Source organism: Rhizobium oryzihabitans, assembly GCF_010669145.1.
GTDB classification, from domain to species: Bacteria; Pseudomonadota; Alphaproteobacteria; order Rhizobiales; family Rhizobiaceae; genus Agrobacterium; species Agrobacterium oryzihabitans.
This window is the reverse complement of sequence record NZ_CP048632.1, coordinates 2,294,458-2,352,128: the sequence shown is the minus strand read 5'-3', so window position 1 is coordinate 2,352,128 and position 57,671 is coordinate 2,294,458. Positions and strand designations below refer to the sequence as shown.

Genomic DNA, 57,671 nt, shown 5'->3' with positions numbered 1-57,671 from the left:
CTCACGCAGGACCTTGTCGATATGGCTGACTTCCTCGAACCATACCGACCATTCCGTATCGTCGATTTCGCGCAGGCTCTTGACGATATTGCCCATCGTCACATTGCCGGAGGCCAGGCGATTATGTTCCGACATCATGACGTTTTCGGCGTCGGTGCCGGCGGCATGCAGGCGCTCTTCGAGCCAGGCCACCGCAAAACCCGATGTCTGCGAGCCGTTTCTCAGGCGATAGAGGAACTGCGTTGCGAAAGTCGGGTCGTCGACCAGCGTATCGACCTGCTTCAGAAGGGCTGCGGAGGCTTCTGCATCGTTGAGACGAATGATCTCGTCAACGACCTCGTTCGCCTTCTGGCGCATGCGGCGCGAGCGCTCCACACGGATGGAGATGCGGCGCAGATTTTCGATGAGGACAAAACGGATGATCGACGGCAGCGCCCACAATTCGCCGATCTGCAGCGTCTTCGAGGTCTGGTAGCCATCCACCAGCGCCGTCATGTTCTCGCGCGAAACCGTGCTGTGGGTATGGGCGACATAAAGCCAGCCGAGCGCCATCACCCGCGGGATCATCACGCCGCCAACCGTCATGGTCGGCAGCTGGCGATAGAATTTGCGCGGGAAATCGCGGCGGACTTCCTGGATCGCCTCTTCGATGACGTAGTGATTGTCGAGCAGCCATTCCGCAGCGGGCGTAATCGTCGCGCCATTTTCCGCGTCGACCGCCGTCGTGCGATAAACCCTGAGGATTTCCTTTTCGTTCTCGCGATGACGCTCGAAGAAATCGAACTCCATGAAGCCTGGAAGGCTGTCGGCACCGTCACGGGAAAGCGCGGCGCCCGCATCATGCAGTTCCTCGACCGTCATATAGGACGCGCGGATCGAATCATTATGATCGATCTGCTTCGTCTCGGAATCACGGGCGGCGGCGGTCGGGGTAATATGAAATGACATCGGGCTCGTATTCTGAACTTTAGGGATACTTGTTCGACTTGACCGTCATTTTCGTCCGTGGCGGGAACACGCACGAAATCGGGCCACGCTATATTTATGACTTATCCTGAACCTTCGGTGAACCGGACTGCCCGCCTTGCGGAGCGGATCGTCAGACGGCGCATATCCGCAGGCGCGATGTCCCGCGGCGCAATCATTCCGAGATGTCTGCAAAGCCGGGGATCGGTCTGAAAAGGAGATTTTGGGCGACAGGAAAACTTTGTCCTGCGGCACGGCAACGCCGTTCCGACCGGATTTCGCTCCCTCCTCGACGGCGAAAATTGTTCGCGCAACGCCCGATAGTCCCCCGTTGACAACCTGAAGGGCAACACAGGGCCAAGAAGACCCGCGCCACATCCGAAAGGAGCTAATGCCCCAGGACGTCAATAGTTCCATGCCACCTGTCGCGGCACGATGCAAGCGCTGAATTTCAGGGCATTTCGGGTGCTGCAACACCCCTTACCTGCAACGCCATATGCTGCTATGTCCTTGCTGAAAGACGCCGGAAAAAAGCGGCGAAAACCGGGACTTCGAAAATGACCAGACAGACCGCAGACATCGCATCCTTCGCAAACCACATGCCGGATGTGGTGGCGATCCGCCACCACCTGCACCGCAATCCGGAAATCGGCCTTTCGGAGTTCAAAACCGCGGACTTCATTGCCGAACAGCTGGTGGAGATGGGCTACGAAGTGACACGCGGGCTTGCCGGAACCGGCATCGTCGCCACGCTGCGCCATGGCGACAGCCCGCGAACGCTCGGCATTCGCGCCGATATCGACGCCCTGCCGATCCATGAGGAGACCGGAGCGGATTATGCGAGCGCCAACGAAGGCGTTATGCATGCCTGCGGCCATGACGGACATACGGCCATGCTTCTCGGCGCAGCGAAGATCATCGCCGAGCGCAAGAATTTCGACGGAACCCTGCATCTGATCTTCCAGCCGGCTGAGGAAAACTTCGGCGGCGCCCGCATCATGATCGAGGACGGGCTGTTCGACCGCTTTCCCTGCGATGCGGTTTTTGCCCTTCATAACGATCCCGGCGTACCCTTCGGGCAATTCGTGCTGCGTGACGGGCCGGTCCTTGCCGCAGTCGATGAATGCAGGATCACCGTCAACGGTTATGGCGGCCACGGCGCGGAACCACAGGACGCGGCCGACCCCATCGTTGCCGGCGCGAGCATCATCATGGCTTTGCAGACCGTGGTGTCCCGCAACATCCATCCGCAACTCTCGGCCGTCGTCACCGTCGGCGCATTCCATGCCGGTGCTGCCAGCAATGTCATTCCCGAAAAGGCGGAGATGTTGCTTACCATCCGCTCCTTCGACGCAGGCGTGCGCGACGAGCTGGAAAAGCGCATCCGGGCGATCGCCGAAGGCCAGGCGGCCAGCTACGGCATGAGCGTCACCATCGACTACGAGCGCGGTTACAACGCGACGGTCAACCACAAGGCGGAAACGGATTATGTCGCCGATCTGGCCCGCCGTTTTGCCGGGGCCGAAAAGGTGGCTGAGATGCAGCGCCCGTCGATGGGCGCCGAAGACTTCGCCTACATGCTGGAAAAGCGGCCCGGCTGCTATTTCTTCCTTGGCACCGCGCGTACCGATAACGATCCGCCGCTGCACCATCCGAAATTCGATTTCAACGACGATATCCTGCCGATCGGAACCGCTTTCTGGGTCGATCTGGCAGAGGACTATCTCAAGGCGCGATAAACATGAAAAGGCCGGTCGGAGGAGCGACCGGCCTTTTATTCTCAAGCTTCCTGATGGGAAAAGTCGGGAGGATCAGGGAACGAGACCGAAGATAACGGCGGCGACAAAAGCCACGCACACGCCGACAAGAGCCGCATGAACAGAATCCCGCCAGTTGCGCGGCGACTGGGGCTGCGAGACAAAGTCTTTTACTTTTCCTGCCTTGGAATAAGACATTGTACACTCCCTTCCTGATCGGCCCTTCGAAGCGGGCACTGCTCATTTCCACTAGAGAATAGCTTTATTCACCACCGTTTCAGTAGAGATAAAATTCCATAAGATCGGTGCATCGGGAAAAATACGGATCGCGACTTGCCCACCGGCAAGCATCATTCTACCCATTGCGCAGGATCAACGCGGCGGATGGCATTTCCGTTCAAAATCATCGCAGGGTCGGACAAGGACAATGACGGATATCGACGCCATCATCATCGGGGCCGGGGTGATAGGACTGGCGACGGGTCGTGAACTGGCAATGCGCGGCCTCTCCGTCATCATCCTCGAAAGCGAAAAGGAATTCGGCTCCGCCACCTCTTCGCGTAACAGCGAAGTCATTCACGCCGGGCTTTATTATCCGGCCGGAACCCTGAAGGCCCGCCTCTGCGTGGAAGGCAAAAAACAGCTCTATGCCTTCTGCCAAAGCCACGGCGTTGCGCACCGCCGCTGCGGCAAGCTCATCGTGGCGGCAGACGAGGCGGAAACGGCCCTGCTGGCCGGACTGAAGGACAAGGGTTACGCCAATGGCTGCAACGACCTCGAACTGATCGACGCGGAACACGCGCTCTCGCTCGAACCCGCACTCACCTGCGCAGCCGCCCTGCACTCGCCCTCGACCGGCATCATCGACAGCCATGGCTATATGCTGGCGCTGCTCGGCGACGCGGAAGACCATGGCGCGGCCCTTGCGCTCAACGCCCCCTTCGAAAGGGCGGAAGCGACCGAAGAGGGTTTCCTTGTTGATGTGGGCGGGAAAGAACCTCTCAGCCTGACATGCGGGCTGCTCGTCAATTCCGCCGGCCTTCTGGCGCCGATGGTGGCCAAAAAGATCGAGGGATTGCCGGAGCATGCGATACCGCAAGCGCGTTTCGCCAAGGGCAGCTATTTTTCGCTGGCCGGTAAGTCACCTTTTTCACGGCTCATCTACCCGGCACCGCACACCCACGGCCTTGGCGTGCATCTGACGCTTGATCTGGCCGGTCAGGCGCGTTTCGGGCCGGATGTGGAGTGGGTGGATACCGTGGATTATGCCGTCGATCCCCGCCGCATGGAGGGTTTCGGCGACGCCATACGCCGCTATTGGTCAGGCCTTCCCGAACATGCACTCACCCCGGCCTATTCCGGCATCCGCCCGAAAATTTCAGGTCCCGACGAACCGGCCATGGACTTCCGCATCGACGGGCCGGAAAAACACGGCCTTGCCGGCCTCGTCAATCTTTTCGGCATTGAAAGCCCCGGCCTGACCGCATCGCTGGCGATCGCCAATGAGGTCGCGGCACGGCTCGGGGCCTGATCTCAGCCAAATCGGGATAGCGCGTCCGCCATGATGCCCGGATCGACATTGCCGCCAGAGGCGACGGCAATTACGGTTTCGCTCTCCAGCTCGTCGCCGTGAAACAGCGCCGCTGCCAGCGCTACCGCGCCACCCGGCTCGACGACGACCTTCAGCCGGTTGAAGGCGAGAACCATAGCCCGCAGCGCTTCCTCCTCGGTCACGGCGATGCCTTTTCCGCAAAGCCCCGCCATGATCGGGAAGGTGATGTTACCGGGTTGCGGCGTGACGATCGCGTCGCAGATCGAACCGGATGTCGTGGCGTTACGCTCGATCCTGCCCGAGGCTAGGGAGCGCGCCACATCGTCGAACCGCTCCGGTTCCGACGTCCTGACCTTGTAGTTCGGCGCTTTCGCTGCAAGTGCCAGGGAAATGCCGGAGGTGAGGCCGCCGCCACCGCAGGGCACCAGAACCTCGGCCGCATCGATGCCCAGCTCCGCGCCCTGTTCGCCAATCTCCAGCCCCACCGTGCCCTGTCCGGCAATGACCAGCGGTTCGTCATAGGGCCTGATCAGCGTCAGCCCACGCTCGCGAGAAATGCGATCTCCGATGGCGTCGCGATCTTCGTTCGCCCGGTCATAGAGCACCACCTCCGCGCCATAGGCCCGGGTATTGTCGATTTTGATCTTCGGCGCATCGGACGGCATGATGATGACGGCGGGAACATTGTGCAGCCGGGCGGCAAGCGCCACGCCTTGCGCATGGTTGCCGGAGGAAAAGGCGATCACGCCTTTGGCCCGCACCGCAGCCGGCAGACCTGATACCGCCGACCAGCCGCCGCGAAATTTGAAGGAACCCGTCCTCTGCAGGCATTCGGCTTTCACGAAAAGTCTCCGCCCGGCAATATCGTCCAGAAAATGCGACGACAGAAGCGGTGTCCGTACCGCATGGTTGCCGATGCGCTCGCGCGCCGCCTCGATCATCGAAATATCTGTCATGCCCTGCCCCTGTAATGCGGATTTGGCAGTACATTAGGAGGTCGCGATCAAATGCGAAACCGTCCGGAAAAGAAAAATCCCCGGTCTTGGCCGGGGATTTCTCGTCATCTTCGTTCAGTGATTGTGCCGGGGCATCTTCTCGGCAATCCGGCGGAAATCCGCGGCCCCTTCCAGAACCGCGCCATCCGAAAGCTGCGTCACCGACTGGCGGTAGATGCGCTGCCAGGGCGTTGCATCCGCAGGAACGGCGGGAATGCCATCGGCCTTGCGGGCTGCAAGCTCCGCCTCCGCCACCAGCACATTGCATTGGCCCTGATTGAAATCGATGCGGATCACATCGCCGGTGCGGAGCCATGCCAGTCCGCCGCCTGCGGCACTTTCCGGTGAGGCGTTGAGAATGGACGGGCTGTCCGCCGTTCCCGATTGCCGGCCATCGCCGATCGTCGGCAGGCTGGTAATGCCCTTTTTCAACAGCGCGTCCGGCGGCTGCATGTTCACGACCTCGGCCGAACCCGGCCAGCCGAGCGGCCCCGCCCCGCGAATGACGAGAATGGTGCGCTCATCGATATCCAGCGCTGGATCGTTGATGCGGGCATGATAGTCTTCCGAACCATCGAACACCACGCATTTGCCCTCGAAAATTCCCTCGCGTCCCGGCTCGCTCAGATAACGCTGGCGGAATTCCGCCGAAATCACGCTCGTCTTCATGATGGCGAAATCGAACAGATTGCCCTTGAGAACGAGGAAACCGGCCCGCTCTTTCAGCGGCTTGTCGTAAGGCAGGATCACGTCGCGGTCAGTCGATTCCCGGCCTTCCAGATTTTCCGCCATGGTCTTGCCAGTCACGGTCGGACAGCCCCCATTGAGCTTACCAGCCTTCAGAAGCTCCCACATGATGGCGGGCGTGCCGCCGGCGCGGTGATATTTCTCACCCAGCCATTTGCCGGCAGGCTGGACATTGGCGATGAGCGGAATGTCGTAACCGTGGACCTGCCAGTCCTCCTCGCGAAGCTCGACGCCCGCATGTTTGGCCATCGCCGCCAGATGAGGCTGGGCATTGGTGGAGCCGCCGATTGCCGAATTGACGCGGATAGCGTTTAAAAACGCCTCGCGCGTCATGATGTCGGAAGGCTTGATGTTTTCGACAACAAGTTCGACGGCGCGGCGGCCGGTGCGATAGGCCATCTGACCGCGTTCGCGGTAAGCGGCAGGGATCGCGCCGCAGCCGGTCAGCGACATGCCGAGCGCTTCCGCCATGGCATTCATGGTCGATGCCGTACCCATGGTATTGCAGTGACCGACGGAAGGCGCGGATTCCAGCGCCGCCTGCAGGAATTCCTCGCGGGTGATTTCGCCCGCACCGTATTTGCGGCGCATGCGCCAGATGACGGTACCGGAGCCGACCAAATCGCCATCATGGTACCCGTCGAGCATCGGCCCGCCGGACAAGACGATGGCCGGAATATCGACAGTACTAGCCGCCATCAGCGCCGAAGGCGTTGTCTTGTCGCAGCCCGTGGTCAAAACGACGCCATCGAGCGGATAGCCGTAAAGCACTTCCACAAGGCTGAGATAGGCGAGATTGCGGTCAAGCGCCGCTGTCGGGCGCTTGCAGTTTTCGAACATCGGATGGGTCGGAAACTCGATGGGGATGCCGCCCGCATCACGGATGCCGTCGCGCACCCGCTTGACCAGTTCCACATGGACGCGGTTGCACGGCGTCAGGTCGCTGCCGCTCTGGGCAATGCCGATGACCGGCTTGCCGGAACGCAGCTCCTCCGGCGTCACGCCATAATTCATGAAACGCTCCAGATAGAGCGCCGTCATGTCGAGATGGTCAGGATTGTCGAACCAGTCTTGGGATCGCAGGCGGCGTGCGGGTGTCTTCTCGTCACTCATGAGATCGCCTCAGCCCTGTTCGCGGTTATTGAGTTTTTCGAGGTAGAGCAGGATGCCGCTATGATCGATATCGGCGCCGCCATCACCCACGAAGTCGTCGAATTCCCGCGTCACCTGCTGGGTCAGAGGCAATGTCAGAGACAGATCCTTCGCCGTTGCCAGCACGCCGTTCAGATCCTTGAGCTGGAACTTGGAAGGGCCACCCGGCACGAAATCGCGCTTCACCATGCGTTCGCCATGCAGCTCCAATATCCGGCTTTCGGCAAAACCGCCGCGAATGGCGTTGCGGAACCCTTCACGCGATGCACCGCCCGCTTCCACCAGCATCATCGCCTCTGCTACCGCGCCGATGGTGATGGCGACGATCTGCTGATTGGCGAGCTTGCAGAGCTGACCCGCACCCGAGGGACCGACATAGGTAAGCCTGCCCATCGGCGCAAATACGTCGGACAGACCGGATACCAGCGCTTCGTCCCCGCCGGCCATGATGGCCAGCGTGCCCGCGGTTGCGCCCGGCACACCGCCGGAGACCGGTGCATCAATATGATGAATGCCGAGAGCCTTCAGCCGAGAGGAGTGGTCGCGCGCAATAGGCGGTGCAATCGAGCTGCTGTCGATTACGACCGCGCCTTTTTCCAGCGCTTCGGCCACTCCGGCCTCGAACAGCACCTCGCCCACGGCTTTGCCATCGCTCAGCATGGTGATGACGATATCGGCACCCTTGGCGGCCTCGGCCGGCGATGCCGCGAGAACCGCGCCATCGGCAACCAGCGCCTCAGCCTTTTCGACGCTGCGGTTCCAGACCGAAACCGAAAAACCGGCACCCAGCAGACGCCTGGCCATCGGCCCGCCCATCAGGCCGGTGCCGATAAAGGCGACCGACCGCTTCTTCTCCTCCCCACTGATACTCATTTCAGCGAACCTCCCAGTTCGTCCTCGATATGAACCTGAATGATCTCCTCGAAGGAGCTTTCGGCCGTAAAGCCAAGTTCGCGGGCACGCTTTGCTTCGAAACCGGGCGCCCAGCCTTCGCACATGCGCATGATCATCTCATTGGGCTCGCGGCGGATGAGGGCAACGGCCTTTTCGCCGGCAACCTTGCGCAGTGCTTCGATCTGTTCGCCAACGGTGGCGCTGAGGCCGGGCATGGACAGGTTGCGGCGCGGACCGACCTTATCCACGTCGATCGTTGCGCCATGGATCAGGAAGCCGACGGCGGAACGCGGCGAGGCGTGCCAGTGGCGAATGCTTTCCGGCACCGGCAGAACCGCTTCCTGGCCGACCAGCGGCTCGCGCAGGATATTGGAGAAGAAGCCGGAAGCGGCCGCATTCGGCTTGCCGGGACGGATGCAGATGGTCGGCAGGCGAATGCCGATACCGTCGAAGAAACCGCGACGGCTGTAGTCGGAGAGCAGCAGTTCGCAGATCGCCTTCTGCGTGCCGTAGCTGGTCAACGGCGTGGTGTGGAATTCATCCGGGATCGGATAGGGAAGCGGCGCACCGAAGACGGCGATCGACGAGGTGAAGACCACGCGCGGCTTGTAACCATCCTTGCCGTTGGCAATGCGGATGGCGTCGAAGAGATAACGCGTGCCATCGAGATTGATGCGGTAGCCCTTGTCGAAATCGAGCTCGGCTTCGCCGGACACGATGGCAGCGAGGTGAAAGATGGCGTCTGGACGGGCCTCAACCAGCTTTTCAGCCTCGCCCGGCGCAGACAGATCCGCCGCGCGCGCATCGACCACTCCCGAAAAACCGGCGGGCGCTTCAGGCTGGAAAACGTCGATAAGTGTGAACTTGTCGATCGGCTTGCCACCAAGCGATCCGTCCTTGACGAGGCGCTGCGTCAGCTTGCGGCCAACCATACCTGCGGCGCCGATGATTGCGATATGCATGTCTTCCTCCTCTTTGTCCCGGTCATTCTCCCGAGACCGAAAAAACATCATCGGCCAGTCGACCGATAAATTAGCTTGTAAGGTTGTCTGATAACCTTATATGATCGGATTGAAAATAGTATTTTTTCACAAACCGGCAAAAGCAAGGGCGAAAGACCCTTGTCCGGGTATTTTAGGGCGGATTGGACGGAGAGGGTGGAATGACGATCGTGAGCGAACACGATATCGAGGAATTGCGGTTCTCGTTGAAAAACAGGCTCGGCGAGGCTGTGCTGCTGACATCGCAGGAAGACATGCTGCGCTATTGCCGCGACTGGCACGGCGACGTCACCAGTTCTGCCGTGGCCGTCATCCGCCCCCGGTCAACCAAGGAAGTCTCCGACACGGTTCGCGCCTGCGCCGAACTCGGCCTCTCGATCATTCCCCAGGGCGGCAATACCGGTCTTGTTCTGGGCGGCATTCCCGATGCGCCGAAGCGGCAGGTCGTGCTGAGCCTCGAGCGCATGAACGCCATCCGCACCATAGACAGCGACGATTTTTCGGCCGTCGTCGAAGCCGGCTGCATTCTGTCGGAATTCAAGGATGCTGTTCAGGACAAGGGAATGTTCTTCCCGTTGTCGCTTGGCGCACAGGGCAGCTGCCGCATTGGCGGCAACGTCTCCACCAATGCCGGCGGCATCAATGTGCTGCGCTACGGCATGACCCGCGAACTGGTGCTGGGTCTCGAAGTGGTATTGCCTGATGGCACCATCTGGAATGGCCTGTCGACGCTGCGCAAGGACAATCGCGGCATCGATCTCAAGCAGCTTTTCATCGGCGCCGAAGGAACGCTCGGCATCATCACTGCCGTTGCCGTCAAGCTTTACCCCAATCCCGAACATGTCGAGACCGCACTGCTCGGCCTCAACTCGCTGGATGACGCCATCAAGCTTTACCGTCGCGCCCGCCGCGAATGCTGTGACCTGATGTCCGCCTTCGAATTCATGCCGCCCGTCGCCTTCACGCTGGCGATCGAGGCCATACCCGATCTCAAAATGCCGATCGCCGGCGATTATCCGGCCTATGTTCTGATGGAAATTTCAGGCTCCGGTCTGGTCGATACCGCGGACCTGATGGGACGCTTCCTCGAGGGCGTCATGGAAGACGGCCTGGTGCTGGACGGCGTCATCGCCTCCTCGCGCGCGCAGGCGCAGTCGCTGTGGCTTTTCCGCGAGGGGATGAACGAAGGCCAGGCGCTGCGCGGTAGCCATATGCGCACCGACATTTCGGTGCCGCTGTCCAAACTCGCGGCTTTCGTGGCCGAGGCGGAAGCGGAACTGGCGGAAAAGCTGCCGGAGTGCCTTGCCGTTTCCTACGGCCATGTCGGAGACGGTAACGTCCACCTCAACGTCCTGCCGCCCAACGGTTCGACGCCGGAGGAGCGCGACGCCTTCATCTACAAGTCGAAGACACTCGTTAACGAGGTCCTCGACCGCTACGTCGGCAGCATCAGCGCCGAGCACGGCATCGGCCGTCTGAAGCGCTCCGATTTCGAAAGCCGGCTATCTGATGTGCAGCGCCGGATGATCACGGGGCTGAAAAACGCCTTCGACCCCGACTTGCGGATGAATCCCGGTTGCCAGATCAGCCTGCAACCGGATAGCTAATCGAAGAATGGCAGAGGCGGCCGGGTACGCCGCCTTTGAAAACCCCGCTGGCGGCGAAGGAGGAAGTCGCTGCCGCGGGAGAAAACGAACCAATCGTTTCTGTGGAACGGGAGCAACCATGACGCTGGAGTTCAATCAGATACATCGCAACGACCATCTTCCCGGCCGGATCGCCGCGGAGATCGCCCGCGAGATCAATGATTCGAAACTCGGGCCGGGCGACAGGCTGCCGACGGAACATGTTCTGGCGAAAACCTTCGGCGTCAGCCGCTCGGTCATTCGCGAGGCGATCGCGCAACTGCGTAACGAGGGCTTTGTCGAAACGCGCCAAGGCGTGGGCGCATTCGTCACCGATCCCCGGCAGAGACTGTCCATCCGCATCGAGCGGTCCCGCCTGAACGACCCGGAAAATTTCCGCGATCTTTTCCAGCTTCGCATGCCGCTGGAAATCGAGGCCGCGGGCTTGGCCGCACTTCACCGCAGCCCACAGCAATTGGCGCGCCTGGCGGCAGCGCTCGAAAAGATGAAAACCGCCGACGACTGGTCGACGGAAGGCGTTGCGGCCGATCTCGACTTCCACCGCATTTTGGCGGAAGCGACTGAGAACGAATATTTCCTGATGTTCCTCGGCTTTATTGCGGAACGCATCAGCTCCGCCATCAACATCGCCTTCTCGCGCGCTGTTTTCGGAGAAATTCTCGAGGTGACGATCGCTGAACATGTGGCCATCTACGAGGCCGTCGAAAGCGCCGATGCGACTGCGGCAAAGAACGCCATGCGCAAGCACCTGATCGGCGCGGCAAGCCGGGTTAACCTCGAACTGGATATTTTCTAGAGGGTGGAATAAAGGACCGAACCGCAAAGCTATAGGACAGGTTTCACGGCTTTCCGGTAATCCAGAGGCGAAAGACGATAATTTTGTCCGCGAGACCGCTAGACTCGTCAGAAAAGTCATACTAAGAAGAATGGGATTAGGTTGTCAGACATCCAGACAATAAGACCGCAGGAGGCGGATTGTCCGGAGGCTGAAGGGGAGGACTACATGACCGGCACAAGGTCCATCGACGCTACCGCAATTTTGCCTGAAGATTTCCAGAACGCGCTGCTCGTCGGCCGCGTCTGGTCGAAAAGCGAAGGCGGTCCCTGCCCGGTCCTGCTCAAGGACGGCGTCCTTTACGACCTCACCTCTATCTCGCCCACCATGTCGGAACTTCTGGAAAAGACGGATCTGGTGGAGCGGCTCGCCGACACCGGCACTTTCGTCGCCCTCGGCTCGCTTGAAGCCTTTCTGGACGGCTCCGCCGGCGAACTTCTTGCCCCCAATGACATTCAGGCCGTCAAGGCCGCAGGCGTCACCTTCGCCGACAGCATGCTGGAACGCGTGATCGAAGAACAGGCCAAGGGTGACCCGCTTCGCGCGCAGGAAATCCGCGGAAGACTGGCACCGGTTCTCGGCGACAATCTGAAGGGACTTGAGGCCGGCTCCGAAAAGGCCGCCGAAGTGAAGAAACTGCTCCAGGAAATGGGCCTCTGGTCGCAATATCTGGAAGTGGGCATTGGCCCGGATGCGGAAATATTCTCCAAGGCACAGGCGATGGCCTCCGTCGGCTGCGGCGCGCTGATCGGCGTTCACCCGAAATCGCAGTGGAACAACCCGGAACCGGAAGTGGTGCTGGCCATCGCTTCCGACGGCCGCATCGTCGGCGCGACGCTTGGCAACGACGTCAATCTTCGCGATTTCGAAGGCCGTTCCGCCCTGCTTCTCAGCAAGGCGAAGGACAACAACGCTTCCTGCGCCATCGGTCCTTTCATCCGCCTGTTCGATGGCAACTTCACCATCGAAGACGTGAAGAAGTCGCAGATATCGCTTCTGGTCGAAGGCGAAGACGGTTTCACCATGACGGGCGTCAGCCCGATGCAGGCGATCAGCCGCACGCCGGAAAACCTTGCATCCCAACTTTTGAACCGCAACCATCAATATCCTGACGGTGCTGTCTTTTTCCTTGGCACGATGTTCGCGCCGGTGAAGGATCGCCATGGACCGGGTCTCGGTTTCACTCACTCCAAGGGTGACCGTGTCGAAATCTCCACGCCCAAGCTTGGCAAGCTGATCAATTGGGTCACGACGACCGACGAATGCCCGGAATGGACATTCGGCACGACGGCCCTGATGCGCAATCTGGCGAAACGAGGGCTACTCTAGATATTTCTTCGGGAGGGGAAAATGCAAAAGACCATCAATCTCTTTTACCGGATTCTCGAAATCATTCTCGTCCTGCTGCTCGCCGGCATGTCGATCATGGTCTTCGTCAACGTCGTCATGCGTTATACGATGAACTCCGGCATCAACATCTCGGAAGAACTGTCGCGATATTTCTTCGTATGGCTGACCTTCATCGGCGCCGTGCTGACCTTCCGCGAAAACAGCCACATGGGCATTGAAACGCTCGTGATGTTCCTGTCGCGCCGCGCCCGTATCGTCTGCATGATTGCGTCGAACATCATCATTCTGGCCTGTTCCGCCATCTTCTTCTGGGGAACGTGGAAGCAGTCCGCCATCAATGCCAGCATGCATGCGCCCGTCACCAAGCTTTCGATGATCTGGGTCTATGGCATTGGCATGTTCACCGGCGGCCTGATGTTCATCATCGCACTGGAACGCCTGTACCGCTATGTGACCGGTCGCGTGACAGAGGACGAGATCGCCCAGTTCGCGGGCGAGAACCTCACGATCGAACAGCTTTCGGAGCGCTGATACCATGACACTTTTCGTTTTTGTCGGCTCTCTTCTGGGAGCCATGGCGATTGGCGTTCCCGTCGCTTTCTCGCTGATGTTCTGTGGCGTCGTGCTCATGTGGTACATGGGCATGTTCAACACCGCGATCATCGCCCAGAACATGATCTCGGGTGCCGACACCTTCACGCTGCTTGCCATTCCCTTCTTCATTCTGGCTGGCGAACTGATGAATTCCGGCGGTCTTTCCCGCCGCATCATCGACTTTGCGATCGCGCTCGTCGGCCATATCCGTGGCGGCCTCGGCATCGTGGCGATCGTCGCGGCCATCATCATGGCCAGCATCTCCGGTTCTGCGGCAGCCGATACCGCAGCCCTTGCCGCAATCCTGATCCCGATGATGGCGAAGGCCGGTTACAACATTCCGCGCTCCGGTGGCCTCATCGCCGCAGGCGGCATCATCGCTCCGGTCATTCCGCCGTCCATGGCCTTCATCGTCTTCGGTGTTGCCGCCAACGTGTCAATCACCCAGCTTTTCCTCGCCGGCATCGTTCCTGGTATTCTGATGGGCACATCGCTCATCATCGCCTGGCTGATCGTGGTGCGTAAGGACAACGTAAAGCCCCTGCCCAAGACTTCGGGCAAGGAACGTCTGCTCGTGACTGCTCGTGCCGGCTGGGCGCTCGGCATGCCTGTCATCATTCTCGGCGGCATCAAGGCGGGCATCATGACGCCGACGGAAGCTGCCGTCGTCGCGGCTGCCTACGCGCTTTTCGTCGGCATGGTGATCTACCGCGAACTGAAACCGGCAGATCTGTTCCACGTGCTTCTACGCGCCGCCAAGAGCACGTCCATCATCATGTTCCTGGTTTGCGCGGCGCTCGTCTCCGCATGGCTCATCACGGCAGCGAACATTCCGAACGAAGTCGCGGGTTATATCGAGCCGCTGATCGACCGCCCGATGCTTCTCATGGCCGCCATGATGGTACTGGTCTTCATTGTCGGAACCGCACTCGACCTGACGCCGACCATCCTGATCCTGACGCCTGTTCTGATGCCGATCGTCAAACAGGCGGGCATCGACCCGGTCTATTTCGGTGTCCTCTTCATCATCAACAACGCCATCGGCCTGATTACCCCTCCGGTTGGCGTCGTTCTGAACGTTGTCAGCGGCGTCGGCCGCATCCCGCTCGGCAAGGTTACGGTCGGCGTCTGGCCGTTCCTCGTTGCCGAAACCATCGTCCTGGCGCTGCTCGTGATTTTCCCGGACATCGTTCTCGTACCGCTGCAATATCTCCGCTAATCCGCAACCGCTTCTCGAACACAATCCAAGGGAGGATATTATGAGAAAGCTTCTTCTGACCACCACGGCCATCGCTTTCGCCGTTGGCGCCGCAGCGCCGGCAATGGCCGAATTCAACAGCCGCAACATCCGCGTTTCGAACGGCATCAACCAGGACCACCCGGTCGGCAACGGCATCAAGGCCATGCAGGCCTGCCTCGACGACAAGTCGGGCGGCAAGCTGAAGCTGACGGCATTCTGGGGTGGCGCTCTCGGCGGTGACCTTCAGGCAACGCAGGCCCTGCGTTCCGGCGTTCAGGAAGCCGTCGTGACGTCCTCTTCGCCCCTCGTCGGCCTCATCCCGTCGCTTGGCGTGTTCGACCTGCCGTTCCTCTTCGCCAATGACAAGGAAGCCGATGCCGTTATGGACGGCGCCTTCGGCGACATGATGAACAAGAAGCTGGAAGAGCAGGGCCTCGTAAACCTTGCTTACTGGGAAAACGGTTTCCGCAACCTCTCGAACTCCAAGCATGCCGTTACGAAGTGGGAAGACTTCTCCGGCCTCAAGGTTCGCGTGATGCAGAACAACATCTTCCTCGACACCTTCCAGAACCTCGGCGCCAATGCGACGCCAATGGCTTTCGGCGAAGTTTTCTCGGCGCTTGAAACCAACGCGATCGACGCGCAGGAAAACCCCTATGTGACGATCGACACCTCCAAGTTCTACGAGGTGCAGAAGTACATCACCGAGACGAACCACGCCTACACGCCGTTCCTTTTCCTCTTCTCCAAGCCGATCTTCGACAGCTACACGCCCGAAGAACAGACCGCCCTGCGTGAATGCGCAGTCGTCGGCCGCGACGAAGAGCGCAAGGTCATCCGCGATCTGAACCAGAAGTCGCTGGAAAAGATCAAGGCTGCCGGTCTTGAGGTGAACTCGCTGTCTCCGGAAGAGCAGGCCCGTATCCGCGAGAAGTCGATGGTCGTCTACGAAAAGCACAAGGCTGAAATCGGCGCTGATGTCGTTGACGCCGTTCTGGCCGACCTCAAGAAGATCCGCGGCCAGTAAGCCCATCTGACTGGAATGAAAAACACCCGGAGGTTCCGCCTCCGGGTGTTTTTATTTGCGGAAAACTCAGACCAGAAAAAAGGCTGCCGAAGCAGCCTTTTTATGAAAATCAGGACGCCGTGCGGTTCTGCCGGTTGGCGATGAGATCTTCCACCACCGCCGGATCGGCAAGCGTCGACGTATCCCCCAGCGCGCCGAAATCATCCTCGGCGATCTTGCGCAGGATACGCCGCATGATCTTGCCGGAACGGGTCTTCGGCAGGCCCGGCGCGAACTGGATCTTGTCGGGTGTTGCGACCGGACCGATCTCGTTGCGCACGTGCTTTACCAGCTCTTCGCGCAGCGCATAATCACCGTTCTGGCCCGCCATCAGCGTGACATAACAATAGATGCCCTGCCCCTTGATGGGATGCGGATAACCGACCACAGCCGCTTCCGAAACCTGGTGATGCGACACCAGTGCGGACTCCACCTCCGCCGTGCCGAGACGGTGGCCGGAAACGTTCAGGACGTCATCGACGCGGCCTGTGATCCAGTAATAGCCGTCCTCATCACGCCGGCAGCCGTCACCAGTGAAGTACTTGCCCCTGTAGGTCGAGAAATAGGTATCGATAAAGCGCTGGTGATCGCCATAAACGGACCGCGACTGGCCCGGCCAGCTGTCGATGATGCAGAGGTTGCCGTCCGCCGGGCCCTCCAGCACCTTGCCTTCGGCATCGACAAGCTGCGGCTGCACGCCGAAGAACGGCCTTGTCGCCGAGCCGGGTTTCAGATCGGTCGCGCCCGGTAGCGGCGAGATGAGAATGCCGCCGGTTTCGGTCTGCCACCATGTGTCGACGATGGGGCTCTTGTCCTCGCCGACCACATGGTAATACCACTCCCAGGCTTCCGGATTGATTGGCTCGCCCACCGTGCCGAGAAGCCGGAGGCTGGAGCGCGACGAACGCGTAACGAACTGGTCGCCAGCCCCCATCAGCGATCGGAGCGCCGTCGGTGCGGTGTAGAAGATATTGACCTTGTGCTTGTCGATGACTTCCCAGAAGCGGCCCTGATCCGGGAAGTTGGGTACGCCCTCGAACATCAGCGTCGTCGCGCAGTTCGCAAGCGGCCCATAGACGATGTAGGAATGGCCGGTAACCCAGCCGACATCGGCGGTACACCAATAGACCTCACCATCCTTGTAATCGAACACATATTCATGCGTCATCGACGTATAGACGAGGTAACCACCCGTGGTGTGCAGCACGCCCTTCGGCTTGCCGGTGGAGCCCGACGTATAAAGGATGAACAGCGGATCTTCCGCCCGCATCTTCACCGGCGGGCAATCCGGTTTCACGGTGGCGATTTCCTGATGGTACCAGATGTCACGGCCCGGCGCCCAGCCGGTCTTGCCGCCGGTGCGGCGCACGACCAGAACCTTGTTGACGATGACATATTGCTTGGCGGCAATATCGATCGCCTTGTCGGTGTTTTCCTTGAGCGGGATCGGCTTGCCGCCGCGCACGCCCTCATCGCAGGTGATGACGAAGGTCGATTCGCAGTCGACGATACGGCCCGCCAGCGCCTCTGGCGAGAACCCGCCGAACACGACGGAATGGACGGCGCCGATGCGCGCGCAGGCGAGCATGGCATAGGCCGCCTCGGGAATCATCGGCATGTAGATGGTGACGCGGTCACCCTTCTTCACACCATGCTTCTTCAGCACGTTCGCCAGTCGGCAGACATAATCGTAAAGCTGGTTGTAGGTGATCTTCTTGTCGATATAGGGATTGTCGCCTTCCCAGATGATCGCCGTGCGCTCGCCATGCGTCTTCAGATGCCGGTCGATACAGTTGTAGGAGACGTTGGTCAGGCCGTCCTCGAACCACTTGATCGGCACCCGTCCCTTGAAGGACGTGTTCTTGACCTTGGTATAGGGCTTGAACCAGTCGATCCGCCGGCCGTGCTTGTCCCAGAACTTTTCGGGATCCTCGACGCTCTCCTGATACCATTTCTGGTAACGCTCATTGTCGATGAGCGTGCGGGCCTTCGCCGATTTGAGCACCGGATAGATTTTGGCAGACATGAACTCCTCCTGAAACCAAGTATGTCTTGTTTTAGCGCGCGCCGAGAGACTCCCATCCTCAGGCATGTGGTGAATTCATAGCAGGTCGATGACTGACGGCAATTAGACAAAGGCATTTGTTTTGCAAAGAATTGCAATTATGATGCAATCCGGTTATAGAGCGCCAATATCCCGGAAATCAGTGGTTGATACCACGCCCGCGACACCGGCGCGGACGGACAGAAGGACTGTATCTATGGCTCAACAATTGCTCATGCCAAAAGCTACGGCTGTATGGCTGGTTGACAACACCGCGCTGTCGTTCGATCAGATCGCCACGTTCTGCAAACTGCATCCGCTCGAAGTCAAGGCGATTGCCGACGGTGAAGCCGCGCAGGGCATCAAGGGCCTCGACCCGATCGCGACCGGACAGCTTTCCCGCGACGAGATCGCCCGCGCTGAAGGCAACCCCAACCACAAGCTCAAGCTTTCCGAGCCGAAGGTCCGTGTGCCGGAATCCAAGCGCCGCGGCCCGCGTTATACGCCAGTTTCCAAGCGCCAGGATCGTCCGAACGCCATTCTCTGGCTGGTTCGTAACCATCCGGAACTGAAGGACGCGCAGATTTCGCGTCTCGTCGGCACGACCAAATCCACCATCGAGCAGATTCGCGACCGCACCCACTGGAATTCGGCCAACCTGACGCCGATGGACCCGGTGACGCTTGGCCTCTGCAGCCAGATCGATCTCGACCTTGAAGTCGAACGCGCCTCACGCGGCCGTCCGCTGCCGACCGCCGAAGAGCTCGGCAACACGCTGCAGCCGGCAACGGTGACGGAAGGTCTGGACTATAACTTCCAGCGCGAGGAAGACGAACAGATCGATGCCGACGCCGTCTTCAAGAAGCTCAGCTCGCTGAAGTCGACACCGAAGGACGAAGACGAGGACGATCACTACTGACCGGACGTCTCGCATTCATTTAAAACCCGGCCGCAGTGCCGGGTTTTTTGTTGAATGGTTTATCGCGCGCCGAAGATCGCCGAGCCGACCCGCACGCTGGTGGCGCCGAATTCAACGGCAGTCTCGAAATCGCCTGACATGCCCATGGAAAGCTTCTCGAGGCCGCATTGTTTTGCAAGCTTTGCCAAAAGCGCGAAATGCGGGCCGGGATTTTCCTCCGCCGGCGGAATGCACATCAGTCCCTCCACCGGCAATTTCAGCTCGTCCCGGCAAAGAGCAACGAAGGCGACCGTCTCGCGCGGATCGATGCCAGCCTTCTGCGGCTCAAGCCCCGTATTGACCTGCACATAAAAACGAAGGCTGCGGCCCTGTTTGGCACATTCTTCGGACAGCGCACGGGCGATTTTCTCCCGGTCGATGCTCTGTATGACGTCAAACAGCGCGACGGCATCCGACGCCTTGTTGGATTGCAGCGGACCGATTAGATGCAGTTCGATGTCAGGTGTCTTCTCTTTCAGGCTAGGCCACTTGCCCTGCGCTTCCTGAACACGATTCTCACCGAACACGCGCTGGCCACTGTCGATGACCGGCTGGATGGTCTCCGCATCGAATGTCTTCGAGACGGCGACGAGCGTAACCTCGTCAGCCTTGCGACCGGATTTTTCCGCAGCTTCCGCGATACGCTGCCTGACATCCTCAAGACGTGCTTCGATTTCCATCACAGAACCTTTATTTGAACCATTCGCAAGCTAACTAGACGCCGATTGCCTTGATGCCAAGCGGGTTTAGCACCATTTGAGGCACGCTGGCCAAGATTGAACGCCCGGACGCCCCGCCAAACTTGACGCCCCGGTCGTTTCATGGTGAAGGTCAGCGCAAATTTTTCCCCTCGATACCCGGAATTCAGAACAATGGCCATCGAACGTTACAATCCTCGCGACGCCGAGCCGCGCTGGCAGCAGAAATGGAACGAAGACAAGGTTTTCGTCACCGACAACAGCGATCCGCGCGAGAAGTATTACGTTCTGGAGATGTTTCCCTACCCGTCGGGACGCATTCACATGGGCCACGTCCGCAACTATGCCATGGGCGACGTCGTCGCCCGCTACAAGCGTGCGCGCGGCTTCAACGTTCTGCACCCGATGGGCTGGGACGCCTTCGGCATGCCTGCGGAAAACGCGGCCATGCAGAACAAGGTTCACCCGAAGGACTGGACCTACCAGAACATCGCCACCATGCGCGGCCAGCTGAAGTCCATGGGCCTGTCGCTGGACTGGACCCGTGAATTCGCGACCTGCGACGTGGAATATTACCACCGCCAGCAGGCGCTGTTCATCGACTTCATGGAAAAGGGTCTGGTTTACCGCAAGCAGTCCAAGGTCAACTGGGATCCCGTCGACCATACCGTTCTCGCCAATGAGCAGGTGATCGACGGCCGCGGCTGGCGCTCCGGCGCGCTGGTCGAGCAGCGCGAATTGACGCAATGGTTCTTCCGCATCACCGATTTCAGCCAGGATCTGCTGGACGAGCTGGACACGCTGGATCAGTGGCCGGAAAAAGTGCGCCTGATGCAGAAGAACTGGATCGGCCGTTCCGAAGGCCTGTCGCTGCGCTGGCAGACCGTTGCTGGCACAGTGCCGGAAGGTTTTTCCGACATCACCGTCTATACGACGCGTCCGGATACCCTGTTCGGCGCATCCTTCCTGGCGATCGCCGCCGATCATCCGCTGGCGAGAGAATTGTCGGCGAACAACCCCGATATCGCCGAGTTCTGCGATGAATGCCGCCGCCATGGCACCTCGCTCGCAGCGCTGGAAACGGCAGAAAAGAAGGGCATCGATACCGGCGTCAAGGTCGTGCACCCGCTCGATCCTACCTGGGAACTGCCCGTCTACGTCGCTAATTTCGTGTTGATGGATTACGGCACCGGCGCGATTTTCGGTTGCCCATCGGGTGACCAGCGCGATCTGGACTTCGCCCGCAAATACGGCCTGCCGGTCGTGGCTGTCGTCGCCCCTGAAGGCCCGGATGCAGAAAGCTTCACCGTCGAGGACACGGCCTATACCGATGACGGCGTGATGATCAATTCCGGCTTCCTGAACGGCATGAACACGACTGACGCCTTTGAGGCGGTCGTGCAGAAGCTCTCCGCCGAGATGCTGGGCAATGCGCCGCAGGCTGAGCGCAAGGTCAATTTCCGCCTGCGCGACTGGGGCATCTCCCGCCAGCGTTACTGGGGCTGCCCGATCCCGGTCATTCACTGCGAAGTCTGCGGCGTGGTGCCGGTTCCGAAGAAGGACCTGCCGGTCAAGCTGCCTGACGACGTGACTTTCGACGTGCCCGGCAATCCGCTGGACCGCCACCCCACGTGGCGTCACGTCGCCTGCCCGCAATGCGGCCATGACGCGCGTCGCGAAACCGACACGATGGATACTTTCGTCGATTCCAGCTGGTATTACACCCGCTTCACCGCGCCGTGGGAAGACCAGCCGACCGACCCGAAGGTGGCCAACCACTGGCTGCCCGTCGATCAGTATATCGGCGGCATCGAGCATGCGATCCTGCATCTGCTCTATTCCCGCTTCTTCACCCGTGCCATGCGCGAGACCGGCCATGTGGGCGTCAAGGAGCCCTTCAAGGGCCTGTTCACACAGGGCATGGTGGTGCACGAGACCTACAGCCATGGCGAAGGCACTGGCCGCGAATGGATAGCACCCGCCGACCTGCGCATAGAGGAGACGGACGGCGCTCGCCGGGCTTTCCTCCTGTCCTCCGGCGCCGAAGTCAAGATCGGCTCGATCGAGAAGATGTCGAAGTCGAAGAAGAACGTGGTCGACCCGGATGACATCATCGCATCCTATGGGGCGGACACCGCGCGCTTCTTCGTCCTGTCGGATTCTCCGCCCGATCGTGACGTCATCTGGTCGGAAGCTGGCGTGGAGGGCGCAAATCGATTCGTCCAGCGCGTTTGGCGCATCATCGGCGAAGCAGCCGAGGAACTGAAGAACGTTCAGCCGCAGCCTGCGACCGAAGGTGAAGGCCTGGCAGCGTCCAAGGCGGCCCACAAGACGCTGAAGGCCGTTCAGGAAGATCTGGACAAGCTCGCCTTCAACAAGGCGATAGCCCGCATTTACGAACTGGTCAACGCCCTGGCCGGCCCGCTTGCCGATGTCGCGGCGGGCGGCAGGTCGGATGACGTGAGGGCGGCGGCACGCGACGCCGTCGAAATCCTCATCCGCATCATTGCCCCCATGACGCCGCATCTGGCCGAAGAATGCTGGTCGGCACTGGGGAACACGGGTCTCGTCGCCCAGACGCCATGGCCGGCTTTCGTGCCCTCGCTGGTCGAGGAAAACGATGTGGTCATGCCCGTCCAGGTCAACGGCAAGAAGCGCGGCGAATTGACAATCGCGCGCGATGCGGATCAAGATGCGGTCCGCACGGCCGCCCTTGCGCTGGATGCCGTGAAATCTATTCTTGCCGGTGGCGAGCCCAAGAAAGTCATCGTGGTTCCGCAGAGGATTGTGAACATTGTTGTCTGACGTTTTTTCGAGATGGAGCCGCGTCGCGGCAGCAATTTCCGTCGTGATGATGGCTGGTCTTCTGGCGGGCTGCCAGGTGCGCCCGCTTTATGGCGAGGCTTCCGGAACCAAGGAAAGGCTGGCGGCCGTCAGCGTTTCCGACGTCGGTGGAAGAGTTGGGCAGGAAGTCCGCAATCAGCTGATCTTTCTGATGGCGGGTGGCGCAGGCCAGCCGGCAACGGCGCAGTATAACGTCAAGATTTCCGTAAGCGCTAGCTCCTCAACGACGGAAGTGCAGAATTACGACCTGACGACCCGCGCGAACAACAATTACGACGGCCCCTATCCCGGCCGTGTGGTGATGACCGGCAACTACGTTCTGACCCGTATTTCCGACGGTCAGATCCTGCGCTCCGCACGCCGCAGCGTTACGGCGCAGGTGGATCTGCCGCAGCAGGAATTCGCCAAGATCAGGGCGATCCGCGACGCTGAAAACCGGGCGGCCCGCGAGCTGGCTGAAATCATCCGTACCGATATCGCCGCCACTCTCGGCCGCTGAGAGCCGCGGCCGTGGCGGAGATAAAATCGCATGAGTTTGAGCGCTTCGCCGAAAACCCGGCGGAGCGCTTTCGTGTTTTTGTGCTCTATGGCCCAGATCGGGGCCTCGTATCGGAGCGGGCCAACCTCATCGCTAAAAAAACCGGCATCGATCCCGATGACGCCTTTGCATCACTGAAACTGACCGCATCCGACCTGCAGGGTGATCCCGGCCGCCTCCTCGATGAGGTCAACGCCATTGGTCTCTTCGGTGGTGAAAAACTCGTCTGGATCAAAGGTGCATCGGCTGAAAAGGCACTGGTGGATGCGCTCCAGATACTGGCCGAAACACCACCCGAAGCAAGTTTCCTGATCATCGAGGCGGGTGACCTCAAAAAAGGCACCGGGCTGCGCAAGATCGCAGAACCCGCGCGCTCGATCGCCGCAATCCCCTGTTACGCGGATGATGCTCGCTCGTTGAACGCACTGATCGATCAGGAACTGTCGGCCGACAATCTGCGCATCGCGCCGGCCGCGCGGCAGAGACTGATTGAATCGCTTGGCGGCGATCGCATCGCGTCGCGCAACGAGATCCGCAAGCTGGCACTCTATTGCCGTGGCGCGGAAGTGATCGAGGAAGACGACGTGCTGGCGATCATCGGCGATGCCAGCACGGTTTCCGCTGACGACGCGGTTGACGCCATTCTCAAAGGTGACAGAAACGCCTTTTTCCACGCGACCCAGAAGATCATGTCGTCAAAGACGCCGATTTTCCTGGTGCTTCAGGGTTGCCTCAAGCAATTCCAGCTGCTCGACCAGATGCGGGCCGAAATGGACGAGAAAAAGCAGCAGGCCGGTCAGGTCATGCAAACACTCGGACGCCACATCCATTTTCGCAGAAAGCCCATCATCGAAAGAGCGCTGCGGACATGGCAGCCAGCGGCGATCGCCCGCGAGATGAACCGCCTGCAGGCGGCCATATTGCAAAGCCGCCAGCGGCAAAGCCTGGAAGAAAGCGTGGCCCTTCTGACCCTGCTTTCGACCACGCTGCAATCCGGCCGAGGCGGCTAAACTTCAGCAAAAAGCCCTCGCGCTGGCGCTGCGAGGGCTCTCAAAATCATAGTACGAAGACGATAGGCCGTCGAAACTCAGTCACCCTGACCGGGTTCGGCGGAAAAATAAAGGTCCAGCTTGCCCTCGACGCCGTCCATTTCCTTGGCTTCGGGCATGGGGTCGCGCTTTATCGTGATGTTCGGCCAGATCGCTGCATATTCCGCATTCAGCTTCAGCCACTTGTCGAGACCCGGCTCCGTATCGGGCTTGATCGCCTCGGCGGGACATTCCGGTTCGCACACACCGCAGTCGATGCATTCATCGGGATTGATCGCGAGGAAATTCTCACCCTCGTAAAAGCAGTCGACGGGGCAGACTTCAACGCAATCGGTATATTTGCAGCGAATGCAATTGTCGGTCACGACATATGTCATGATGAACTCCAGAATATGCAGGCCGGGTCTTTGGGCTTCGGAACACAAGCCGTCGCCCGGAATTCAGACAGGGCAATTTCGCAAGTGACGTAATGCCTTTGCCTTCAGATAGCAAGGATAAACAATTCTGAAAAACCGGCCTGACCTGGAGGTTTATTCTAATCTGTATTTCCGTCACTTTCCGACAGAAACTTGTCGAGCGCCCTGCGCTCTTTTTTGGTCGGGCGGCCGCTGCCCGGCTCGCGCATTGCCTGCTCCAGCGGGCTCAACCTGTCGGAAGGCGCCCGTGGCGGCGTCAGATCGTCGTAGAGAAGCCGGGCTTCTTCATAGGGCCCGCGCCGCTCGCCCCCGGACTTGATGACGAGGACCTTGTCCATGCGCTCGAAACCGATATCGAGCCTGTCTCCCGCCTTCACCGCATGGCTGGGCTGGCGGATGGTTGTCCCGTTGACCTTGACGTGACCCGACTGAATGTAGCCTTGGGCAAGCGAGCGGGATTTAGCCATGCGGGCAAAGAACAGCCACTTGTCCAGACGCTGACGCGTACTCTCCAATGGCTGTTCTTTGCTCCCCATAGGCTTACTTCTTCAGCTGCTCCTTGAGAGCAGCGAGTTTTGCGAAAGGCGAATCCGGGTCTAGTGGCTTCTCCTTGCGGGGCGGCTTGGCTTCGAAACGCTGCTGACCCTGCGGTTTTCCGCCGCGGTCGTTGCGATCCGGCCTGTCCTTGCGCTCGCCGCGATCCTGACGATCGTTGCGATTGCCGCGATCAGGGCGTCCGCCATCACGCTTGCGCTCGCCCTCACCGCCACGATTGGCAGCTTCACGATTTGCGCCGTCACGATTGTCACGACGGCCGTCGCCACGACGCTCGCCCTGCTCGCGCGCGCCATCGCGGGCTTGACCGCGATTGCCCGGACGACGGTTCTCGCTACGCTGGTTTTCGTTGCGACCACCCGGACGCCACAGAAGAACAGGCTTCGGCTCGGCAGCCTCAACGCTTTCCGCAGGCACGGTCTCGCTCACCGCAGCTTCTTCGCTGACGGCTTCCACGACCGGTGTTTCCTCGGCGGCTTCAGCGACGGCCGTCTCGGACACCTGCTCTTCCGAAGCCGGTTCATCCTGCTCGGTCTCGGCGCTTTCCTCTTCCGTCACCGCTTCAGCGGCGGCCGGAGCCGCAGCACCGGTCTGGTTGGCGAGGAAGGCCTGCGCCTCCTCCGCCGTCACCTGGTCAGCACGGTAGCCGAGGCCCTTGAGGATCTCTTCCATGTCGTCGAGCGTCGCACCGAGAATGGAAAGCATCGCAGTCGTCGTCGTGAAACGACGGCCGTCATAGGCGCCTTCCGGACGCGGCTGCTGGCCGGGCTTCCACTGCAACAGCGGACGGATGAGATCGGCCAGACGCTCGAGAATGTCGATACGCACGGCGCGCTTTCCGAGGAAACGGAAACCGGCAAGCTTGTAGAACATGCGCTCGAAGGTCGGGTCCGTCACCACGGAGGTGCGGCCGGCGGCCAGAACCGGAATGAGATCGCCATAACCCGGCTTGCCGAGGCCATCATTCTTCAGGGCCCAGAGCAGCGTGACAAGCTCGGCCGGAGCCGGCTTCAGCAGCGCGGGCAGGAAGACGTGATAGGCACCAAAGCGCACACCGTAGCGGCGCATGGAGGCGCGCGCATCCTGATCCAGCGACTTCACGTCTTCGGTGACGTCGCGGCGGAACAGAACGCCAAGATTTTCGACCAGCTGGAACGCCAGTCCCTTCGCCAGACCCTGAAGGTCTTCGGCGCGGGAAATATCGTCCAGCGGCTTCAGCACGGTCGCAATCTGATGATTGACGAAACGTTCGACGCGCGCCAGCGCATGATCGCGGGCATTGCCGCTCAACTGTTCGTCGGCAAGCAGGATCACACGCGGCTTCATGATGTTGTCGCCTGCCGAAAGGCGGGCCACCGGCTCGCCCAACCAGCGAACCAGACCATCGGAGCTCAAAGCGAGATCGCCGTTTCCACTGGCATGCAGACGCGCAGCACGCGCCTCGTACTCGAGCGCGAGCGCCTTTTGCGCCGCAGCCTGCACGGCCTTCTGATCCGGCCCTTCCATTCCCGGCACCGGCGTGAACCGGAACCCGGCCAACTGGCCGACGTGATGTCCTTCTACGAAGACATCACCATTTACACTGATTTCAGCTTCAAGCATCGCATTCTCTCTCAGGCGCCTCATGAGCACAGATGTCCTGCGATCAACAAAGCGTTTCGTCAACCTTTCATGTAGTGCATCGGACAATCGATCCTCGATTTCCCGCGTCTTTTCTTGCCAGTGTGTCGGATCGGCAAGCCATCCTGGGCGGTTCGATACATAAGTCCATGTTCTGATCTGCGCAATCCTTGCAGACAGTGTATCGATCTCTCCGTCCGTGCGGTCGGCGCGGCGCACCTGCTCACCCATGAAATCTTCGTTCACAGCACCGCGTTTTACGAGATCGAAATAGAGCGTCGAGATCAGGTCGGCATGCTGGGCAGGTGCGATACGGCGATAGTCGGGAAGCGCGCATGCCTCCCACAGTTTTTCCACCCGCGCATCCGTCGTCGTCACATCGATGATCTCAGGGTAACGCGACAGATATTCCAACGCCTGCTGGTCGATCGCCGGCAGAGCCCGGGAAAGTCCCTGGATCGCCGGTGCGGCATCGAGGCTCGCACGCAGATTGGCGATGGAGGAGAAATCGAAATTCTTCGTCCGCCACTGCAGCACCTTCACCGCGTCGAACTGATGGGTCTCGATACGCTCCACCAATTCGTCGTCAAAGGGATCGACGCGCCCCGTCACGCCAAAAGTGCCATCGCGAAGATGGCGGCCGGCGCGACCGGCGATCTGGCCGATCTCGCCGGGATTGAGATTGCGGAACTGATAACCGTCGAATTTGCGGTCCTGCGCGAAGGCGACATGATCGACATCGAGGTTAAGGCCCATGCCGATGGCGTCCGTCGCCACCAGATATTCGACATCGCCGGACTGGTAGAGACCGACCTGCGCATTGCGCGTGCGCGGCGAAAGCGCGCCCAGCACAACAGCGGCACCGCCGCGCTGGCGACGCACCAGTTCGGCGATGGCATAAACCTCATCGGCGGAAAAGGCGACAATTGCCGTGCGTTGCGGCAGGCGGGTAATCTTTTTCTGGCCCGCATAAAAAAGCTGCGACAGGCGCGGCCGCTCCACCACGGTAATTCCTGGCAAGAGCTTTTCAAGGATCGGGCGCATCGTGCCTGCGCCAAGGAGCAGCGTTTCCTCCCGCCCGCGCAAATGCAGCACGCGGTCGGTGAAGATATGGCCACGCTCCAGATCGCCGGCCAGCTGCACCTCGTCGATCGCGACAAATGCGGCCGTCGTCTCGCGCGGCATGGCTTCCACCGTGCAGACGGAATATTTGGCTTTGGGAGGTGAAATCTTTTCTTCGCCGGTAATCAGCGCCACATTCGGCGCACCCACCTTTTCGACGAGGCGGGTATAGACCTCCCGCGCCAGCAAGCGCAGCGGCAGGCCGATGACACCGCTGCCATGCGCCACCATACGCTCGATCGCGTAATGGGTCTTGCCGGTATTGGTGGGGCCGAGAACGGCCGTGACACCGCGGCCGCTCAGGATCATGGGGCGAAAATTCAACGTACTATCCGCGAATCGACTTGCACTGCTTGCCGTGCCGCCCACCATCGCTGATGCAGGCCGCACGCACCACACATGGCAATGCCCGAAGACAAAGGCAATAGGCCTTGCCCGTAAAGTCGGCCGCTGCTCCTGCTGCACCGAATTTTCCGTTCAGATTCAGCCGGTTGAGAGAATAAAAAGAATCCGGCGAAAATGGAATCGATTCGGTTGCGGAACAGTCTGCGAACGAATCGAATACGAATCGCTGACTCGACGGGATTCAGCTTTTGTTCTCTACAGCATCTGGTTGGCGAATGCGCGTCCCATACCAGATTGTGAATCCGGGTAAGTCCTTGCCCGGATTCATGCTTTCCGCACCGGCCTTTCGCCAAAAATACCGGAATCGGCTGTCAAGCCGCAATCGCGGGATCAGAGCGCCTCGCCGGCGAGCAAACGCGGCGCATTCGCATCTGTCGTGCCGGCGGCCTGCCCGATGAAATAGGATTTCAGCGCCGGCAAACGATCGACAACACCCAGCCCGAAATCCCGCATGATGCGGATGGGACCGACATCGTTGGAGAAAAGCCGGTTCAGCACATCCGTCGTCACACCCATCCGCAACGTATCGAAACGCCGCCAGGACTGGTACCGCTCGAGAACGTTGAGGGAGCCGATATCGAGGCCGAGGCGGTCGGCCTCGACCACGGTTTCGGCCAGGGCTGCAACATCCTTGAAGCCGAGATTGAGGCCCTGGCCCGAGATTGGATGAATCCCATGGGCCGCATCGCCGGCGAGCGCGAAACGCGGTGCAACGAAGGAGCGCGCCAGCGTTAGCCCCAGCGGAAAGGCACGGCGGGGGCCGACGGGGTGGACAGGGCCGAGCTTGTGACCGAACCGGCGCTCCAGTTCTTCCTCGAACACCAGATCATCGGCAGCGACCAGCCTGTCGGCATCGGCCGTGCGCTCGGTCCAGACAAGCGAGGAGCGGTTTCCCTTGAGCGGCAGGACGGCGAAAGGCCCCGACGGCAGGAAATGTTCCTCCGCGCAGCCCTCATGCGGCCGCTCGTGTTCGACGGTGGTAACAATCCCGGACTGATCATAATTCCATTGCACGGTCTTGATGCCTGCCATATCCCTGAGCGCCGAGCGAACCCCGTCGCAGGCGACGAGCAGTCGCGCTTCAAGGGATGAGCCGTCAGAAAGGCTGATTGATGTCGATTGCGGCCCAGTAGTAAAGCCGGAAACACTGAGACCATGGCGGATTTCAACGCCAAGACGCTCGCACAGACCTCGCAAAGCGCCGACCATCGCAACGTTCGGAACCATATGGGCGAACGGCCTGCCCTCCTCGACCACACCATCAAACGTCAGAAACACCGGACGGACGGGGTCTGCGGTCTTCGAATCGGTGACGATCATCTTGTTGATCGGCTGGGCCTCCGGTTCGATCTCGTTCCATATGCCGAAAACGTCGAGCATGCGCGTGGCCGCCGCAATGATGGCGGAGGCGCGGACGTCCTTCTTCCAGACATCCTCGGGAGCTGCCTCAACCACCTGCACATTGAGATGCCGGGCCGCCTGCTTAATTGCGACAGCAACGGAAAGACCGACATATCCGCCGCCTGCAACCACCACGTCTAGCATCGCGCTTCTCCTCAAATCTTGTGCACACATCATCGGCGCACTATAGACCATGTGACGTCTTCCTACAGCCGGAGCAGGCCGAAAAAATGTCGCATCCTTTGCAAACGTCAGACCCGATGGCCAATCTCATCACCACGCTCGATCTCGAAAAGCTGGAAGAGAACCTGTTCCGGGGCGAAAGCCCGCAAATCGGCTGGCAGCGCGTCTTTGGCGGCCAGGTCATTGCGCAGGCCCTGATCGCCGCGCAAAGAACCGTGGACGACGACCGCCTCGTGCATTCGCTGCATGCCTATTTCATGCTCCCCGGCGATCCGCTGGTGCCCATCCTCTACCAGGTGGAACGCATCCGCGATGGTTCCAGCTTCGGCACCCGCCGCGTGGTCGCCATCCAGCATGGCAAGGCGATTTTTTCCATGTCCGCGTCGTTTCAGATATTTGAGGACGGCTTTGACCATCAGATAAAAATGCCGGATGTGACGCCGCCCGAAAAGCTGATGAGCGAAGAGCAGATGCAGGCGGCCTTTCTCGCCAAGGCACCCGCTTCGATCCGCAAATACTGGAGCAACAAGCGCCCGATCGAGATAAGACCTGTTTCACTGACCCATTACATCTCGAAAGAAAAGCTGGAACCGCAGCAGGATATCTGGGTTCGCGCCGTCGGTGATGTGCCCGACAATCCGCATTTCCAGTCGGCCATTCTGGCTTATCTGTCGGACATGACCCTGCTCGACACATCGCTCTACGCCCATGGAACGACGATCTTCGATCCTTCCATTCAGGTCGCAAGCCTCGATCACGCCATGTGGTTCCACCGCCCCTGCCGGTTGGATGATTGGCTGCTCTACAAGCAGGATAGCCCCAGCGCCTCCGGTGCCCGCGGTTTGACCCGTGGCAATATTTTCACCAGACAGGGTGAGCTGGTCGCCTCCGTCGCACAGGAAGGTTTGATCCGCAAAAGGGCAGATGATTAAATAATGTGCTTTTCTCAGAAATCGCACATTTAATAGACGCAAATTTCGTCGACAAATGCCCCTTTTTCAGACGTCCTTCATATAAGTTTTATATTTCAATAACTTATAAGCCAGATGAAAAACTGGCACGCCCTTTGAATGTATGTCCGCAGTCGCTGTTACTGATCTGCCAGCGGCAAGGAGAGTCGGCTCCGTGCCGAGGACAAACAAAGGATGGGAAACCAGATGAAAATTGTGATGGCCATTATCAAGCCGTTCAAGCTGGATGAGGTGCGCGAAGCGCTCACCGGCGTCGGCATCCAAGGCCTGACCGTGACCGAGGTAAAGGGTTACGGACGCCAGAAGGGGCATACCGAGATTTATCGCGGCACGGAATATGCGGTGAGCTTCCTTCCCAAACTGAAGATCGAAATCGCAGTTCCATCCGACCTCGTCGACAAGGCTGTCGAGGCTATCGCGTCTGCGGCAAAGACCGGGCAGATCGGTGACGGAAAAATCTTCGTCTACTCTATCGAACAGGCCGTGCGCATCCGTACCGGCGAAACCAACACAGAAGCGCTTTGAAGCACGGCTGACAGGGGAGTTTTCTAGCTATGCAACTCAACAAGTTTTCAACGCTCGGCAAGCTGGGCGCCGGTGTGGCGGCCCTGATGGCACCGGCCATCGCCTTTGCCCAGGAAGCCGCGCCGGCAGCAGCGGCAGCAGCGCCTGTTCCGGAAAAAGCCGACACTGCATTCATGTATGTCGCGACGATCCTCGTGCTTTTCATGATCATTCCGGGCCTCGCCCTGTTTTATGGCGGCCTCGTCCGCACCAAGAACATGCTCTCCGTTCTCATGCAGTGCACGGTCGTCGCGGCAGTGATGATGCTCGTCTGGGTGATCTACGGTTACTCCTTCGCCTTCGGCGGCGGCACCGGCCCGTACTTTGGCGGCTTCGGCAAGCTGTTCCTCTCCGGCGTGTCGCTTGACAGCACATCTGCGACCTTCTCGGAAGGCGTGGTGATCTACGAATACACCTTCATCGCCTTCCAGATGACCTTTGCGGCCATCACACCGGCGCTGATCGTCGGCGCCTTTGCGGAACGCGTGAAGTTCTCCGCCGTCATCCTCTTCACCATCCTGTGGGCAACCTTCGTCTATTTCCCGATTGCACACATGGTATGGGATGCGAACGGCCTGATCTTCGGCATGGGCGCTCTCGACTTCGCCGGCGGCACGGTCGTTCACATCAATGCCGGTGTGGCAGGCCTGATCGGCGCGATCATGGTCGGCAAGCGCACAGGCTTCGGCAAGGACATGATGGCGCCCCACTCCATGACGCTGACGATGGTCGGCGCGGCCATGCTGTGGTTCGGCTGGTTCGGCTTCAACGCCGGCTCCAACCTCGAAGCATCGGGCGGTGCGGTTCTTGCAACCATGAACACCTTCCTCGCAACTGCCGCTGCCATCGTTTCCTGGTCGCTGGTTGAAAGCTTCACCCGCGGCAAGGCTTCCATGCTGGGTGCTGCTTCGGGCATGATTGCCGGCCTCGTCGCCGTCACGCCTGCGGCCGGCTCCGTCGGCCCGATGGGCGCCATCGTTCTCGGCCTCATCGTCTCGCCGATCTGCTACTTCTTCGTCTCGGTCGTGAAGAACAAGTTCGGTTACGACGATACGGCTGACGTCTTCGGCGTCCACGGCATCGGCGGCATCATCGGCGCCCTCGGCACCGGCATCTTCACCTCGCCGCTGCTTGGCGGCACGGGCAAGGAAGACTTCTCCATCGCCTCGCAGGTCTGGACGCAGTTCGTCGCCGTCGCCATCACCATCGTCTGGTGCGCAATCGTCTCGGCAATCCTCTACAAGATCGTCGACGTTATCGTCGGTCTGAGGGTCCCGGTCGAAGCGGAACGCGAAGGTCTCGACCTCGCAACCCACGGCGAAGCCGCTTACCACTCCTAAGATCAGGGAAAAGGGGTTCTCCATCCCCTTACCCAAAAGAAGGCCCGCTCCGGCGGGCCTTTTTCTTTGTCGCAAATCTGCTAGAGCGCATCCAGTTTAAACGGAATAGTTGGACGCGCTCTAGATCTTTGTTTTCACGCATTTTCCGAACGTAAAACCGCGTCGCACTTTTACTGGAAATGCTCTGGCAGCATCAAAAAACCGCATGGTTAACACGACATTAACCAGCGAGCGGTTAGTTTTCCCTGTCAATCCGGGATCTGGTCACCTGCCGGATCTTGCCGAAACCACAAAAACGACGGGTTCAGGGACATGGGCAGAATGCAATCTCCGACATTCGATGGTCGTCACACACGCTTCGTGCTGACGGCGTTTTTCGTGCGGCAGATCATGGCTCTGGCCGGTTTCGCGTTGCTGGCCACCATTGCGCTGGGTATTGCCGCGCTCGCCACATGGAATGTGGCGGATCCGAGCCTCTCCTATGCCACCGGAAACCAGCCCACCAATCTTCTGGGATACGGCGGGGCGATCTTCGCCGATATCGTGATGCAGTTCCTCGGTCTATCCGCAATCATCTCGCTTTTGCCGATGATCGCCTGGGCGATCGCGCTGATTGCCGGACGCAGGTTCAACCGGATACCCGCCCGCCTCGTCGCCTGGGTTGCCGGCGCCATCGTCTGCGCCGCCTCGCTCGGCTGTTTTCCCGCGCCCGTCACGTGGCCGCTGCCAAACGGCATCGGCGGCGTCATCGGCGATATGATCCTGCGCTTCCCGGCCCTTTTCATCGGTGCTTATCCGACCGGCACCATTGCAACGGTACTGGGCGTCATATTCGCGGCACCCGCCGCCTGGCTGATGCTGTTCGCCGCCGGTCTCATGGGAGGTCCGGAAGATGTCCCGGAACTCGAAGAACGCGCACCCGTTGCGAGCAAGGCGCGCGCCACCCGGGAGGCCGAGGAAGACGATGACGACGGCGAGGGTTTCTTCGCCAATATCCTCGCCTTCGGCGCAATCGCGCATTACTGGTACATCACCCAGGCCCGTCTTCGCCGCCTGTTGGGCATCAAGTCGAAATCCCTGCATGATGAATTCGAACATCCTTACGATTTCAACGAATATGAATTCGGCACGTTGAACGAACCGTCCCGCCTCAAGACGGCGATCAACCGCCTCGACCAGCGCGCGGAGCCGTCCTTCGAGGAACGCGCTGCATCCCGCCGGCAGGTGTCACCTCCTTCCATCGCGCTCGATGATGATGACGACATGGACGCAGAGCCGCGTCTCACTGCAGACGGGCAGCGCTTGCCCAATGGCATTCTCTCGGATAACGACAGCGCCGATGAATCCGACCCCAAATTTATCGCAAGACAGGCACCGGGACGCGGACAGCCGAGAATTACGGCCCCCTCCGCGCGTCCAAAGCCGAGCGAGCGTGTGGCAAGGGAGGCGCAGGCCTCGTTTATCGCCGCCGACGGTTTCCAGCTGCCCAGCGTCCATCTTCTGGCAGAACCCAAGAATGTCGTGCGCGACAATACGCTGAGCGAGGAAGTGCTGGAGCAGAATGCCCGCCTGCTCGAAGGGGTCCTCGAGGATTTCGGCGTCAAGGGCGAGATCATTCATGTGCGCCCCGGCCCTGTCGTCACGCTCTACGAACTGGAACCGGCGCCCGGCATCAAATCCTCGCGCGTCATCGGCCTTGCGGATGACATCGCCCGCTCCATGAGCGCCATCGCCGCGCGCGTCGCTGTCGTTCCCGGCCGCAACGCCATCGGCATCGAACTTCCAAACCAGACCCGCGAAACCGTGTTCCTGCGCGAACTGGTCGGCAGCCGCGATTTCGAAAACAGCAAGGCCAAGCTTGCAATGGCGCTCGGCAAGACGATCGGCGGCGAACCTGTCATCGCCGACCTCGCCAAGATGCCGCATCTGCTCGTTGCCGGCACCACGGGCTCGGGCAAGTCCGTCGCCATCAACACCATGATCCTGTCGCTCATTTACCGCATGTCGCCGGAACAGTGCCGCCTGATCATGATCGATCCGAAAATGCTTGAACTGTCGATCTATGACGGTATTCCGCATCTGCTCTCTCCGGTCGTCACCGATCCGAAAAAGGCCGTCGTGGCGCTGAAATGGACGGTGCGCGAGATGGAGGAGCGCTACAAGAAGATGTCGAAGATCGGTGTGCGCAACATCGACGGCTTCAACAGCCGCGTGCAGCAGGCAATCGACAAGGGCGAAATCCTCACCCGCACGGTGCAGACCGGCTTCGACCGCCAGACCGGCGAGGCCATGTACGAGACGGAAGAATTCGACCTGAAGCCCCTGCCCTATATCGTCGTCATCATCGACGAAATGGCCGATCTGATGATGGTTGCGGGCAAGGACATCGAAGGCGCCGTGCAGCGTCTCGCTCAGATGGCGCGTGCCGCCGGCATCCATGTCATCATGGCGACCCAGCGCCCGTCCGTCGACGTCATCACCGGCACCATCAAGGCCAACTTCCCGACCCGCATCTCCTTCCAGGTGACGTCGAAGATCGACAGCCGCACCATTCTGGGCGAACAGGGTGCCGAACAGCTGCTCGGCATGGGTGACATGCTCTATATGGCCGGTGGCGGCCGCATCCAGCGTGTGCACGGCCCGTTCGTCTCCGACAACGAGGTGGAAGAGATCGTCGCTTATCTGAAGACGCAGGGGTCGCCGGAATATCTGGAAGCGATCACCGAGGAGGACGACGAGGAAGGCAATGGCGGTGGCGCGGCCGGCGCCGGCAATTTCTCCGATTCCGAGGACCCATACGATCAGGCCGTGGCTGTCGTTCTGAGGGATGGCAAGGCCTCCACCTCCTACGTCCAGCGGCGTCTCGGCATCGGCTACAACCGCGCCGCCTCGCTGATCGAGCGCATGGAGCAGGAAGGCATTATCGGCCCTGCCAACCATGCCGGAAAACGCGAAATACTCGTACCGACGGAATCAGACATCATCGAGCGATAACATCCGCAACCAAGCGGGGTTGAGAAGCGTTATTACACGCTTTCAACGTCATGAAGCCGCCGCCTTTTATGCGGACAATCGCTGCGATGAAGGAGAACAGAATGAACGACCTCACCACCGGCGAAACTGCAGCCGCAAACGCACCGAAAAACGGCGTGACGCGACGCGGCGTGCTGACGGCATTTTCCATGGCAGCCGCCATGGCGGGCCTGTCGCCGCTCAACGCATTTGCCCAGGCCGCCGGCAACGGCGCGACCGCGCAGAAAATCGCCAATCACTTCTCCTCGGTCAAAACCATGATGGGGGAATTTGTGCAATTCGGCCCTCGCGGTGAACAGACCGGCGGCAAATTCTACATTGAACGGCCGGGCAAGCTTCGTTTCAATTATGAGGACCCCTCGCCCATGCGGGTCATCGCCGATGGCAAGAATGTGGTCATTGGCAATATGAAGCTGAAGACCTGGGATCTCTATCCTCTGTCCAAGACCCCGCTCAGCCTGCTTCTGTCCGACAAGATCGACCTCGGCAACCAGAAGGTCCGGAATGTGAAGGAAGAGTCGGACCTGACCACCATCGTGCTGGGCGACAAGAGCATCTTCGGCGATTCCACCATTACCCTGATGTTCGACCCGAAGACCTTCGATCTGAGGCAGTGGACGACGACGGACGCCCAGAACAAGGACACGACCGTCATGATCTTCAACGTTCAGACGGGCGTGAACCTCGATGAACGCGTCTTCAACATCAATTACGAGGAAGTCCGCAAACGCGGCTGAGGTTTCGAACCTGCGAGAATTCTTCCAAAGGCGGCCTTGCGGCCGCCTTTTTATTTTGCCGCTAAAGTCCATTCCCGTTTTCATCGCGATGTTATAAGCCTGCGCTCCGGAAACATGCTCCGAAACAACGGGCTTCGGGGCAACAGCGCATTTCCAGGAAAAGTGGCCATCGGTTTTCCGTCCGGACATGCGACAAAACACTCTAGAAGCGGAGCACATGCATGTCGTTTTCGATAACCACCTGGAACATCAACTCGGTCAGGCTCAGAATGCCGATCGTTGAGCAGTTTCTGGTGCGTTACAAACCCGACATTCTGTGCCTGCAGGAAACGAAATGCCCGAATGGCGAGTTTCCGATGAAGCCGCTGAAGGCGCTCGGTTATGAGCACGTCATCATCCACGGCCAGAAGGGCTATCACGGTGTGGCCATCGCCTCGAAAATCCCCCTCACCGAAGATCATCGGCAGGACTATTGCGGGATTGGAGACGCACGGCATATTTCCGCGATTTTTCAGGTGGGATCGCGCCGCGTGCGACTGCACAATTTCTACGTTCCCGCCGGCGGCGACGAACCAGATCGTTCGATAAACCCCAAATTCGGCCACAAGCTCGATTTCATCGAGGAAATGAAGGCTCTCCGCGCCGATGGCGTGCCCGGCACCTCTTCCATTCTCGTCGGCGATCTCAATATCGCACCGCTTGAAAATGACGTCTGGTCGCACAAGCAGCTGCTGAAAATCGTCAGCCATACGCCGGTCGAAACCGACGGCATGCTGGATATCATGAAGAAGGGCAACTGGCTCGACCTGATGCGGCTGAACGTGCCTGACAGTGAAAAGATTTATACCTGGTGGAGCTACCGCGCCAAGGATTGGGAAGCCGCAGACCGCGGCCGCCGTCTCGACCATATCTGGTCGTCTCAGGACCTGGGCCCCTCGCTTGAAAAAATCGACATATTGCGCGAGGCGCGCGGCTGGAACCGGCCATCGGACCATGTTCCGGTTACCGCGCATTTCCGATTCTAACGGTTTTGACTAGCGTCAGGCGAAGCGGTTCTGCAAACGGGCCGCGCCTGCCGCCAGAGCTGCAATATTGTCGCGAATGCGCGCCGATACGATATCGGCCACTTCCGGAAACTCCTCCACCAGCCGGTGAAACAGGATACGCGTGATGCGGATGACCTCGGAATCCTCCGCGGCCACAGCGGTGAATTTCCGTTCGCAGAGCGTGAAAAGCGCAAGTTCGGAAAGCAACGCACCCTTGCCGGGCGCTGCCTGCAGCACGGGCTTGCCGTCCCTTCCTGCCGTGAAAAGCTCGAAATGGCCTGATGTCACCGCAAAGGCGCACTCAGCCGGTGAATGTTCCCGGAACAATGTCTGGCCTGCCGAGACGCGGCGGCGTTCCGCGCCGAAGGCGATCAGCCGCAGCTGATCATCGCTGAAGCCCGCAAACAACGGCACTTGCCCCAGAAGCATGATATCGTCCGTCAAGGCCATGTTTGATCGCTACTCCAGAAAGCCGCCTGCGCTACTATAGCGGTTTTCCAATATCGGTCTTCAAAATACAAGCAGTTAGAACGCCGTGCGCTTTCTCAAACGCACGGCGCCAGCTTTAGAACACGGATGAATGCCAAGCGACAGGACTATCCCGCTTCAGGGAACGATCTTGTAGCCGCCATTCTCGGTCACCAGAATTTCAGCATTGGAAGGGTCACGCTCGATCTTCTGGCGCAGACGATATACGTGGGTTTCAAGCGTGTGCGTCGTCACACCGGAATTGTAACCCCACACCTCCTCCAGCAGGACATCACGCGTCACCACGGCACTGCCGGCGCGATAGAGGTAACGGATGATCGCCGCTTCCTTTTCCGTCAGACGGATTTTCTTGCCGTCTTCCGTCGTCAGCAGCTTCTGGCTGGGTTTGAACTGATAGGGGCCGACGGTGAAAACCGCATCCTCACTCTGTTCGTATTGACGCAGCTGCGCCCGGATGCGCGCCAGAAGCACGGCAAAACGGAAAGGCTTCGTCACATAGTCATTCGCGCCGGCTTCAAGCCCGAGGATCGTATCGGAATCGGTATCATGCCCGTCAGCATGATGATCGGTGCCTTGAAGCCACCCTTTCGCAAAAGCTTTACCGCTTCACGACCATCCATGTCCGGAAGGCCGACATCCATGATCAGAAGATCGACCTGGGCGGTCTTTGCGGTCTGCATTGCCTGGGCGGCGTTTGCGCCGCTCAGAAGCGAGAATTCCTCATAAGGAGACAGTTGCTCGGTCAGCGTCTCCCGAAGATCGTCGTCGTCGTCCACCAGAAGGATAGTGCGAGCCGTCATTCGGATTCTCAGCCTTTCTTACTTTAGCGCATCGACCCAAAAATCGCGTTCGATTTTCGGAAAGCACAATGCGTAGTTTAAAAGAGTTAGAGCATTCCAGTGCCTCCAAAAGGCGGCAAGGTGCTCTAATTGTCAGCCAATTCAGCGGTTTGCCGATAAAAGGTCAACCCATTGCCATGATATTACGAAGTGCTATGACTTCACGTTAGATAACCTGCAAAGCAAAATCTCGTGAAAAACATGAGCAGACAGCCCGTAAAGCAACATAAACGCGCATCGACGCTCATTGTTCGGCCGGCGCCCTTGAAAATAAGCCGGGCCATCGTCCAGCTCGGGCATCTCACCTTTCCCGCCGCAATCGGGCGCAATGGCCGCACCGTGCTGAAACGCGAGGGAGACGGAAAGTCACCCATTTCCCTCACCCGCCTGCTGCACGGATTTTATCGCGGCGACCGTAACCCCGCTATCCCCACGGCATTGCCGATGCAACCGACGCGGCAATCCATGCTGTGGTGCGACGAACCCCGCAGCGCCAATTACAACAGGCTGGTCAAGGCACCTTTCACGCAGAGCCACGAGGAGATGATGCGAAAGGACGGCCTTTATGACGTCTGCTTGGTGCTCGATTGGAACATCACATCGAGAAGTCGAAACCGCGGTTCGGCAATCTTCATGCATATGATCCGCCCGGGATACGAGCCGACCGCCGGCTGCGTTGCTCTCCACCCCCGCGACATGAAACGTATTCTGCCCCATATGCGCAAGGGTACGAAAATTCGCATCCTGTAGATGAGGCACAAAAAAACCCGCCATTCTTGGCGGGTTTTTTTAAAAAAGGAGAAAGCCGGTGATTACGCGGCTTCTTCCTGAGAATCGTCCTCTTCGACGGCCTTGCCGCGCTTCGGACCCTTGGCAAGGTTGACTTCCACCAGGCGAACAGCCTCGGTTTCAGACATCTTGTTGACGGCGGCAATTTCACGCGCCATGCGATCGAGAGCAGCCTCATAAAGCTGACGCTCGGAATAGGACTGCTCCGGCTGATTTTCCGCACGGTAAAGATCGCGCACAACTTCCGCAATCGCGATAAGATCGCCGGAATTGATTTTCGCATCATATTCCTGGGCGCGGCGCGACCACATGGTACGCTTCACACGCGCCTTGCCCTGCACCACTTTCAGCGCCCGCTCGACAAAATCGCCTTCGGAAAGCTTGCGCATGCCGATGCTCACGGCTTTTGCGACGGGAACTTTAAGACGCATCTTGTCTTTTTCGAAATCGATGACAAAAAGCTCAAGCTTCATGCCGGCGACTTCTTGTTCCTCGATGGCAGAAATGGTACCGACACCATGAGCGGGATACACAATCGCTTCACCGGTCTTGAAACCGTGATGTGCTGGAGATTTCTTCTGCTGGGTCGTCATTCGTTCTAAAAACTCCCTGTTACATACCCGGAGGTGCCGGGGTTGGGTCGGTCAGGCCCTGATGAGACGGGGGAACCGTCAGGTGACTCCGCACTGGTCCAGCCGTGCACGCAAAAACACACCTTCCCGCATTGCGGGGTTCGATAACGTAAACGCTCGATATGTCACGGAAACCGCGTGCAAAAGAGGTGTTGCTTTCGTGGTGTTTTTGGGCACACAAATGCCACGCTGTGGATCAGTGTCGTTGGTGTACCACAAAAATAGGCACAAATCAATAATTTGCTTCGACCGTGGCCGCAACATCACATGGCGGCCAAAGAACCACCTATAAATTGTCTGCCGAAATACTGTCAAATGCTTCGTGACAGGCTTTCACGGCACAAAGAGCAAAAAAATTTCATATCCCGACTGAAGAAACACGAAAGCCTCTTAAACTCTTCGTAATTACACGCCAGTATCCGATTCGAATGAAAAGGCAAAATCCGCAAATTGTCGGTGCTTTTTTACATTAAAGTGTGATTTTTGGAGGAATCCACGTCAAATGGGCTACAGAAATAATCCAAAACGCGAAAAACAGATCGAAAAAGCACGCCAGCAAGCAATTGCCGAAAATGCGCCATTTCTTGATCCGGGTATTCTTTATGGAAGAGCAAGCGCGGACGACATAGAATATTATTCCGCAGAAATGCTGGCCGCCAGCGCTGCCCACAGTTTCGAGGCGCTTTCGCGCTGGACCGGAGATGCGCCCCTCATCAGCATTGCCCAGGTCGAAGGCGTCACCCCCCGGGAAATTCCGGTAACGGTGCTGACCATTATCGGCCGCAACATGCCCTTCCTCTACGATTCCGTCATGGGGGAGGTCACAAGCAGCTATCGCGGCCTTTATCTTGCGGTTCACCCCATTCTGGTGCGCGACGAAAAGGCGCAGGCGGGTTATCGCCTTGCAGAGCCCGATGACGAGCCCTCCGAAAATATCAGTCTCATTCAGTTGCACATCGCGCCCTTGACGATGCAGGCGGCAACAGCGCTGGAAGACAGGTTGCGCTTCGTGCTGACGCAGGTCCAGTCCGCCTACCGCGACTGGCGGCCGATGCTGGCGAAGCTCGACGAGGCGCTCGACGAACTGTCGAAGCGCGGCTCCTCGCGGCGCAAGACCGAGCGTGCGGAAGCCGTCGAGTTTCTCAACTGGCTTCGCAACGACAATTTCACCTTCCTCGGCATGCGCGACTACACCTATTCCGGCAAGGGAAAGAACGCGAAGATCGAACGCGGTGACGGCGTCGGCCTCGGCAGCTTGAGCGATCCGGATGTGCGCGTCCTGCGCCTTGGCAAGAACGCAGTGACGACGACCCCTGAAATCCTTGCCTTCCTCGATGGCCCCGATTTCCTCATCGTCACCAAGGCGAATGTGAAGTCCATCGTGCATCGCCGCGCTTACATGGACTATATCGGCATCAAGCGCTTCGACGAGGACGGCAATGTCATCGGTGAATTGCGTATCGTCGGCCTGTTCACCGCCACCGCCTATACGCGTTCGGTCAAGCAGATACCGCTGCTGCGCGCCAAGGTCGCGGATGTCGAGCGGCATTTCGGTTTTGATCCGAACAGCCACTCCGGCCGCATCCTGCAGAACACGCTGGAAGCCTATCCCCGTGACGATCTCTTCCAGATCGAGACGGATCTGCTGATCCGCTTCATCGAGCAGATCATGGAACTGAGCGACCGCCCGCGCGTCCGCGTCCTCGCCCGCATCGACCGTTTCGACCGCTTCGTTTCCGCCATCATCTTCGTGCCGCGCGAGGAATACAATTCCTATGTGCGCGAGAAGATCGGCGACTATCTGAGCAAGGTCTATGACGGGCATATTTCCGCCTATTATCCCGCCTTCCCGAAGGCGCGGTCGCCCGCGTTCACTTCATCGTCGGCCGCACGGAAGGCAAGACACCGCGCATTGCGCAGGACAGGCTGGAAGATGCCGTCAGCGATATAGCGGCGCGCTGGATAGACCACTTCATCGCGCTTTCCGAACCGGGTGCGCCCGTGCTGGATGTGGATCAGGCCTATCAGGAAGCCTTCACGCCGGAAGAGGCGATCGGCGACATGACGGATATTCTGGCCGCCGTCAAAGGCGAGCCTGTCCGCATTGAATTCTACCAGCAGGAAGGCCAGTCGGCCGAGACACTTTCGCTGAAGATATTCCATCGCGACGGGCACCTGCCGCTCTCGCGCCGCGTGCCCCTGCTCGAAAATCTCGGCTTCAACGTCATCAGCGAGCGCACCTTCGACATCGGCGTCGTTTCGGATGGCGAAAAGCGCGATATCGTGCTGCATGACATGGAACTATCCGTCGCGGCCGGCACGACGCTTGATCTGCCACATTACGGGCCGAAACTGGAAGAGGCCTTCCTCGCCGCCTTCTCGGGCAAGGTCGATAATGACAACTTCAACCGGCTGATCCTCGCCTGCGGCCTCACCGTGCGTGAAGTCTCCGTGCTGCGCGCTTATGCCCGCTATCTGCGCCAGACCGGCATTGTCTATTCGCAGGAGCATATTTCCGAAACACTCTTCAAATATCCGGCCATTTCCCGGAACATTTTCGCGCTGTTCAAGGCGGGCTTCGATCCGTCCATCGAAGAGAAGAAACGGCTGAAGAAACTCGCTGAAATACACAAGGCCATCGAATCTGCATTGAGCGGCGTGCCCAATCTCGATGAGGACCGCACGCTCAGGCGCTACGTCAACGCCATCGACGCAACGCTTCGCACCAACTACTTCCAGAAAAATGCCGACGGCACGCCGCGTGACCTGTTGGCGTTCAAGTTCGATCCCAAACATCTGGACGGCCTGCCGGATCCGCGCCCCTTCCGTGAAATCTTCGTTTATGGAACCGAGGTCGAAGGCGTCCACCTTCGCTTCGGCAAGGTCGCGCGCGGCGGTCTGCGCTGGTCGGATCGCGGCCAGGATTACCGCACCGAAGTGCTCGGTCTCGTTAAGGCGCAGCAGGTCAAGAACGCGGTGATCGTACCGGTCGGCGCCAAGGGCGGCTTCTTCCCGAAGAACCTGCCTGTTGGCGGCTCCCGCGACGAAGTCTTCAATGCCGGCCGCGAAGCCTACAAGACCTATATCCGGACCCTCCTTTCCATCACCGACAATATCGTCGATGACGCCATCGTGCCGCCGGCCGATACGCTGCGGCTGGATGGTGACGACCCCTATTTCGTCGTCGCTGCCGACAAGGGAACGGCAACCTTCTCCGATACGGCAAACGGCCTTGCCCACGACGCCGGCTTCTGGCTGGACGATGCCTTCGCATCGGGCGGTTCCGCCGGTTACGACCACAAGAAGATGGGCATTACCGCACGCGGTGCCTGGGAAACGGTAAAACGTCATTTCCGCGAAATGAATACCGACATCCAGACCACGCCCTTCACGGTGGCGGGTGTGGGCGACATGTCCGGCGACGTTTTCGGCAACGGCATGCTGCTGTCGGAAAAGATCAGGCTGATTGCCGCCTTCGATCACCGCGACATCTTCATCGATCCGGATCCCCATACCGACAAATCCTTTGCCGAGCGCAAGCGGCTTTTCGAACTGCCGCGTTCCAGCTGGCAGGATTACGACCGCTCGACGCTTTCCGGTGGCGCGATGATCATCTCGCGTTCCGAAAAATCGGTGACGCTGACACCGGAAGCCGTCGCTGCCATCGGCATCGACAAATCCGTCGCCACGCCCTTCGAGATCATGACCGCCATTTTGAAGGCGCCGACCGATCTTCTGTGGTTCGGCGGCATCGGCACCTACATCAAGGCGGCGGTGGAAACCAATGCCGAGGTGGGTGACAGGGCGAACGACCCCATCCGCGTCAACGCCACGGAGCTACGCGCCAAGGTCATCGGCGAAGGCGCCAATCTGGGCATCACCCAGAAGGGCCGCATCGCCTATGCGCTGGCGGGTGGACGTTGCAATTCCGACGCCATCGACAACTCGGCCGGCGTGAACTCCTCCGACGTCGAGGTCAATATCAAGATCGCGCTCGCCTCCGCCGTCAACAGCGGTCGCCTGACGATGCCGAAGCGCAACCAGCTTCTCGCCTCCATGACGCCGGAAGTGGCGCAGCTGGTGCTGCGCAACAACTACCTGCAATCGCTGGCGATCTCGCTCACGGAACGGCTTGGGCTTGCAAACCGCGAGGAACTCGGCCGCCTGATGAGCGCGCTGGAGGCAACCGGGCAACTGAACCGCAAGGTCGAAACCCTGCCGAGCAATGCCGAACTCAGCGAAAGATACGCCACCGGCAAGCCGCTGACCCGGCCGGAAATCGGCGTGCTTCTGTCCTATGCCAAGCTGACCCTGTTTGACGCATTGGTGGCAAGCCCGCTTCCCGATGAACCCTATCTCCAGCATCTTCTTGCCGATTACTTCCCGGCCAAGATGCAGAAGAACTATGCGGACGATATCAAGGCGCATCGCCTGCACCGCGAAATCGTGGCAACGGCACTCGCCAATGCCGTGGTCAACCGCGGCGGCCCGGGCTTTGTGCAGAAACTCGCGGATGCGAGCGGCCTCCTGTCGGCCGATGTCGTCAAGGCGGCGGTGATCGTCGAGGATGGTTTCGGTCTCAAGCGTCTGTGGAGCGAGGTCGATGCGCTTGACGGAAAGATCGGTGGAGAAGTCCAGAACGGGCTTTATGCCACGATCACCCGCATCTTCTCGGACGCAAGCAGGCTCTATCTGCAAACCGGAAGCGCAGGTGCTGCGACGGGAGACATGGCGACCGAGATCGAACGTCTGAAAACCGCGATCAAGACGCTGTCGCCGGCGGCGGCGAAATATCGCCGCGAGCTTGGCGTCACGGAAATTGACGGTGTTCCTGCCGGTCTTCTGGAGGAACTGGATACGCTTTCCCTGCTCGTCTACGTGCCGGAGATCATGCGCATCGCCGAAAGTGCAGGCACCACGCTCGCCCGCGCCGCCGAAAGCTACGCCACCGTCTCCTCTACCTTCCGTGTCGCGCGTCTGCTGGACGCCAGCCAGCGCATCACACCGGCCGATCATTATGAGAGTCTGGCTCTCCTGCGCAGCCAGGACCAGATCGCCCTGTCGAGACGCCGGATCGTCATCTCGGCGCTTACCGAACATGCGAAGGAGAAGGATCCGGTTCAGGCCTGGTATGCGGCTGACCGTGTACGCGTCAACCGTATCGTCTCGGAACTCGGCGCGCTCAGTGAAAGCGGTGATACCAACCTCGCTCGCCTGACCGTGGCAGCGGGACTGCTTGGCGATATCGTTCAGACACGCTGATCGACCATCCGAAAAACGCCATCCGGGTTCTTGGCCCGGATGGCGATAGATGCCACGATGCGCCGGCATGCCACCTTCTATCCTCCCCTGATATCCGATAGGACGATGAATGACTGTCCCCACCCCGAATGCGGAAACAGTGGTTGCGAAACGCGGCATCTGGGGTTGGGTCATGTTCGACTGGGCGGCGCAGCCCTTCTTTACAGTTGTTACGACTTTCGTTTTCGGCCCCTATTTCGTTGCCCGCCTCACCGATGATCCGATTGCGGCGCAGGCGACATGGAGCAACATGGCGACGGTCTCCTCAATCATCATCGCCCTCTTCTCCCCCATCCTCGGCTCCATCGCTGACCAATCCGGTGCAAGAAAGCCATGGATCGCTTTTTTTGCCGTCATCAAGATCGTCAGCCTATTTTTCCTTTGGTTCGCAGCACCGGGCTCACCGCTCATCCTGCCGATCGTCTGCATGATCCTCGCCTCCATCGCCGCGGAATTTTCGATCGTCTTCAACGATTCCATGATGCCGCGGCTCACCAATCCGCAAAATGTCGGACGCATTTCCAACCTTGCCTGGGGGCTGGGTTATCTCGGCGGCATGGTGGTGTTGATCGCCGTAGTTACGCTTCTGGCCGCCAACCCGCAGACAGGGCTGACCATCGCCGGTATCAAACCGCTTTTCGGCCTCGACCCGGCAACTGGCGAGGATGCCAGAATAACCGGCCCGCTTGCCGCACTCTGGTATCTCATCTTCATTTTACCGATGTTCCTCTTGACCCCTGATGCAGACAAGGGCCTGCCTTTCGCGGCGGCAATCCGCTCGGGCCTTTCAGAGCTCAGAACAACGCTGCGCGAGCTTCGCTATCGCCCTGTGTTGCTGCGGTTTCTCATCGCCCGCATGCTGTATCAGGACGGCGTCAATGGTGTGCTCATTCTGGGGGGAGCCTTCGCCGCCGGCATGTTCGGCTGGGCGACAATGGAAATCGGCCTCTTCGGCATTCTCCTCAATGTCGTCGCCATCGCAGGCTGCTTTGCGGCCGGACGCGTCGATCAGAAACTCGGTTCGCGTATCACCATCCTCATCAGTCTGGTGCTCCTGCTGCTGGCCACACTCGGCATCGTCTCCACGGAAAAGGGCTCGACCCTGTTCGGCTGGATTCAATTATCGACTGCAGACAATGGCGGCATATTCGCCACCGGCGCGGAAAAGGCCTATCTGCTTTATGGCGTATTGATCGGCCTTGCCTTCGGCCCCGTCCAGGCCTCGTCGCGGTCTTATCTCGCCCGCAATATTACAGTGGCAGAAGCGGGCCGTTATTTCGGCATCTATGCGCTCTCCGGTCGCGCTACCAGCTTCATGGCGACACTGTCCTTTTCAATAGCAACCTATATGAGCGGCTCCGCCCATATCGGCATGGCCACGCTCATCCTGTTCCTGGGGGCTGGATTTCTGCTGTTGCTGCGTGTGCCGGAGCGGGCCGCAAACTGAAGAACCTCAAACTTATAAGACGCGCGAGTGATGACAAATCGCTCCGCATATTCGATGTCATCCTCGGACTTGACCCGAGGACGACGGAGGAGAGGTCTGAACACCTTGGTCAGCAAGCTGGAAGCTGCATCGCGGATATAGGCAAGCGAAGCGCACCGCTTCTGAATGCCACGGCCTTCATCAGAGCTGGTCGAGTTTTTGCTGCAATGCGCGCAGCTGCGCCTTCAGCTCATCGATCTCGGATGCGTTCGGCTTGCGGGTTTCCTTGGGCGCCTGCGGCATTGCGAAAGGCGTGAAGTCCTGCATCGCCTGCCGGAACAGTTCCGTATTACGACGGATCTGCTCTTCCATCATCTGCAATGGCGCCTGAAAATTGCGGGCGATCGAACCATCGCCGAAGGCCTTGGCCATATGTTCCTGCATCTGGCTCTGCTGATCGGAGAAGGTCTTCATCGAATGTTCGAGGAAGGTCGGCACGACCATCTGCATCTGATCGCCATAATAGGAGATCAATTGCCGCAGAAACGCCGTGGGCAGCAGCGTATTGCCGGTTTTGGCCTCCTGCTCGACGATGATCTGCGTCAGCACCGCATGGGTAATGTCTTCGGAGGACTTGGCGTCCTGAACCTTGAAATCCTCGCCGCGCTTGACCATCTGCGCCAGATCGTCGAGCGTCACATAGGTGCTGGTTCCGGTATTGTAGAGCCGCCGGTTGGCATATTTTTTAATGATTGTTTCGCCGTCGTGTTTCGCCATGCCCGCCTCCTCGCGATGATGGTATTTTTTTGTTTTTTGGTGTTATTGCTCTTCCCGCTGCAAAGTGTATGCGCAAAACAAGCCCTCTGACAAATGTTTTGTGCATCGCAACAGTTTGTTTTTTGCGCAGCAATTTTTCGCAAGATTCCAGCGTGATTTAGCAACATCTTTTAAAGCAACTTTCGGCATTTGACTTGCATTGAAAGCTTTGCCAGTCTCCGCCCGCTTGTGAGGAGAAAATAGATGTCCCTGCCTTCAATCGTGATTGCCAGCGCCGCCCGCACCGCCGTCGGTTCTTTTAATGGCCATTTCGCCAATACGCCCGCCCATGAACTTGGGGCAACCGTCATCAACGCGGTGCTGGAACGCGCCGGTGTTGCGGCAGGTGAAATCGATGAAGTCATCCTTGGACAGGTCCTCACCGCAGGTGAGGGGCAGAACCCGGCACGACAGGCGGCGATGAAGGCCGGTATCCCTCAGGAAGCAACCGCCTTCGGCCTCAATCAGCTCTGCGGTTCGGGCCTGCGCGCCGTTGCCCTCGGCATGCAGCAGATCGTGACAGGCGACGCAGCCATCGTCATTGCCGGCGGGCAGGAATCCATGTCCATGGCTCCCCATTGCGCGCATCTGCGCGGCGGCGTGAAGATGGGCGATTTCAAGATGATCGACACCATGCTGAAAGACGGCCTGACCGACGCCTTTTATGGTTACCACATGGGCATTACCGCCGAAAACATCGCCCGCCAATGGCAGCTCTCTCGCGATGAACAGGACCAGTTCGCCGTCGCATCGCAAAACAAGGCCGAAGCGGCACAGAACGCCGGACGCTTTACGGACGAGATCGTGGCCTTCACGGTAAAAGGCCGCAAGGCCGATATCGTCATCGATGCGGACGAACATATCCGTCATGGCGCTTCGCTGGAAACCATGGCCAAGCTGCGCCCCGCCTTCGACAAGGAAGGCACCGTCACGGCCGGCAATGCCTCCGGCCTGAATGACGGCGCAGCCGCCACACTGTTGATGTCGGAGCAGGAAGCTGCAAAGCGCGGCATCCAGCCTCTGGCGCGTATCGTCTCCTGGGCAACGGCGGGCGTCGATCCGCAGATCATGGGCACGGGCCCCATCCCCGCCTCCCGCAAGGCGCTCGCCAAGGCCGGCTGGTCGATAAACGATATCGGCCTTGTGGAAGCCAACGAAGCCTTTGCCGCCCAGTCCTGCGCCGTGGTGCGCGAACTGGGCCTCGATCCTGATATCGTCAACGTCAACGGCGGGGCCATTGCCATCGGCCATCCGATTGGCGCTTCCGGCGCACGTGTCCTCAATACATTGATTTTCGAGATGCGCCGCCGCAACGTATCGAAGGGTCTCGCAACGCTTTGTATCGGCGGCGGCATGGGTGTCGCCATGTGCATCGAGGCGCTCTGACGGCAGCAACGCGGCTTCCAAAAAGCAATTCCGGTTCGGCGAACAATAGGGTAGAAGCGGCCTCCCATTGGCCGCATTTCTATGGCCGTTGAGCACGACAAAAAAGTTGAGCAGGATTGAAGCATCCGCGCATATGCAGGCGCTTCAGTGACAGGTCATGGAGGCCGATATGAGCCGGGTTGCGTTGATTTCGGGTGGAACGAGCGGCATCGGCGCTGCAATCGCCCGCGCCTTGCAGGCGGCCGGTTACCGGGTCGCCGTCAATTATGCCTTCACGACGGACAGGGCGGAAGCATTCCAGAAAGACACCGGCATTCCGGCATTTCAGTGGGATGTGCGCGACTACGACGCCTGCGTGAACGGCATAGCGAAGGTGGAAGAAACCCTCGGTCCCGTTGAGGTCCTCGTCAACAATGCCGGCATCACCCGCGATGCCATGTTTCACAAGATGTCGCCGCAGCAATGGCGCGAGGTGATCGACACCAATCTCACCGGCGTCTTCAACATGACGCATCCCGTCTGGCCGGGCATGCGCGACCGCGGCTTTGGGCGCATCGTCAATATATCCTCGATCAACGGCCAGAAGGGCCAGGCCGGCCAGGCGAACTATTCCGCTTCGAAGGCCGGCGATATCGGCTTCACCAAGGCGCTTGCCCAGGAAGGTGCCAGCCGCAACATCACCGTCAACGCGATCTGCCCCGGCTATATCGGCACGGAGATGGTGAGAGCGATACCGGAGAAAGTGCTGGCCGAACGGATTGTGCCGCAGATTCCCGTTGGGCGACTAGGCGAACCGGAGGAAATCGCACGCTGCGTCCTCTTCCTGGTGTCCGACGAGGCCGGCTTCATCACCGGCTCCACGATGACCGCCAATGGCGGGCAATATTTCGCCTGATAAGGATTACCACGGCCTCCGGACCGGCCGAATGCAGTAAACTTTTCGTGATAATAGCGTTTGCGTTTTTGCGAAGCACAAAAACTTGAATGTAAAATACCTCAATGATGAAAATGCTAAACCAATGAAAACACGATAGTTTTTGTATAGTTTAGAATGAGTCTAGAAAACTGGAGGCCATCAGGCGGGATGTTTTTCTTGACAGTAGGTGTCCTGTTTTGGTTTAAGAACTAAAACAACGTGTTGCGTCATACAGGCAGTTCATCATGCTGGTTTGCAGCTGCAATTACATCACCGATCACGATATCCGGGACGTCATCAACGAGCTCCTGGATGAAGACTGTTGGCAGTTGATCGTTCCTGCAAAAGTGTATCATGCCATGGAAAAGCGCGGCCGTTGCTGCGGCTGTTTTCCCACCGTTGTCGACCTGATCATCAAAACCACGGAAGAATATCACGCCCGTCGCCACTCGACTGAGGCCGATGTTTTTGATTTTATGTCCCGCTTGAAGCGATTCCATGAAGAGAACAGGAGAGCGGACATTGAAAGGCGACAAAAAAGTCATCGAGCGGCTTAACGAGGCCCTATTCCTCGAACTCGGTGCAGTAAACCAATATTGGCTTCACTACCGGCTTCTGAACGATTGGGGTTACACCAAGCTCGCGAAGAAAGAGCGTGCGGAATCCATCGAAGAGATGCAGCACGCCGACAAGATCATTGATCGTATCATTTTCCTCGAAGGCCATCCCAACCTTCAGACCCTGGCTCCGCTGCGCATCGGCCAGAACGTCAAGGAAGTGCTGGAAGCAGATCTCGCCGGCGAATACGACGCCCGCACCTCCTACAAGAAATCGCGTGATATCTGTCACGAGGCCGGAGACTATGTCTCCATGAAGCTGTTCGAAACCCTGCTGATCGACGAGGAAGGCCATATCGACTTCCTCGAAACCCAGCTCGAACTGCTCGGCAAGATCGGCCAGGAAAAATACGGCCAGCTCAACGCCGATTCCGCCAACGAAGCGGAATAAGCTCTCACAATGGACTAAGGAAAAGGCGGCCAACGGCCGCCTTTTTTATTTGCCGGAGAGATGCCGGAACTCCGCAACCACCTTCTCATAGACCCCACGCTTGAACGGCACGATCAGCTCGGGAAGGCTTTCCATCGGTTTCCAGCCCCAGGCGTCAAATTCAGCCGTATGCCCGGTCGGCGGCGGATCGATCTGGATTTCGCTTTCGTCGCCATCGAAACGAAACGCAAACCAGCGTTGCGCCTGCCCGCGATATTTGCCTCTGAGACCGATGCCGATCAGTTCGGGCGGCAGATCATAGTGAATCCAGTCGCTGGCTTCCGCCAGCAACGTCACCGATGTCATGCCCGTCTCTTCATAGAGTTCGCGAATGGCGGCTGTTAAAGGCCGCTCGCCGTCGTCGATACCGCCTTGCGGCATCTGCCACAATTGCGGTGACCCGTCATATTCGGAGTTACCTTCACTGATGCGCCGGCCGGCCCAGACCAGGCCTTCGGCGTTCAGAACCATCATCCCCGCGCAGGGACGGTAAGGCAAATCTTCTGCTTTGATTGTCATTGGAAACCCGCACTGTCTGGGCGCCTAAAAGGCGCGGAAAATTGCCGCGCACAAGGTTTACTGCCCCGCCTGCTGCGAAACAAGCGCAGAAACGCCGACGATCTCGATACCGCGTCCACCGGCTTCCCGCGACCATTTCGAGATGGCGGCAATGCTTTCGTCGAAAGCTGACGCCACACCGATTGCCTGACCGTTGCGGCGCGCAATCCGCTCCAGCTCATCCAGCTTGCGCAGGATGGAGGCCTCGATCACTTCGCCGTCAAGCAGCACATCGGCAAAACCCTGCGGCGCGGAGATGGCCTTGGCGATCCCGCCGCTCAGCGACTGCGCCGATGAGGCGTCATCCAGAAAAAGCAGCCCGCGCTTGCCGATGTCGCGCATCACCGGCTCCAGCGCCGCCTGTTCGGAAAGAAAGCGCCCGCCGAGATAATTCATGACGCCGGTATAATTGGTGATTTTTGCCATGGAGCGGTGCAGCCGGTCCATGTTGACCTTGGCAGGATCGCCCGCCAGCAGCGTATCCGGGCCGGGATTGGTGCCGGGATAACCGAAGGGCTCCAGCGGTATCTGAAGAAGGATTTCATGACCCTGACGGCGCGCCTCCTGCATCCAGCGCTGCAGGCTGTTGCCGCTGGCGGCGAAACCGAGCGTCACCTCCGGTGGCAATTCCCGGATCGCCTTTTGCGATCCCGTCTGGCTGAGGCCGAGACCGCCGACCACGATCGCCACCCGGGTGCCACGTGCGCCGGACCACGGCCGGGCATATTGCTCCATCGGCCGCAACCCATCGGCACCGACGACCGGCAGCCGGCCAAAGGCGGTCTCTTCCAGCAACGCATCATTAGGCCGCGTGGCCATGCGCGGATCCTGACCATAGGTCTGGCCGCTCATCAACACGGGTCCGTCGCTGTCCCGGGGGCGGGGAGAATAGACCGACACGACATTGCCGTCCGGCATCGTCGCCCGATTGATATTGGCGCCGGAGCGTCCGCTTTCCGGCTGGAGACCAGCGGTATCGCGGGGTCCGGCATCGGTCGCCGCCGGTTCCGGCTTATTTTCGGGGAGCTTGGGTTGGGTGTCCGGACCAGCCGCCGTCTTCTGCAGATTGCCCGGAGACAACGCCGTATAGACGGAAAGCCCACCAAGTGTAAGGACAGCAAGCACAGACAGAACCATAATGACGGAAAAGCGCCGGTTGATACCGGCGCTTTTTTTCTGACGACCCAGAAGCGGTTTTCGCAGGTCCGAAGGCAATGAAAAATCCGTCCAAACGGTTAGGCAATCGAGAAAATGCGCCGGCTGGCCGGCGCATCCATCTTACTGCTTGTTGACCACAGCCTTGTCCGGGTTCGGCGGGAAAGACGGATCCGTCTTGCTGCCGCGCAACAGGTCCAGCGCGTAGTTGAGCTGGATGTCGTCCTTGGCTTCCGGCGGAACATAAGCGGAGGAACCAGAACCTTCGTCCGTTTCACTCTGTCCCTTGATGTGGCCGGTCAGGCTGGATTCACCCTCGGTGGTCACCCGGCCCTGCAATTCCGGCGGCAACGGCTGTTCAACCTTGATGTCAGGCGTAATGCCCGTACCCTGGATCGACTTGCCCGACGGCGTGTAATAAAGCGCCGTGGTCAGGCGCAGCGCACCGGCCTCGCCGAGCGGAATGATCGTCTGGACAGAACCCTTGCCGAAGGAGCGGGTGCCGACCACGGTCGCGCGACGCAGATCCTGCAGCGCACCGGCGACGATTTCAGAGGCCGAAGCAGAACCACCGTTGACGAGCACGATTACCGGCTTGCCGTCGGTCAGATCGCCTGCCGTCGCATTGAAGCGACGGGTCTCGTCCGGGTTGCGGCCACGGGTCGAAACGACTTCGCCACGCTCAAGGAAAGCGTCCGAGACATTGATCGCCTGATCGAGCAGACCACCCGGGTTGAGACGCAGGTCGAGCACATAGCCCTTCAGCTTGTCGGCCGGCACATCCGCCTTGATCTTCTTGATCGCCTTTTCGAGATCGTCATAGGTCTTCTCGGTAAAGGAGATGACGCGCAGATAACCGACATTGTCGCCCTCGACGCGAGACTTCACCGCACGAACGGCAATGACATCACGCATGACGGTGAATTCGAGCGGCTTGTCGGCGCCCTGACGGATGATCGTCAGCTTGATCGGCGTCTTGACCGCGCCGCGCATCTTTTCGACCGCCTGCTCCAGCTTCAGGCCGCGAACCGGCGTACCGTCAATTTCGGAAATGAAGTCGCCGGAGAGAATGCCCGCGCGGGAAGCCGGCGTGTCGTCGATCGGCGTGATGACCTTGACCAGCTCGTTTTCCATGGTCACTTCGATGCCGAGACCGCCAAACTCACCCTTTGTCTGGGTGCGCATATCGTTGGCATCCTTGGCATTCATGAAGCTCGAATGCGGATCGAGCGAGCTCAGCATGCCGTTGATGGCATTTTCCACCAGCTTCTCGTCATCCGGCGGCGTCACATATTGTGCACGCACACGCTCGAACACGTCGCCAAAGATCGACAATTCCTTATAGGTCGAAGGCCCGGCCGCCTGTGCCGGCATGCTCGCCGAATAAATCACGCTCATCGCCGTGGCGCCCATAAGCCCACCGATAAGGAGAAGCGAAACCTTACGAATCATTGTGCGCCCTTCCGGTATTTTTTGCGGTCCACCACGGTTGGGAATCAACCGGCACACCATCTTTCCTGAACTCAATGTAGAGCGTTGGCCTGTCGGTTTCCAGCGCCAATGCTGCTGCACTCGCTACTCTTTTTGCACCCATGGAGGCGATGGGCTCTCCGGAGAACACAAACATTCCCTGCCGCGTCCTCACATTGTCCATGCCCGTCATCACCACATGATATCCATCACCCGTATTGAGGATGATCATTCGGCCGTAACTGCGAAAATCTCCGGCAAACACCACAAAGCCGTCTGCAGGCGCCGTCACGATGGCTTCCGGTCCACTCGCGACGACAATTCCCTTGGAAAAGTGGCCCGTACCATCAGCATCGCCAAAGCGCCGAAGCACCTCGCCCGCAACCGGAACCTCCAGCTTTCCCTTCAAACTTGCGAAGGGATATGCGGGGGCAATACGGTTTTTATCGGGCATTCCCGCCTCGGCCGCGGCACGCCCTTTTTCGCGTTCCGCCTCGGAAAGACGGGCAATGCGCTGCTCTTCCGCACGCGCCTTTTCCATCGCTTCCCGTACCGAAGTAATCTCGCCTTCGAGCGAACTCACCAGCCCTTCAAGGCTGGTGGCCTTGCTCGCAAGTTCCTCGGATCGCTTGCGTTCCGCCTCCAGCGCCGCCGCCGTCTGGGAATTTCTACGGCCGTTTTCGGCCAGCAGCAGGTCGAGGCGTTTTTCCTCTTCCAGACTTGCCGTCATCATACCCGTAAGATCGTCCTTTTCGCGAGCGATTGCCTGCCTGAGATCGGTCAATTCTTTGAGAGCGGAAACCAGCTTGTCGGTTTCACCCCGAATGCCTGGAACGACCGCGCCGAGAAGAATGGCGCTGCGCACCGAAGCGAGCGCATCTTCCGGTGAGACAAGAAGGGCAGGCGGCGGATTTCTGCCCATGCGCTGCAGCGCAGCCAGAACCTCGGCAAGCACGCCGCGTCTCTCCCGCAAGGAAGCCTTGACGCCGTCCTCGCGAACCGAAAGCTTCGCCAGACGATCCTCGCCATCGCTGATCTTGGTTTCCAGCGCCTTGCGCCGGGCAGCCGATGCGATCAGCTCCTCCCGGATGCGGGCGCTATCCTGATTAAGCGAAGCGATGCTTTCCTGAAGAGTGCGGGTCTTGTCTTCGGAAAGGCCTATGCTGTCGACCAGCTCCTCCAGATCCTGCCGGTTCTGATCACGACGCTTTTCCAGCGTCTGAAGCGCCTCAGGTGAGGAATCGCCATTCTCCACTGGAACGGCACCGGCATCGTCGCGCGAAAAAGCGAAATCGACCGGAAAAGTCCCGATCGACAAGACAGCGAAAACCGCGCCCGCAAGGGCAGCGTGCCGTTTTCGTTGAAACCTCTTGTCCATTTGAACTTTCTTTGATGCCGAAGCAGGAGCGCCGATATTAGGGATTTTGCCGCAATCTTCCAAGAGGCCCGAAAGAGGCTGTGGGCAGAGCCGCCACGCCTTTCCGTCTCGCGAAGCTTCATGTTGAAATTGAGACAATTTTCCGTGTCCGGAACCTGCTCAAACGCGATGGTATGGATGACCGGAAAGAATAGTGACGGCGCGGTAAAGCTGCTCGGCGATCAAAATGCGAACGATCTGATGCGGCCATGTGAGCTTGCCGAGATTGAGAACGGCCGCCGCCCTGTCGTAAAGGGCCGGATCAAGACCATCGGCGCCACCGATCGCGATCACGAGGTCACGCTTGCCGCTATCGCGCAAATCACCAAAAAATGTCGCAAAACCCGGACTGTCCAGCGCTTTGCCGCGCTCGTCCAGAAGCACGAGAACCGCCCCGTCCCCTAGGTGTTTTTCGAGCATCGCCGCTTCTTCGCGCTTGCGTGTCTCGGCATTCGACGCCCGGCTTTCCGCGACCTCGATCACCCGCGAAAACTCCAGCCCGATCGCCGGGCCGGTCTTGGCGAGACGCTCTATATAACGGGTCGCAAGATCCTTCTCCGGGCCGGATTTAAGCCGCCCCACCGCAAAAATCGAAATCCGCATCGCAAACCTGCATTCGTCGTGACCCAACAGGGTCACGCTCTTAACAGCATAGACTGCGGATTCCTATGCGGCCGGTTCGCTTTCCGGCCAGACGCACCGGCCCGACATCAAACGAGATAGTCGGGAAGCTCGATGCGCAACAAGGCTCACCGTGTCAATGCAGCGTTTCTTCCGGCATATCCGGCGTCGCCCACATTTTTTCAATGTTGTAGAAGGCGCGGATTTCCGGACGGAACACATGAACGATGATATCGCCGGTATCGATCAGCACCCAGTCTCCGGTCTCGAGACCTTCGACGCGGGCGTTTCCGAACCCTTCACCCTTCATATCTTTAAGAAGATGCTCGCAAATCGCCGAGACATGCCTGTTCGATCGCCCGGAGACCACAACCATGTAGTCCGCAAGCGCCGATTTTCCGGCAATGTTGAGAGATACGATATCTTCGGCCTTGGAGTCCTCGAGGCTCGCGAGGACGGTTTCGAGGGCGTGGTCGGCGGCATCGGCGCCACTGTCCTGGCCCTTCGGGATAGCAACAAATGCTCTTCCCTTGGCGTGTACTGTTGTCAGAGGTTTTCCCTTTCCAAGAATGACAAAACAGGTACTGGCGACGCGATTCTCTGCGTCGCTCAATAAAGGTGGCACCAAAGCATTAACTTTTCAAGATATGGAGGCTTCGGCTTATGGCGCATACATCATTTGTGATCATGCGTTTCATTTGTGACCATTGCGCAATGCCGTGGAACTGAGCGTCGAACGCGGACCATGGATGAAAACCCAGGCGGGCGCGCGTTTTTTCCACAGAACGCCCGCATCGTCCTCATCGATCCGCGCCTGGCTGAAGGCCTGCGCCATGGTGGAGGAGAGATAGGACAGGGTGGAGCCCGGCCGATCTATCACCGCAATCGGAAAGGTCTCTGCGATCTCCCGCCATTTCTGCCAGCGATGGAAGCTTTTCAGATTGTCGGCGCCCATGATCCAGATAAAGCGGACATGCGGATTTCTCGCCTTCACCTTGGCGAGCGTATTGGCCGTGTAGCTGATGCCCAGCGATTTTTCAAAGGCCGTCACCTTGATGCGCGGATCGCTGACCAGCCTTTCGCAGGCGGCGATGCGATCCTCCAGAGACGCCAGTTCCGAGCGGCTTTTCAGCGGATTGCCAGGCGTCACCATCCACCAGAGCTGATCGAGACCCAACCTGCGCAGCGCAATTTCGGCAACAAGGGCATGGCCGGCATGTGGCGGATTGAAAGAGCCGCCGAATAGCCCGACAACCATGCCGCGCTCCGCATGCGGCATGGTGAGATAACGTCTGTCGAGGCGTTTCTCAGTCGGCAAAATCAGGTCCGTGTCTGGCCGGTGCCATGCACCCGGTATTTGAACGAGGTGAGCTGCTCGACGCCGACCGGGCCCCGCGCATGCATCTTGCCGGTCGCAATGCCGATTTCCGCACCCATGCCGAATTCGCCACCATCGGCAAATTGCGTCGAGGCGTTATGCAGCAGAATGG

Annotated in this window: 47 protein-coding genes and 2 pseudogenes (2 of these 49 only partly in view); 25 read left to right on the top strand and 24 right to left on the bottom strand. The window is 59.4% G+C overall.

The window, feature by feature from the left end; all coding sequences use genetic code 11:
• Positions 1–948: the start of a glycoside hydrolase family 94 protein gene (locus tag G3A56_RS12130; RefSeq protein ID WP_082183176.1), read on the bottom strand. Its footprint begins 7,536 nt before the window's first position; only the first 948 of its 8,484 coding nucleotides appear in the window; its start codon is at positions 946–948; its stop codon lies beyond the left edge, outside the window.
• 575 nt (positions 949–1,523) lie between these two features.
• Between G3A56_RS12130 and G3A56_RS12125 the strand changes: the two genes are divergently transcribed.
• Positions 1,524–2,705 carry a M20 aminoacylase family protein gene (locus G3A56_RS12125; protein WP_164056397.1) on the top strand — a complete coding sequence of 394 codons (1,182 nt, stop codon included), beginning with the start codon at positions 1,524–1,526 and terminating at the stop codon, positions 2,703–2,705.
• Positions 2,706–2,777: 72 nt separating this feature from the next.
• On the opposite strand, the gene G3A56_RS28430 is transcribed toward G3A56_RS12125, so the two are convergent.
• Positions 2,778–2,921, bottom strand: a complete 144-nt coding sequence (locus G3A56_RS28430) for a hypothetical protein (protein WP_003492573.1) — start codon at positions 2,919–2,921, stop codon at positions 2,778–2,780.
• Positions 2,922–3,150: 229 nt separating this feature from the next.
• Here G3A56_RS28430 and G3A56_RS12120 point away from each other — a divergent pair, with 229 nt between their 5' ends.
• The gene (locus G3A56_RS12120) at positions 3,151–4,254 is read left to right on the top strand and encodes an NAD(P)/FAD-dependent oxidoreductase (protein ID WP_082183179.1); all 1,104 of its coding nucleotides are present in this window, start codon (positions 3,151–3,153) and stop codon (positions 4,252–4,254) included.
• Positions 4,255–4,256: 2 nt separating this feature from the next.
• Here G3A56_RS12120 and G3A56_RS12115 read toward each other — a convergent pair whose 3' ends face one another.
• The 4 genes from G3A56_RS12115 to denD form a co-directional block, all read right to left on the bottom strand.
• Positions 4,257–5,231 carry a threonine ammonia-lyase gene (locus G3A56_RS12115; RefSeq protein ID WP_082183182.1) on the bottom strand — a complete coding sequence of 325 codons (975 nt, stop codon included), beginning with the start codon at positions 5,229–5,231 and terminating at the stop codon, positions 4,257–4,259.
• A 114-nt stretch (positions 5,232–5,345) separates the two neighbouring features.
• On the bottom strand, positions 5,346–7,130 hold the full coding sequence (locus G3A56_RS12110) for an IlvD/Edd family dehydratase (protein WP_082183184.1): 1,785 nt from the start codon (positions 7,128–7,130) through the stop codon (positions 5,346–5,348).
• 9 nt (positions 7,131–7,139) lie between these two features.
• A complete protein-coding gene (locus G3A56_RS12105; protein WP_082183187.1) occupies positions 7,140–8,042 on the bottom strand; it encodes an NAD(P)-dependent oxidoreductase in 903 nt (300 codons plus the stop codon).
• The gene (gene denD, locus G3A56_RS12100; RefSeq protein WP_082183189.1) at positions 8,039–9,025 is read right to left on the bottom strand and encodes a D-erythronate dehydrogenase; all 987 of its coding nucleotides are present in this window, start codon (positions 9,023–9,025) and stop codon (positions 8,039–8,041) included. Before denD ends, G3A56_RS12105 begins: the two co-directional genes overlap by 4 nt.
• A 200-nt stretch (positions 9,026–9,225) precedes the next feature.
• On the opposite strand from denD, the gene G3A56_RS12095 reads away from it, so the two are divergent.
• From G3A56_RS12095 to G3A56_RS12070, 6 genes are all read left to right on the top strand, one after another.
• The gene (locus G3A56_RS12095) at positions 9,226–10,671 is read left to right on the top strand and encodes an FAD-binding oxidoreductase (protein WP_082183191.1); all 1,446 of its coding nucleotides are present in this window, start codon (positions 9,226–9,228) and stop codon (positions 10,669–10,671) included.
• Positions 10,672–10,789: 118 nt separating this feature from the next.
• Entirely contained in the window at positions 10,790–11,506 is a 717-nt protein-coding gene (locus tag G3A56_RS12090) for a FadR/GntR family transcriptional regulator (protein WP_082183194.1), read from the top strand.
• A 207-nt stretch (positions 11,507–11,713) separates the two neighbouring features.
• On the top strand, positions 11,714–12,874 hold the full coding sequence (locus G3A56_RS12085) for a fumarylacetoacetate hydrolase family protein (protein ID WP_082183195.1): 1,161 nt from the start codon (positions 11,714–11,716) through the stop codon (positions 12,872–12,874).
• Between the two features lie 21 nt (positions 12,875–12,895).
• Positions 12,896–13,426 carry a TRAP transporter small permease gene (locus tag G3A56_RS12080; RefSeq protein WP_003492593.1) on the top strand — a complete coding sequence of 177 codons (531 nt, stop codon included), beginning with the start codon at positions 12,896–12,898 and terminating at the stop codon, positions 13,424–13,426.
• 4 nt (positions 13,427–13,430) lie between these two features.
• The gene (locus G3A56_RS12075) at positions 13,431–14,708 is read left to right on the top strand and encodes a TRAP transporter large permease (RefSeq protein ID WP_003492595.1); all 1,278 of its coding nucleotides are present in this window, start codon (positions 13,431–13,433) and stop codon (positions 14,706–14,708) included.
• Between the two features lie 40 nt (positions 14,709–14,748).
• The gene (locus G3A56_RS12070) at positions 14,749–15,756 is read left to right on the top strand and encodes a TRAP transporter substrate-binding protein (RefSeq protein ID WP_003492596.1); all 1,008 of its coding nucleotides are present in this window, start codon (positions 14,749–14,751) and stop codon (positions 15,754–15,756) included.
• Between the two features lie 109 nt (positions 15,757–15,865).
• Here the strand turns inward: G3A56_RS12070 and acs are convergent, their stop codons facing one another.
• Positions 15,866–17,821 (bottom strand): acetate--CoA ligase, encoded by a 1,956-nt coding sequence (acs, locus tag G3A56_RS12065; RefSeq protein ID WP_003492598.1) that lies wholly within the window; start codon positions 17,819–17,821, stop codon positions 15,866–15,868.
• Between the two features lie 235 nt (positions 17,822–18,056).
• On the opposite strand from acs, the gene G3A56_RS12060 reads away from it, so the two are divergent.
• Entirely contained in the window at positions 18,057–18,758 is a 702-nt protein-coding gene (locus G3A56_RS12060; RefSeq protein ID WP_035241253.1) for a DUF1013 domain-containing protein, read from the top strand.
• Between the two features lie 59 nt (positions 18,759–18,817).
• Here the strand turns inward: G3A56_RS12060 and G3A56_RS12055 are convergent, their stop codons facing one another.
• On the bottom strand, positions 18,818–19,477 hold the full coding sequence (locus tag G3A56_RS12055; RefSeq protein ID WP_164056395.1) for a YggS family pyridoxal phosphate-dependent enzyme: 660 nt from the start codon (positions 19,475–19,477) through the stop codon (positions 18,818–18,820).
• Positions 19,478–19,669: 192 nt separating this feature from the next.
• On the opposite strand from G3A56_RS12055, the gene leuS reads away from it, so the two are divergent.
• The 3 genes from leuS to holA are packed head-to-tail and all read left to right on the top strand — an operon-like array spanning position 19,670 to position 23,887.
• A complete protein-coding gene (gene leuS / locus G3A56_RS12050; RefSeq protein ID WP_082183198.1) occupies positions 19,670–22,300 on the top strand; it encodes a leucine--tRNA ligase in 2,631 nt (876 codons plus the stop codon).
• The gene (gene lptE / locus G3A56_RS12045; RefSeq protein WP_164056394.1) at positions 22,293–22,838 is read left to right on the top strand and encodes an LPS assembly lipoprotein LptE; all 546 of its coding nucleotides are present in this window, start codon (positions 22,293–22,295) and stop codon (positions 22,836–22,838) included. Before leuS ends, lptE begins: the two co-directional genes overlap by 8 nt.
• An 11-nt stretch (positions 22,839–22,849) precedes the next feature.
• Positions 22,850–23,887: a DNA polymerase III subunit delta gene (gene holA / locus G3A56_RS12040; protein WP_082183200.1), complete on the top strand. Its 1,038-nt coding sequence runs from the start codon at positions 22,850–22,852 to the stop codon at positions 23,885–23,887.
• A gap of 77 nt (positions 23,888–23,964) precedes the next feature.
• On the opposite strand, the gene fdxA is transcribed toward holA, so the two are convergent.
• The 4 genes from fdxA to G3A56_RS12020 form a co-directional block, all read right to left on the bottom strand.
• Positions 23,965–24,303: a ferredoxin FdxA gene (gene fdxA, locus G3A56_RS12035; protein ID WP_035222116.1), complete on the bottom strand. Its 339-nt coding sequence runs from the start codon at positions 24,301–24,303 to the stop codon at positions 23,965–23,967.
• 158 nt (positions 24,304–24,461) lie between these two features.
• Positions 24,462–24,878 (bottom strand): RNA-binding S4 domain-containing protein, encoded by a 417-nt coding sequence (locus G3A56_RS12030; protein ID WP_082183201.1) that lies wholly within the window; start codon positions 24,876–24,878, stop codon positions 24,462–24,464.
• A gap of 4 nt (positions 24,879–24,882) precedes the next feature.
• Complete coding sequence (locus G3A56_RS12025) at positions 24,883–27,948, bottom strand: helicase-related protein (RefSeq protein ID WP_082183203.1); 3,066 nt, start codon at positions 27,946–27,948, stop codon at positions 24,883–24,885.
• 426 nt (positions 27,949–28,374) lie between these two features.
• Complete coding sequence (locus G3A56_RS12020) at positions 28,375–29,700, bottom strand: ubiquinone biosynthesis hydroxylase (protein ID WP_409528207.1); 1,326 nt, start codon at positions 29,698–29,700, stop codon at positions 28,375–28,377.
• On the opposite strand from G3A56_RS12020, the gene tesB reads away from it, so the two are divergent.
• The 6 genes from tesB to G3A56_RS11990 all read left to right on the top strand — a co-directional run bounded on the left by tesB (position 29,676) and on the right by G3A56_RS11990 (position 37,298).
• Complete coding sequence (tesB, locus tag G3A56_RS12015; RefSeq protein WP_082183206.1) at positions 29,676–30,560, top strand: acyl-CoA thioesterase II; 885 nt, start codon at positions 29,676–29,678, stop codon at positions 30,558–30,560. The genes G3A56_RS12020 and tesB overlap by 25 nt on opposite strands.
• A 213-nt stretch (positions 30,561–30,773) precedes the next feature.
• On the top strand, positions 30,774–31,124 hold the full coding sequence (locus tag G3A56_RS12010; protein ID WP_003492620.1) for a P-II family nitrogen regulator: 351 nt from the start codon (positions 30,774–30,776) through the stop codon (positions 31,122–31,124).
• Positions 31,125–31,153: 29 nt separating this feature from the next.
• Positions 31,154–32,503, top strand: a complete 1,350-nt coding sequence (locus G3A56_RS12005) for an ammonium transporter (RefSeq protein ID WP_137038364.1) — start codon at positions 31,154–31,156, stop codon at positions 32,501–32,503.
• A gap of 321 nt (positions 32,504–32,824) precedes the next feature.
• Positions 32,825–35,497: a DNA translocase FtsK gene (locus G3A56_RS12000; RefSeq protein WP_164056393.1), complete on the top strand. Its 2,673-nt coding sequence runs from the start codon at positions 32,825–32,827 to the stop codon at positions 35,495–35,497.
• A 50-nt stretch (positions 35,498–35,547) separates the two neighbouring features.
• Entirely contained in the window at positions 35,548–36,273 is a 726-nt protein-coding gene (locus G3A56_RS11995; protein WP_164056391.1) for an outer membrane lipoprotein carrier protein LolA, read from the top strand.
• A gap of 221 nt (positions 36,274–36,494) precedes the next feature.
• A complete protein-coding gene (locus G3A56_RS11990) occupies positions 36,495–37,298 on the top strand; it encodes an exodeoxyribonuclease III (protein WP_003492631.1) in 804 nt (267 codons plus the stop codon).
• Positions 37,299–37,313: 15 nt separating this feature from the next.
• Here the strand turns inward: G3A56_RS11990 and G3A56_RS11985 are convergent, their stop codons facing one another.
• Entirely contained in the window at positions 37,314–37,769 is a 456-nt protein-coding gene (locus G3A56_RS11985; RefSeq protein ID WP_003492633.1) for a cyclic nucleotide-binding domain-containing protein, read from the bottom strand.
• A gap of 156 nt (positions 37,770–37,925) precedes the next feature.
• Positions 37,926–38,608 (bottom strand): annotated as a pseudogene (locus tag G3A56_RS11980) (response regulator transcription factor).
• A gap of 240 nt (positions 38,609–38,848) precedes the next feature.
• Here G3A56_RS11980 and G3A56_RS11975 point away from each other — a divergent pair.
• Positions 38,849–39,397 (top strand): L,D-transpeptidase family protein, encoded by a 549-nt coding sequence (locus tag G3A56_RS11975; protein ID WP_167373884.1) that lies wholly within the window; start codon positions 38,849–38,851, stop codon positions 39,395–39,397.
• Positions 39,398–39,459: 62 nt separating this feature from the next.
• Here G3A56_RS11975 and G3A56_RS11970 read toward each other — a convergent pair whose 3' ends face one another.
• Positions 39,460–40,029 (bottom strand): CarD family transcriptional regulator, encoded by a 570-nt coding sequence (locus G3A56_RS11970; protein WP_003492641.1) that lies wholly within the window; start codon positions 40,027–40,029, stop codon positions 39,460–39,462.
• A 541-nt stretch (positions 40,030–40,570) separates the two neighbouring features.
• On the opposite strand from G3A56_RS11970, the pseudogene G3A56_RS11965 reads away from it, so the two are divergent.
• Both G3A56_RS11965 and G3A56_RS11960 read left to right on the top strand, forming a co-directional pair.
• Positions 40,571–45,330 (top strand): annotated as a pseudogene (locus G3A56_RS11965) (NAD-glutamate dehydrogenase).
• Positions 45,331–45,439: 109 nt separating this feature from the next.
• Positions 45,440–46,816 (top strand): MFS transporter, encoded by a 1,377-nt coding sequence (locus tag G3A56_RS11960; RefSeq protein ID WP_082183210.1) that lies wholly within the window; start codon positions 45,440–45,442, stop codon positions 46,814–46,816.
• A 180-nt stretch (positions 46,817–46,996) separates the two neighbouring features.
• Here G3A56_RS11960 and phaR read toward each other — a convergent pair whose 3' ends face one another.
• The gene (gene phaR / locus G3A56_RS11955) at positions 46,997–47,572 is read right to left on the bottom strand and encodes a polyhydroxyalkanoate synthesis repressor PhaR (protein WP_164056389.1); all 576 of its coding nucleotides are present in this window, start codon (positions 47,570–47,572) and stop codon (positions 46,997–46,999) included.
• Between the two features lie 243 nt (positions 47,573–47,815).
• Here phaR and G3A56_RS11950 point away from each other — a divergent pair, with 243 nt between their 5' ends.
• The 4 genes from G3A56_RS11950 (at position 47,816) to bfr (ending at position 50,921) form a co-directional block, all read left to right on the top strand.
• A complete protein-coding gene (locus tag G3A56_RS11950; protein WP_082183213.1) occupies positions 47,816–48,997 on the top strand; it encodes an acetyl-CoA C-acetyltransferase in 1,182 nt (393 codons plus the stop codon).
• Between the two features lie 169 nt (positions 48,998–49,166).
• Positions 49,167–49,892: an acetoacetyl-CoA reductase gene (gene phbB, locus G3A56_RS11945; RefSeq protein WP_035241927.1), complete on the top strand. Its 726-nt coding sequence runs from the start codon at positions 49,167–49,169 to the stop codon at positions 49,890–49,892.
• A gap of 266 nt (positions 49,893–50,158) precedes the next feature.
• Positions 50,159–50,470: a (2Fe-2S)-binding protein gene (locus G3A56_RS11940; RefSeq protein WP_080600126.1), complete on the top strand. Its 312-nt coding sequence runs from the start codon at positions 50,159–50,161 to the stop codon at positions 50,468–50,470.
• On the top strand, positions 50,436–50,921 hold the full coding sequence (gene bfr, locus G3A56_RS11935) for a bacterioferritin (RefSeq protein ID WP_035241272.1): 486 nt from the start codon (positions 50,436–50,438) through the stop codon (positions 50,919–50,921). The genes G3A56_RS11940 and bfr overlap by 35 nt, the downstream gene beginning before the upstream one ends.
• A gap of 45 nt (positions 50,922–50,966) precedes the next feature.
• On the opposite strand, the gene G3A56_RS11930 is transcribed toward bfr, so the two are convergent.
• The 8 genes from G3A56_RS11930 to G3A56_RS11895 form a co-directional block, all read right to left on the bottom strand.
• A complete protein-coding gene (locus tag G3A56_RS11930; RefSeq protein ID WP_082183214.1) occupies positions 50,967–51,479 on the bottom strand; it encodes an RNA pyrophosphohydrolase in 513 nt (170 codons plus the stop codon).
• 57 nt (positions 51,480–51,536) lie between these two features.
• The gene (locus G3A56_RS11925) at positions 51,537–52,733 is read right to left on the bottom strand and encodes a divergent polysaccharide deacetylase family protein (protein ID WP_082183216.1); all 1,197 of its coding nucleotides are present in this window, start codon (positions 52,731–52,733) and stop codon (positions 51,537–51,539) included.
• Positions 52,734–52,796: 63 nt separating this feature from the next.
• Entirely contained in the window at positions 52,797–54,125 is a 1,329-nt protein-coding gene (locus G3A56_RS11920; protein ID WP_035241275.1) for a S41 family peptidase, read from the bottom strand.
• Positions 54,115–55,521, bottom strand: a complete 1,407-nt coding sequence (locus G3A56_RS11915; protein WP_082183217.1) for a murein hydrolase activator EnvC family protein — start codon at positions 55,519–55,521, stop codon at positions 54,115–54,117. Before G3A56_RS11915 ends, G3A56_RS11920 begins: the two co-directional genes overlap by 11 nt.
• A 159-nt stretch (positions 55,522–55,680) precedes the next feature.
• Complete coding sequence (gene rlmH / locus G3A56_RS11910) at positions 55,681–56,163, bottom strand: 23S rRNA (pseudouridine(1915)-N(3))-methyltransferase RlmH (RefSeq protein ID WP_082183218.1); 483 nt, start codon at positions 56,161–56,163, stop codon at positions 55,681–55,683.
• 154 nt (positions 56,164–56,317) lie between these two features.
• Entirely contained in the window at positions 56,318–56,794 is a 477-nt protein-coding gene (rsfS, locus tag G3A56_RS11905) for a ribosome silencing factor (RefSeq protein WP_003492666.1), read from the bottom strand.
• 81 nt (positions 56,795–56,875) lie between these two features.
• The gene (locus tag G3A56_RS11900) at positions 56,876–57,499 is read right to left on the bottom strand and encodes a nicotinate-nucleotide adenylyltransferase (RefSeq protein WP_164056387.1); all 624 of its coding nucleotides are present in this window, start codon (positions 57,497–57,499) and stop codon (positions 56,876–56,878) included.
• Positions 57,500–57,501: 2 nt separating this feature from the next.
• Positions 57,502–57,671, bottom strand: partial view of a glutamate-5-semialdehyde dehydrogenase gene (locus tag G3A56_RS11895; RefSeq protein WP_164056386.1) — the 3' portion only. It continues 1,117 nt past the right edge of the window; 170 of the gene's 1,287 nt are visible here — the last part of the coding sequence; its start codon lies beyond the right edge, outside the window; its stop codon occupies positions 57,502–57,504.

Bases quoted from the DNA above. Each gene is read 5' to 3' on its own strand.
- G3A56_RS12125 (WP_164056397.1), top strand. From the start codon at position 1,524: ATGACCAGACAGACCGCAGACATCGCATCCTTCGCAAACCACATGCCG.
- G3A56_RS28430 (WP_003492573.1), bottom strand. From the start codon at position 2,921: ATGTCTTATTCCAAGGCAGGAAAAGTAAAAGACTTTGTCTCGCAGCCC.
- G3A56_RS12120 (WP_082183179.1), top strand. From the start codon at position 3,151: ATGACGGATATCGACGCCATCATCATCGGGGCCGGGGTGATAGGACTG.
- G3A56_RS12115 (WP_082183182.1), bottom strand. From the start codon at position 5,231: ATGACAGATATTTCGATGATCGAGGCGGCGCGCGAGCGCATCGGCAAC.
- G3A56_RS12110 (WP_082183184.1), bottom strand. From the start codon at position 7,130: ATGAGTGACGAGAAGACACCCGCACGCCGCCTGCGATCCCAAGACTGG.
- G3A56_RS12105 (WP_082183187.1), bottom strand. From the start codon at position 8,042: ATGAGTATCAGTGGGGAGGAGAAGAAGCGGTCGGTCGCCTTTATCGGC.
- denD (WP_082183189.1), bottom strand. From the start codon at position 9,025: ATGCATATCGCAATCATCGGCGCCGCAGGTATGGTTGGCCGCAAGCTG.
- G3A56_RS12095 (WP_082183191.1), top strand. From the start codon at position 9,226: ATGACGATCGTGAGCGAACACGATATCGAGGAATTGCGGTTCTCGTTG.
- G3A56_RS12090 (WP_082183194.1), top strand. From the start codon at position 10,790: ATGACGCTGGAGTTCAATCAGATACATCGCAACGACCATCTTCCCGGC.
- G3A56_RS12085 (WP_082183195.1), top strand. From the start codon at position 11,714: ATGACCGGCACAAGGTCCATCGACGCTACCGCAATTTTGCCTGAAGAT.
- G3A56_RS12080 (WP_003492593.1), top strand. From the start codon at position 12,896: ATGCAAAAGACCATCAATCTCTTTTACCGGATTCTCGAAATCATTCTC.
- G3A56_RS12075 (WP_003492595.1), top strand. From the start codon at position 13,431: ATGACACTTTTCGTTTTTGTCGGCTCTCTTCTGGGAGCCATGGCGATT.
- G3A56_RS12070 (WP_003492596.1), top strand. From the start codon at position 14,749: ATGAGAAAGCTTCTTCTGACCACCACGGCCATCGCTTTCGCCGTTGGC.
- acs (WP_003492598.1), bottom strand. From the start codon at position 17,821: ATGTCTGCCAAAATCTATCCGGTGCTCAAATCGGCGAAGGCCCGCACG.
- G3A56_RS12060 (WP_035241253.1), top strand. From the start codon at position 18,057: ATGGCTCAACAATTGCTCATGCCAAAAGCTACGGCTGTATGGCTGGTT.
- G3A56_RS12055 (WP_164056395.1), bottom strand. From the start codon at position 19,477: ATGGAAATCGAAGCACGTCTTGAGGATGTCAGGCAGCGTATCGCGGAA.
- leuS (WP_082183198.1), top strand. From the start codon at position 19,670: ATGGCCATCGAACGTTACAATCCTCGCGACGCCGAGCCGCGCTGGCAG.
- fdxA (WP_035222116.1), bottom strand. From the start codon at position 24,303: ATGACATATGTCGTGACCGACAATTGCATTCGCTGCAAATATACCGAT.
- G3A56_RS12030 (WP_082183201.1), bottom strand. From the start codon at position 24,878: ATGGGGAGCAAAGAACAGCCATTGGAGAGTACGCGTCAGCGTCTGGAC.
- G3A56_RS12025 (WP_082183203.1), bottom strand. From the start codon at position 27,948: ATGATCCTGAGCGGCCGCGGTGTCACGGCCGTTCTCGGCCCCACCAAT.
- tesB (WP_082183206.1), top strand. From the start codon at position 29,676: ATGTCGCATCCTTTGCAAACGTCAGACCCGATGGCCAATCTCATCACC.
- G3A56_RS12010 (WP_003492620.1), top strand. From the start codon at position 30,774: ATGGGAAACCAGATGAAAATTGTGATGGCCATTATCAAGCCGTTCAAG.
- G3A56_RS12005 (WP_137038364.1), top strand. From the start codon at position 31,154: ATGCAACTCAACAAGTTTTCAACGCTCGGCAAGCTGGGCGCCGGTGTG.
- G3A56_RS12000 (WP_164056393.1), top strand. From the start codon at position 32,825: ATGCAATCTCCGACATTCGATGGTCGTCACACACGCTTCGTGCTGACG.
- G3A56_RS11995 (WP_164056391.1), top strand. From the start codon at position 35,548: ATGAAGCCGCCGCCTTTTATGCGGACAATCGCTGCGATGAAGGAGAAC.
- G3A56_RS11990 (WP_003492631.1), top strand. From the start codon at position 36,495: ATGTCGTTTTCGATAACCACCTGGAACATCAACTCGGTCAGGCTCAGA.
- G3A56_RS11985 (WP_003492633.1), bottom strand. From the start codon at position 37,769: ATGGCCTTGACGGACGATATCATGCTTCTGGGGCAAGTGCCGTTGTTT.
- G3A56_RS11975 (WP_167373884.1), top strand. From the start codon at position 38,849: ATGAGCAGACAGCCCGTAAAGCAACATAAACGCGCATCGACGCTCATT.
- G3A56_RS11970 (WP_003492641.1), bottom strand. From the start codon at position 40,029: ATGACGACCCAGCAGAAGAAATCTCCAGCACATCACGGTTTCAAGACC.
- G3A56_RS11960 (WP_082183210.1), top strand. From the start codon at position 45,440: ATGACTGTCCCCACCCCGAATGCGGAAACAGTGGTTGCGAAACGCGGC.
- phaR (WP_164056389.1), bottom strand. From the start codon at position 47,572: ATGGCGAAACACGACGGCGAAACAATCATTAAAAAATATGCCAACCGG.
- G3A56_RS11950 (WP_082183213.1), top strand. From the start codon at position 47,816: ATGTCCCTGCCTTCAATCGTGATTGCCAGCGCCGCCCGCACCGCCGTC.
- phbB (WP_035241927.1), top strand. From the start codon at position 49,167: ATGAGCCGGGTTGCGTTGATTTCGGGTGGAACGAGCGGCATCGGCGCT.
- G3A56_RS11940 (WP_080600126.1), top strand. From the start codon at position 50,159: ATGCTGGTTTGCAGCTGCAATTACATCACCGATCACGATATCCGGGAC.
- G3A56_RS11930 (WP_082183214.1), bottom strand. From the start codon at position 51,479: ATGACAATCAAAGCAGAAGATTTGCCTTACCGTCCCTGCGCGGGGATG.
- G3A56_RS11920 (WP_035241275.1), bottom strand. From the start codon at position 54,125: ATGATTCGTAAGGTTTCGCTTCTCCTTATCGGTGGGCTTATGGGCGCC.
- G3A56_RS11915 (WP_082183217.1), bottom strand. From the start codon at position 55,521: ATGGACAAGAGGTTTCAACGAAAACGGCACGCTGCCCTTGCGGGCGCG.
- rlmH (WP_082183218.1), bottom strand. From the start codon at position 56,163: ATGCGGATTTCGATTTTTGCGGTGGGGCGGCTTAAATCCGGCCCGGAG.